The sequence below is a fragment of the Helicobacter sp. 16-1353 genome, from assembly GCF_003288815.1.
Taxonomy (GTDB): domain Bacteria; phylum Campylobacterota; class Campylobacteria; order Campylobacterales; family Helicobacteraceae; genus NHYM01.
Genome location: NZ_NHYM01000011.1, coordinates 1 through 57671, shown reverse-complemented (window position 1 = coordinate 57671; position 57671 = coordinate 1). Strand labels below are relative to the sequence as shown.

Annotated in this window: 54 protein-coding genes (1 of these 54 running past the window's edge); 15 read left to right on the top strand and 39 right to left on the bottom strand. The window is 36.7% G+C overall.

The annotated features are described in order from the left end of the window. The 3 genes from CCY99_RS07480 to CCY99_RS07470 all read right to left on the bottom strand — a co-directional run. Positions 1 to 1254 carry the 5' portion of a pyruvate/oxaloacetate carboxyltransferase gene (locus CCY99_RS07480; RefSeq protein WP_112060792.1) on the bottom strand. It extends 543 nt beyond the left edge of the window, so only the first 1254 of its 1797 coding nucleotides appear in the window; its start codon is at positions 1252 to 1254; its stop codon lies off the left edge, out of view. Positions 1255 to 1268: 14 nt separating this feature from the next. Beyond that, a complete protein-coding gene (locus tag CCY99_RS07475; protein ID WP_181646890.1) occupies positions 1269 to 2597 on the bottom strand; it encodes an ankyrin repeat domain-containing protein in 1329 nt (442 codons plus the stop codon). 179 nt (positions 2598 to 2776) lie between these two features. Next, positions 2777 to 4090 carry an MATE family efflux transporter gene (locus tag CCY99_RS07470; protein WP_258443861.1) on the bottom strand — a complete coding sequence of 438 codons (1314 nt, stop codon included), beginning with the start codon at positions 4088 to 4090 and terminating at the stop codon, positions 2777 to 2779. A gap of 262 nt (positions 4091 to 4352) precedes the next feature. Between CCY99_RS07470 and CCY99_RS07465 the strand changes: the two genes are divergently transcribed. The 3 genes from CCY99_RS07465 (at position 4353) to CCY99_RS07455 (ending at position 8629) form a co-directional block, all read left to right on the top strand. Next, on the top strand, positions 4353 to 5285 hold the full coding sequence (locus tag CCY99_RS07465) for a glycosyltransferase family 2 protein (RefSeq protein WP_181646889.1): 933 nt from the start codon (positions 4353 to 4355) through the stop codon (positions 5283 to 5285). A 115-nt stretch (positions 5286 to 5400) separates the two neighbouring features. Continuing rightward, entirely contained in the window at positions 5401 to 7482 is a 2082-nt protein-coding gene (locus CCY99_RS07460) for a glycosyltransferase (protein WP_112060789.1), read from the top strand. Between the two features lie 130 nt (positions 7483 to 7612). Then, entirely contained in the window at positions 7613 to 8629 is a 1017-nt protein-coding gene (locus CCY99_RS07455; RefSeq protein ID WP_112060788.1) for a glycosyltransferase family 2 protein, read from the top strand. A 97-nt stretch (positions 8630 to 8726) separates the two neighbouring features. Here CCY99_RS07455 and CCY99_RS07450 read toward each other — a convergent pair whose 3' ends face one another. From CCY99_RS07450 to wecB, 6 genes are all read right to left on the bottom strand, one after another. Next, complete coding sequence (locus tag CCY99_RS07450) at positions 8727 to 9404, bottom strand: alpha-1,2-fucosyltransferase (protein ID WP_112060787.1); 678 nt, start codon at positions 9402 to 9404, stop codon at positions 8727 to 8729. Next, positions 9382 to 10116 (bottom strand): hypothetical protein, encoded by a 735-nt coding sequence (locus tag CCY99_RS07445; RefSeq protein ID WP_112060786.1) that lies wholly within the window; start codon positions 10114 to 10116, stop codon positions 9382 to 9384. The genes CCY99_RS07450 and CCY99_RS07445 overlap by 23 nt, the downstream gene beginning before the upstream one ends. A gap of 39 nt (positions 10117 to 10155) precedes the next feature. Further along, positions 10156 to 11817, bottom strand: a complete 1662-nt coding sequence (locus CCY99_RS07440) for a glycosyltransferase family A protein (RefSeq protein WP_146744955.1) — start codon at positions 11815 to 11817, stop codon at positions 10156 to 10158. A gap of 225 nt (positions 11818 to 12042) precedes the next feature. Beyond that, positions 12043 to 13212: a hypothetical protein gene (locus CCY99_RS07435; RefSeq protein WP_112060784.1), complete on the bottom strand. Its 1170-nt coding sequence runs from the start codon at positions 13210 to 13212 to the stop codon at positions 12043 to 12045. A 21-nt stretch (positions 13213 to 13233) separates the two neighbouring features. Beyond that, a complete protein-coding gene (locus CCY99_RS07430; RefSeq protein WP_112060783.1) occupies positions 13234 to 14616 on the bottom strand; it encodes a hypothetical protein in 1383 nt (460 codons plus the stop codon). A gap of 6 nt (positions 14617 to 14622) precedes the next feature. Continuing rightward, positions 14623 to 15960 (bottom strand): UDP-N-acetylglucosamine 2-epimerase (non-hydrolyzing), encoded by a 1338-nt coding sequence (gene wecB / locus CCY99_RS07425; protein WP_112060782.1) that lies wholly within the window; start codon positions 15958 to 15960, stop codon positions 14623 to 14625. Positions 15961 to 16721: 761 nt separating this feature from the next. On the opposite strand from wecB, the gene CCY99_RS07420 reads away from it, so the two are divergent. After that, a complete protein-coding gene (locus tag CCY99_RS07420; protein ID WP_258443869.1) occupies positions 16722 to 17102 on the top strand; it encodes a methionine-R-sulfoxide reductase in 381 nt (126 codons plus the stop codon). 63 nt (positions 17103 to 17165) lie between these two features. On the opposite strand, the gene CCY99_RS07415 is transcribed toward CCY99_RS07420, so the two are convergent. The 8 genes from CCY99_RS07415 to CCY99_RS07380 all read right to left on the bottom strand — a co-directional run bounded on the left by CCY99_RS07415 (position 17166) and on the right by CCY99_RS07380 (position 25950). Next, complete coding sequence (locus CCY99_RS07415; protein WP_112060781.1) at positions 17166 to 18077, bottom strand: hypothetical protein; 912 nt, start codon at positions 18075 to 18077, stop codon at positions 17166 to 17168. Between the two features lie 88 nt (positions 18078 to 18165). After that, positions 18166 to 19284: a site-specific DNA-methyltransferase gene (locus tag CCY99_RS07410; protein WP_112060780.1), complete on the bottom strand. Its 1119-nt coding sequence runs from the start codon at positions 19282 to 19284 to the stop codon at positions 18166 to 18168. A gap of 2 nt (positions 19285 to 19286) precedes the next feature. Further along, the gene (locus CCY99_RS07405; protein ID WP_112060779.1) at positions 19287 to 20072 is read right to left on the bottom strand and encodes a restriction endonuclease; all 786 of its coding nucleotides are present in this window, start codon (positions 20070 to 20072) and stop codon (positions 19287 to 19289) included. Between the two features lie 18 nt (positions 20073 to 20090). Beyond that, the gene (locus CCY99_RS07400; RefSeq protein WP_112060778.1) at positions 20091 to 20441 is read right to left on the bottom strand and encodes a DUF262 domain-containing protein; all 351 of its coding nucleotides are present in this window, start codon (positions 20439 to 20441) and stop codon (positions 20091 to 20093) included. Positions 20442 to 20467: 26 nt separating this feature from the next. Then, positions 20468 to 22324, bottom strand: coding sequence for a glutamine-hydrolyzing GMP synthase (guaA, locus tag CCY99_RS07395; RefSeq protein WP_112060777.1), 1857 nt, complete (start codon positions 22322 to 22324; stop codon positions 20468 to 20470). Between the two features lie 8 nt (positions 22325 to 22332). Next, the gene (locus CCY99_RS07390) at positions 22333 to 23106 is read right to left on the bottom strand and encodes a TdeIII family type II restriction endonuclease (RefSeq protein WP_112060776.1); all 774 of its coding nucleotides are present in this window, start codon (positions 23104 to 23106) and stop codon (positions 22333 to 22335) included. Further along, on the bottom strand, positions 23096 to 24676 hold the full coding sequence (locus tag CCY99_RS07385; protein WP_112060775.1) for a DNA methyltransferase: 1581 nt from the start codon (positions 24674 to 24676) through the stop codon (positions 23096 to 23098). Before CCY99_RS07385 ends, CCY99_RS07390 begins: the two co-directional genes overlap by 11 nt. Before the next feature lie 77 nt (positions 24677 to 24753). After that, entirely contained in the window at positions 24754 to 25950 is a 1197-nt protein-coding gene (locus CCY99_RS07380; protein WP_112060774.1) for an MFS transporter, read from the bottom strand. 200 nt (positions 25951 to 26150) lie between these two features. Here CCY99_RS07380 and CCY99_RS07375 point away from each other — a divergent pair, with 200 nt between their 5' ends. Then, positions 26151 to 26294: a hypothetical protein gene (locus tag CCY99_RS07375; protein ID WP_220092245.1), complete on the top strand. Its 144-nt coding sequence runs from the start codon at positions 26151 to 26153 to the stop codon at positions 26292 to 26294. A 198-nt stretch (positions 26295 to 26492) separates the two neighbouring features. Here the strand turns inward: CCY99_RS07375 and CCY99_RS07370 are convergent, their stop codons facing one another. From CCY99_RS07370 to CCY99_RS07340, 7 genes are all read right to left on the bottom strand, one after another. Beyond that, positions 26493 to 29018 (bottom strand): hypothetical protein, encoded by a 2526-nt coding sequence (locus CCY99_RS07370; protein WP_112060773.1) that lies wholly within the window; start codon positions 29016 to 29018, stop codon positions 26493 to 26495. A 109-nt stretch (positions 29019 to 29127) separates the two neighbouring features. Next, positions 29128 to 29628 carry a hypothetical protein gene (locus CCY99_RS07365; protein ID WP_112060772.1) on the bottom strand — a complete coding sequence of 167 codons (501 nt, stop codon included), beginning with the start codon at positions 29626 to 29628 and terminating at the stop codon, positions 29128 to 29130. A 60-nt stretch (positions 29629 to 29688) separates the two neighbouring features. Then, a complete protein-coding gene (locus CCY99_RS09635) occupies positions 29689 to 31398 on the bottom strand; it encodes an ArsB/NhaD family transporter (RefSeq protein ID WP_181646888.1) in 1710 nt (569 codons plus the stop codon). Positions 31399 to 31766: 368 nt separating this feature from the next. Beyond that, positions 31767 to 32546 (bottom strand): site-specific DNA-methyltransferase, encoded by a 780-nt coding sequence (locus CCY99_RS07355; RefSeq protein ID WP_112060771.1) that lies wholly within the window; start codon positions 32544 to 32546, stop codon positions 31767 to 31769. Positions 32547 to 32560: 14 nt separating this feature from the next. Further along, positions 32561 to 33337, bottom strand: a complete 777-nt coding sequence (locus CCY99_RS07350) for a hypothetical protein (protein ID WP_112060770.1) — start codon at positions 33335 to 33337, stop codon at positions 32561 to 32563. A gap of 82 nt (positions 33338 to 33419) precedes the next feature. Beyond that, complete coding sequence (locus CCY99_RS07345; protein WP_112060769.1) at positions 33420 to 34061, bottom strand: pyridoxamine 5'-phosphate oxidase family protein; 642 nt, start codon at positions 34059 to 34061, stop codon at positions 33420 to 33422. A gap of 30 nt (positions 34062 to 34091) precedes the next feature. Then, a complete protein-coding gene (locus tag CCY99_RS07340; protein WP_258443847.1) occupies positions 34092 to 34796 on the bottom strand; it encodes an OmpA family protein in 705 nt (234 codons plus the stop codon). Positions 34797 to 35120: 324 nt separating this feature from the next. On the opposite strand from CCY99_RS07340, the gene CCY99_RS07335 reads away from it, so the two are divergent. The 9 genes from CCY99_RS07335 to CCY99_RS07305 all read left to right on the top strand — a co-directional run bounded on the left by CCY99_RS07335 (position 35121) and on the right by CCY99_RS07305 (position 42507). After that, a complete protein-coding gene (locus CCY99_RS07335; RefSeq protein WP_112060768.1) occupies positions 35121 to 35594 on the top strand; it encodes a hypothetical protein in 474 nt (157 codons plus the stop codon). Between the two features lies 1 nt (position 35595). Then, complete coding sequence (locus CCY99_RS09730) at positions 35596 to 35748, top strand: hypothetical protein (protein ID WP_220092244.1); 153 nt, start codon at positions 35596 to 35598, stop codon at positions 35746 to 35748. Further along, complete coding sequence (locus CCY99_RS09725; protein WP_220092243.1) at positions 35742 to 36206, top strand: hypothetical protein; 465 nt, start codon at positions 35742 to 35744, stop codon at positions 36204 to 36206. The genes CCY99_RS09730 and CCY99_RS09725 overlap by 7 nt, the downstream gene beginning before the upstream one ends. 64 nt (positions 36207 to 36270) lie before the next feature. After that, the gene (locus CCY99_RS09720) at positions 36271 to 37221 is read left to right on the top strand and encodes an AAA family ATPase (protein ID WP_220092242.1); all 951 of its coding nucleotides are present in this window, start codon (positions 36271 to 36273) and stop codon (positions 37219 to 37221) included. A 256-nt stretch (positions 37222 to 37477) separates the two neighbouring features. After that, entirely contained in the window at positions 37478 to 38353 is an 876-nt protein-coding gene (locus CCY99_RS07325; RefSeq protein ID WP_112060767.1) for a glycosyltransferase family 2 protein, read from the top strand. Positions 38354 to 38524: 171 nt separating this feature from the next. Beyond that, positions 38525 to 39088, top strand: coding sequence for a hypothetical protein (locus tag CCY99_RS07320; RefSeq protein WP_258443843.1), 564 nt, complete (start codon positions 38525 to 38527; stop codon positions 39086 to 39088). Continuing rightward, entirely contained in the window at positions 39078 to 39500 is a 423-nt protein-coding gene (locus CCY99_RS07315) for a glycosyltransferase family 2 protein (protein ID WP_112060766.1), read from the top strand. The genes CCY99_RS07320 and CCY99_RS07315 overlap by 11 nt, the downstream gene beginning before the upstream one ends. Next, positions 39497 to 40603: a glycosyltransferase family 2 protein gene (locus tag CCY99_RS10005; protein ID WP_112060765.1), complete on the top strand. Its 1107-nt coding sequence runs from the start codon at positions 39497 to 39499 to the stop codon at positions 40601 to 40603. Before CCY99_RS07315 ends, CCY99_RS10005 begins: the two co-directional genes overlap by 4 nt. Continuing rightward, a complete protein-coding gene (locus tag CCY99_RS07305) occupies positions 40510 to 42507 on the top strand; it encodes a glycosyltransferase (protein WP_276567374.1) in 1998 nt (665 codons plus the stop codon). The genes CCY99_RS10005 and CCY99_RS07305 overlap by 94 nt, the downstream gene beginning before the upstream one ends. Here CCY99_RS07305 and modD read toward each other — a convergent pair. From modD to CCY99_RS07240, 13 genes are all read right to left on the bottom strand, one after another. Then, positions 42497 to 43342 carry a ModD protein gene (modD, locus tag CCY99_RS07300; protein ID WP_112060763.1) on the bottom strand — a complete coding sequence of 282 codons (846 nt, stop codon included), beginning with the start codon at positions 43340 to 43342 and terminating at the stop codon, positions 42497 to 42499. The two genes, CCY99_RS07305 and modD, sit on opposite strands and share 11 nt — an antisense overlap. Next, on the bottom strand, positions 43343 to 44053 hold the full coding sequence (locus tag CCY99_RS07295; RefSeq protein ID WP_112060762.1) for an ABC transporter permease subunit: 711 nt from the start codon (positions 44051 to 44053) through the stop codon (positions 43343 to 43345). 85 nt (positions 44054 to 44138) lie between these two features. Beyond that, on the bottom strand, positions 44139 to 44849 hold the full coding sequence (gene modA, locus CCY99_RS07290; protein ID WP_112060761.1) for a molybdate ABC transporter substrate-binding protein: 711 nt from the start codon (positions 44847 to 44849) through the stop codon (positions 44139 to 44141). A 68-nt stretch (positions 44850 to 44917) separates the two neighbouring features. Next, on the bottom strand, positions 44918 to 45343 hold the full coding sequence (locus CCY99_RS07285) for a hypothetical protein (RefSeq protein ID WP_112060760.1): 426 nt from the start codon (positions 45341 to 45343) through the stop codon (positions 44918 to 44920). 1156 nt (positions 45344 to 46499) lie between these two features. Continuing rightward, positions 46500 to 48335, bottom strand: a complete 1836-nt coding sequence (locus CCY99_RS07280) for a TonB-dependent receptor (RefSeq protein WP_181646887.1) — start codon at positions 48333 to 48335, stop codon at positions 46500 to 46502. A gap of 617 nt (positions 48336 to 48952) precedes the next feature. Next, positions 48953 to 49303, bottom strand: a complete 351-nt coding sequence (locus CCY99_RS07275) for an FkbM family methyltransferase (protein ID WP_112060758.1) — start codon at positions 49301 to 49303, stop codon at positions 48953 to 48955. 16 nt (positions 49304 to 49319) lie between these two features. After that, positions 49320 to 49526, bottom strand: coding sequence for a hypothetical protein (locus CCY99_RS07270; RefSeq protein WP_112060757.1), 207 nt, complete (start codon positions 49524 to 49526; stop codon positions 49320 to 49322). Next, positions 49480 to 49941 (bottom strand): hypothetical protein, encoded by a 462-nt coding sequence (locus tag CCY99_RS07265; RefSeq protein WP_112060756.1) that lies wholly within the window; start codon positions 49939 to 49941, stop codon positions 49480 to 49482. The genes CCY99_RS07270 and CCY99_RS07265 overlap by 47 nt, the downstream gene beginning before the upstream one ends. Positions 49942 to 49986: 45 nt before the next feature. Continuing rightward, positions 49987 to 51270 (bottom strand): hypothetical protein, encoded by a 1284-nt coding sequence (locus CCY99_RS07260; RefSeq protein ID WP_112060755.1) that lies wholly within the window; start codon positions 51268 to 51270, stop codon positions 49987 to 49989. Between the two features lie 13 nt (positions 51271 to 51283). Beyond that, the gene (locus CCY99_RS07255) at positions 51284 to 51865 is read right to left on the bottom strand and encodes a class I SAM-dependent methyltransferase (protein WP_258443867.1); all 582 of its coding nucleotides are present in this window, start codon (positions 51863 to 51865) and stop codon (positions 51284 to 51286) included. Next, positions 51862 to 52041 (bottom strand): hypothetical protein, encoded by a 180-nt coding sequence (locus tag CCY99_RS07250; protein WP_112060753.1) that lies wholly within the window; start codon positions 52039 to 52041, stop codon positions 51862 to 51864. Before CCY99_RS07250 ends, CCY99_RS07255 begins: the two co-directional genes overlap by 4 nt. Positions 52042 to 52100: 59 nt before the next feature. After that, positions 52101 to 53129, bottom strand: coding sequence for a GDP-mannose 4,6-dehydratase (locus tag CCY99_RS07245; RefSeq protein ID WP_112060752.1), 1029 nt, complete (start codon positions 53127 to 53129; stop codon positions 52101 to 52103). Beyond that, a complete protein-coding gene (locus tag CCY99_RS07240; RefSeq protein WP_112060751.1) occupies positions 53126 to 54232 on the bottom strand; it encodes a glycosyltransferase family 1 protein in 1107 nt (368 codons plus the stop codon). The genes CCY99_RS07245 and CCY99_RS07240 overlap by 4 nt, the downstream gene beginning before the upstream one ends. Between CCY99_RS07240 and CCY99_RS09630 the strand changes: the two genes are divergently transcribed. Continuing rightward, on the top strand, positions 54214 to 54387 hold the full coding sequence (locus tag CCY99_RS09630; RefSeq protein ID WP_181646886.1) for a hypothetical protein: 174 nt from the start codon (positions 54214 to 54216) through the stop codon (positions 54385 to 54387). The genes CCY99_RS07240 and CCY99_RS09630 overlap by 19 nt on opposite strands. 5 nt (positions 54388 to 54392) lie before the next feature. Here CCY99_RS09630 and CCY99_RS07235 read toward each other — a convergent pair whose 3' ends face one another. After that, positions 54393 to 55817 carry a glycosyltransferase family 9 protein gene (locus CCY99_RS07235; protein WP_112060750.1) on the bottom strand — a complete coding sequence of 475 codons (1425 nt, stop codon included), beginning with the start codon at positions 55815 to 55817 and terminating at the stop codon, positions 54393 to 54395. Continuing rightward, on the bottom strand, positions 55801 to 57671 hold a 1871-nt coding region (locus tag CCY99_RS09955; protein ID WP_112060749.1), incomplete at its 5' end, for a glycosyltransferase. The genes CCY99_RS09955 and CCY99_RS07235, both read right to left, overlap by 17 nt.

Genomic DNA, 57671 nt, shown 5'->3' with positions numbered 1-57671 from the left:
AAAAGCAAAATCCTTGCTCTCCTCTTTTGCCTTTGGTAGCTCATCTTTTAGCAAATCGCCCGGTCGCTTGGTGATAAACTCCTCGCCCATTTGCTTTAATTTTTCTTTTAGCACAGGGGCGATTTCCACAGGCGTTTTCCCATAGAATCCACGCGCTAGATTCTTAGATTCCTTACTGATAGTTTTGTATCGCTCACCAGATAAGACATTTAAAACCGCTTGAGTGCCGACAATCTGCGAACTAGGCGTAACAAGTGGCGGATAGCCAAAATCTGCCCTAACGCTTGGAATCTCATCTAAAACCTCGTCCATTCTATCAAGTGCATTCTGCTCTTTTAGCTGATTTGCCATATTTGATATCATTCCACCCGGGATTTGATTGACTAACACACGCGTATCAATTAGGCTATATGCGGATTCAAACTTCTTGTATTTCTTGCGAACGCGACGCAATATCTCGGCGGCTTTTTCCATTTTTTCAATATCTAGCTTTGTATCCCATTTCGTGCCTTTTAGTGTGGCGACCATTGATTGGGTGCAAGGGTGAGAAGTCCCACTAGCAAGGGCGGAGTTACTCATATCTAATATATCAGCTCCCGCTTCGACCGCCTTTAAATGCGATGCGAATCCAAATCCAGCCGTGCTATGCGTGTGAAAAACGATTGGCACACTTACATTTTCTTTCAATGCTTTCACTAACTCATATGCATCAAATGGTGTGATAAGCCCTGCCATATCCTTTATCACAATACTATCTGCACCCATTTTCACCAGCTCTTTTGCGTATTCTACAAAACCTTTTACATTATGCACGGGGGAAACTGTGTAGCTTATCGCCCCTTGCACATGCTTATTTTGCTTTTTAACTGCCTCGATTGCTACTTTTAGATTCCTACTATCATTTAACGCATCAAAGATTCTAAATATATCAATGCCACCCTCAGCGGATAATCTCACAAACTCCCTCACCACATCATCGGCATAATGCCTATAGCCCACTAGATTCTGCCCTCGAAGTAGCATTTGCAAAGGGGTTGTTTTAAATATACTTTTAAATATAGCGAGTCGCTCAAATGGGTCTTCTTTCAAATATCTAAGGCAAGTATCATAAGTCGCCCCACCCCACACCTCAACGCTATAGAATCCAATGCTTTCAAATATCTTTGCAGCTTCTATCATATCTTCAGTTCGAACCCTAGTCGCAAGTAGCGATTGATGTCCGTCCCGCAAGGAATTTTCTGTAATTTTTATCATAGTTTTCTCCAAATTTATAAATTTAATAAAATGTGTTTTTCTTCTCTCTTACGCTTCAATTCTTCTAATCTATGTGCTTCTTTTTTTAAAAATTGTGCTATATCTTGGTAGCCATTCATTAATGCTATTTTTAATGCCGTATTACCAGAATTATCCACAGCAAAAACATCTACTCCATTTTCAAGTAAATATTCTATAACATCTATATTTCCACTATTTACAGCCCTCATTAAAACCGTAGTGTGATTATAATCCCTAGCATTAATAAAAGCATCATTTGCGATAAGATATTTTACCACTTCCAAATGCCCCTCACCAGCTGCTAACATCAACGCACTACAGCCATCATTATCAATATCATCGATATTTGCCCCGTAAGTCAATAATAATTTTACAATCTCTAAATGCCCCTTTTCAGCCGCCCAAATAAAGGCATTCCAAACATTGTTTATCGTTGGATTTAAACTAGCCCCAGAATCTAATAGATATTTCACAACCTCTAAATGCCCTTTAAAAGACGCACTCATTAAAGCTGTGTAGCCGTCATTTTTACTTGCATTGACATCTGCACCATTTTCAACTAAAAATTTCACAACCTCTAAATGCCCTTTAAAAGACGCACTCATTAAAGCTGTGTAGCCGTCATTTTTACTTGCATTGACATCTGCACCATTTTCAACTAAAAATTTCACAACCTCTAAATGCCCTTTAAAAGACGCACTCATTAAAGCTGTGTAGCCGTCATTTCGCGTGGCATTAATATTTATGCCATTTTTTACTAAATATTTAATGATATTAATATGATTAAATGACGATGCCCACATTAAAGAATTCCAAGAATTTTCATCAGATGCGTTAATATCTGCACCATTTTTATGTAAATATCTAACAATATTTAGATGATTAAAAGAGCTTGCAAGCATTAAAGCAGTTGTTCCATCATTTCGTTTTGCGTTAATATCCGCACCATTTTCAACCAAAAACTTTACAATCTCTATATAGCCCTCGCTAACTGCACTCATCAACGCAGTCCAACCATCATTATCCTGCTGGTTTATATCTATATTATAATCAAGCAATCTTTCCACTACTTCTATATTGCCACTAAGTGCTGCAAACATAAGAACAGAATAGCCATTATTTGTAACAATACGAACATTTGCGTCATTATTTAATAGGATATTCACCATCTCTAAATTGCCATCTTTTGCAGCCCACATTAATGCCGTGCAACCGTCCTCATCAGTGGAATCTATATTAATGCCATTCCCTAATAAATATTTAATACTTTGGACTTTATTATCAATAACCGCTTTTATAAACTCTTTCTCCAATACACCCACTAGGATTCTCCACTTAAAACTTAGTTGTAAGCCTTAATTATAGCTTATAATAATAAAATTCCTATAAATTTTTGCCCTATTTTAAGATTATCAAAATACATAATTTCACAATGATTTTTTAGATTCTATACCCTTTAGAATCTTTTGGACTTTTAGAATCTACAAATATCTATGAGATTTTACACCACCGCTTTATCTTGCCATTTGCGACTTTTCCAGCGATAGGCATTACACAGCCCCCTAAGCCACTCATCAAAGCAGAATCCAATCCACACCCCAACAATCCCAAATCCAAAGTGAAAACACAGAGTATATCCCACCGGTAGGCTCACTCCCAGCATAAAAATTAGCCCCATAATAAATGGAAACTTCGCATCGCCACTAGCCCGAAGAGAATTCACCATCACAATATTAAATGTCCGCCCAAGCTCCAGCACGATAGAAAGCCCAAAGAGCGGGAGCATAATCTCCCTAAAGATAGATTCCAGCCCCAACTTATCCATAATAAAATCTTTGCCAAAAAAGTTTATTAAAACCACGATTAGGGTTACAAAAAGGCTCAAATACAAAACCCGCCAAGTGTGCTTGTATGCGACATTTGTCGCCCTTGCGCCGACGAGTTTGCCGATAATTATTTCATTTGCGATACTAAATGCCGCCCCAGTTAGCATAATAAACATAGAAATTTGAAAGTAAATCGTCTGCACGCTCGCATACTCCGCCCCTAGCGAATACACAAAGGATAACGCAATAGTGTATTGAATAATCCAAATGAGATTTTCCCCAGCGGAGAATGAGCCGATTTTAAGGACTTTTTTAAGCACTTCTTTTTCTAAATTGAAAAGTTCCTTAAAGTAAATTTTGATTTTTAACCTAAAAATTAGCACGATTAAAAGTATGAAAATCGCCGCAACTCGCCCAATAATTGTCGCCAGTCCCACGCCCCAAAGCTCCCAATTCGTATAGTGAAGCGTGTAATAATTTAGCCCAACGGAGATGAAATTCATCACAAGCGAGGTGAGCGTAACAAAATACGCCATATTATACACACGCACAATCGAAGCCAAAATAATCCCCACAGCGTCGAAAAATAGGCAGATTCCAAGCATTTTAAGATAAATCGAGGCTTGGGAAAACTGCCCTTCTGGGACATTTAAAAAATGCAAGAGATTATCGCCATAAAATAGGATTATCGCCCCACAGACAAATCCCAAAAGTGCGTTTAAAAATAGGCTTTGGTGCATCGCCTTTTTAGCTAGATTAAAGTCCCTAGCTCCCAACGCTTGGGCGATAACCACACTACAACCCACGCTTAAAAAGCTAAAAATGGTGATAAATAAATCTAGTATTTGATTCCCCGCACCCATCGAGCCAACGAGATATGCGGAGTGCTGGGAGACCATATAAGTATTTAGCATAAGCGAGGAAAATCGCAAAAACATATCAAGGAAAATCGGCACTACGAGGGCTTTGAGACTGAGTTGCTTTGACAAAAATACTCCTAAAATATTTGAATTTAGACTTTGTTTTAGGGCTGTATTTTAGCCAAGAAAACTTTTAAAAAAATTAGATTGCCTAGCAAGATTACAGCGGTAATTTCTAACTAATTTTATGCGCTTTAATGCAAAAAAATATTTTTTTTGATAATATTCCTTTAAAAATTTTAGAGGCTTTTAGTTGGCTCAAAATTTGATGGAATCTTAAAGATTCTAAAGTAAAATTTGTAAAAATAGCTAGAAAAGGGATTTGAGAATTTTGAAAAAAATAAGTATAAATAATTATAAAATCTCCATAATCACAGCTACGCTAAACTCAGAGCCAACCATAAAAAACACCCTAGAATCCGTGCTTAGCCAAGATTATAATAATATCGAGCATATTATAATCGATGGCAAAAGTAGCGATTTGACCCTAGAAATCATTCAATCTTATCGCCCAAAATATGAGGCAAAAAATATCACCCTAAAAATTTTTAGCCAAAAAGATAGCGGAATCTATGAGGCATTTAACCGCGGGATTAACGCGTCTAGCGGGGATTTGCTAGGATTTTTAAACTCTGATGATTATTTTGCAAGTTCTAATATTTTAAGCCTTATAAATTGGGCGTTTAATAAGCCAGTGGCAAAAAGCGTGGAATCCATATGTGCGAATTTGGAGTATGTGGATTGTGTAAATGTGGGGGGTTTGGCGGAAACTATAGATTCTACGAATTCCAAGAATCTAGATTCGGCGAATCTTACAAGTTTCCAAATCTCCCAAGATTCCACAAAATCTCCCAAGATTCTCCGCCAAATTAAGGGTCAAAATCTAAATTTTAGCGATTTTAAAAAGGGCTTACACCCCGCCCACCCGACATTTTATGTAAAAAAAGAGATTTTTGAGAAATTTGGCGGATTTAATCCAAGCTATAAAATCGCTGGGGATTATGAGCTGATGCTACGATTTTTAGCAAAAAATAAAATAAACAATATGTATATCGATGAAAATTTTATAAAAATGCAATTAGGTGGAATCTCCAATCAAAACCTAAAAAATATCTATAAGGCAAATGTGGAATGCCTCCGTGCGTGGCGGGAAAATGACATGCAAATCTCGCCTCTTTTTATTCTCCTAAAACCGCTTAGAAAACTAAAAGAAATCAATGTTTTTGCATATATTAAATATATGATTGGGGGGGGGGACAGCTAGATTCTAGCCTTTTATCGCATTTCAACTACACTTTAAATTTACTATTTTTTAATCTCTTTTATCCATTTAACCCGCTTTTTTCTAGCTCCAATTATCGCTTAAGAAAAGTCAAAATATGACTCCGCAAAATATAAATTTGGATTTAAAGCCGAGATTTTATCTGCTAGGCAAAAACGATAATAAAAATCCAAAATCAATCCCCCTTGACACACTCCAAAAATGGCATAATAGCGGGGCTATTAGCTATCTAGGCGAGAGCAATGATGTAAGGGAGTTTATAAAACTTGCCTCCGCCGTAGTTTTGCCTAGCTTTTATAAAGAGGGTGTTCCTAGGGTTTTACTAGAAGCACTTGCTATGGGAAAGCCCATAATTACGACAGATATGAGCGGGTGCAGAGATTTAATCACTATTTCGGGGGATTTAGAGGGAGATTTGGATTCCAAAGATTCGCCGGATTCCCACGATTCCACCCACTTGAAAATTACGCAAGATTCTAAAGATTCCCAAGATTCTAGCGTTATTATAGGCGAAAATGGCTTTCTAATCGCCCCAAATAGCATTAAGGCACTTTATAACTCTATCGTTAGATTTATGCAAACAAATACAGCTAAAATGGCAGAATCTGCCCTAAATGAGGCAAAAAAATACGACCAAAATATTATTATAAATATCTATCATAAAAAGATTTCCGCCCAGCTTAAAAGCCCACAAATTACGGAATCTACAAAAGCAACACAAGCCACACAGCCCACACAGAAAAATTTGAAAAATCCAAATTTCGCGAATCTAGATTCCGTCCGCTCAAAAGATTCCACAGATTCCACACAAGATTCTATAAATGCAGATTCCCCGGATTCCACGCACGATTCTAAGCCAAAAATCCTTTTTATCTCCAATTCTTGCTTTGGTATGTGGAATTTCCGCTTAAAAGCGTTGCAAAATATCGCAAAAAGCGGCTATGAAATCCACATTATCGCCCCATTTGACGCAAGTGCAGAAAATCTCAAAAACGAGGGCTTTATGCTCTATGATATTTTTATCGACCCAAAGAGCTTAAATCCGCTTAAAGATTTGCGATTTTTCCGCTCTCTAAGGGCGATGATACGCCAAATCCGCCCAAATCTAATTTTTAGCTACACCATTAAGCCCGTGATTTATGGCTCATTTATTGCAAATCGCCTAAAAATCCCAAATATCGCCGTAACTACGGGGCTTGGCTATGTGTTTATCCCAAGTGGGATTTTCAAAAAAATCCTAAAAAATATCGTTGTTTGGCTCTATAAACACGCACTTAAAGGCACAAATGAAGTGTGGTTTTTAAATAAAGATGATAGGGAGGAGTTTATAAAATCCAAAATCATAGAGCCAAGTAAAAGCTTTATTTTGCCTAGTGAGGGCGTGGATTTGGAGCATTTTAGGGCGGATTTCAAGCCAAAAAGTGATTTCAAGCCACAAAATCAAGCCCAAGAGGAATACCTAAATAATCCCCCAAAAGATGGCGAGATCAGATTCTTGCTTATTGCTAGAATGCTCTGGGATAAGGGCGTGGGCGAGTTTGTCGAGGTGGCAAAAATGTTTGAGAGAGAATCTGCTAATAGCGAAAAATCTCGCATAGGGGGGGGGCAGAGATATTATAGAATAAGATTCTACCTACTAGGCAAAAGTGATGCGAAAAATCCACAAGCAATCCCAGCCGAAACTCTCCAAAAGTGGCATAATAGCGGGGCTGTGAGCTATCTAGGTGAAACAAGCGATGTAAGGGAGTTTATAAAACTTGCCTCCGCCGTAGTTTTGCCTAGCTATAGGGAGGGCGTGGCGATTAGCCTACTAGAATCTATGGCGATGGAAACGCCAATAATCACCACAAATGCGATTGGCTGTAAGGAGCTCGTGCGAAACTACCCTAATCAAAGCGAAATCAATGGCAATCTTAATAAAATAAATGGATTTTTATGTGAGGTGGGCGATACAAACTCGCTAAAAACTGCTCTAGATTCCTTTATCGCCCATCAAAATAAGCCCATTTTGGGGGAAAACGCAAGGGAATTTGCCAAAAAATTTGATATAAACAACACAATTAAAATCTACCAAAATACGATAGATGTGCTAATAGCTGGGGGGGGCTATGAGCTAAGATTCCGCTTATGTATTCTTAGCCTACAAAGCAGTAACAACGTCAAATGGCGACTTGAGTGACTTGATAAATACCACAGCCACCTTGAGTGCCGACTTGACCCACACAGCCAACACACCGACCAGAGCCAAAACCAAACTTCTACTAGATATTTAAAACAAACTACATTGTTAACTTACTCGGCGGTTTTAAATGTCGCCTAGATTTTCCATAATAATCCCCACGCATAATGTGGAAAAATACATCGCTCGTTGCGTTGAAAGCTGCGTCAATCAAACTTTTATGGACATTGAAATTATTATCGTTGATGACTGTGGGGCGGATAATTCAATCTCAATCGCCCAAAATTACGCCAAAAGCGACCCGCGCGTAAAAATTATCCGCAATCCCAAGAATCTAGGTCGTTTCCACGCTAGGATAAGTGGTATAAATAACGCAAAAGGGCAGTATTTGCTATTCCTTGACGCCGATGATTTCATGGCGTTAAATACCTGCGAGTTGCTAGAATCTAAAATCCAAAATGAGATTTTAAGCTCCCAAACTCCGCCTGATATAGTGCATTTTAAGAGCGATTTTGTGGATAACAAAAATAGCTCAGCACTTGCCTATATTTTACATAAGATTCGCTATTTGCTCCCTACAAGATTTAGCAAATCCAAGCTTGAAAATACGCAAATCGCACATAATTTTTTCCTATCTAGCTATCATTTTCCTAAATTTACACTATGGGATAAGGCGTATAGAAAAGAGCTTGTGAGAAAGGCGGTGGGACTTTTGGAATGCGTGGAAAATCCGCTAAATATGGGCGAAGATATGCTGACATTTTTTGTGATTGCCCTTTTGGCAAAAAAGTATGTCAGCGTGGAATCTCGGCTCTATAAGTATTGCCTAAACGCCACTTCTATTACCAAAGATAACTCTAAGGAAAATATCTTAAAGCGGCAAAATGATATGACCTATGTCTGCGAGATTTTAGCGAAGCTAGGGCAAAATGAGCGGCTAAAAGAGCATAGGGAGTGCGAGAAAATCATCGCTAGAATTACTAATAATCTAAAATCGCTGATAATTTTAGAGGAGCGATTTGGAGCGGAAAATGGCAAGAGCCTCTATCTAAAAAAATGCGCTAAATCGCTAAAATACTGGAATCGCAATTTGACTTACTTGCGGATTCTAGCCTATATAGTGAGCTTTAGAAAAATAAAGATATAAGCATATAGGGCGAGGATAGTCATTATTAAATTTTAGGTTTAACCCAAGCAAAGCGGATTTTTGAAAATCTTTTTCAAAATCACCCCCAAAATTATTTTCACTGCATTAAACCCCAAATGTGGTCGATACGAAAGAAATCCAGCGGGAAAGTCTCTATATCACGCCCATATGCGAAAATATCAGGGGCGATGATGATTTTATTTGGATTTGGATTGATGTAGCTCGCCCAAGTGCTAAAGGTAGAATTTGCGATGATTTGGTGCTTACAGGCACTCATTAGGGTTAGCTCAAAAGCCGCATTTGAGGCGGAGTTAATGTCTACTATGGTGTAATTTGGGGTGTAATTTTGTGTGTGATTTGGGGCGTTGTTTGGGGTGGATTCTGCGGACTTTTCGTGTGAGTTTGTGGAATCTTGGGAATCTTTTGGACTTTTAGAAATTGATAAGTTTGTGGAATCTTTGGGACTTGTGGAATCTTGGGGATTTATAGAATCTTGTGAGTTCGTAGAATCTGCGGAATCTAAGCCCATTAAGCCAACGAAATGGTTTTTAACAAAATCTATGTCGTTGCTAAAGATAAAGAAATGTGGTGTGGAATCTACGAAATCTTGTGCTTTTTTAGATTCTTCGCATTGAGCGAGATTTTTGGATTTGATGGATTCTGCAAGTTTAATAAGTTCGTCGTATTGAGCGGATTCTTTAGTGAAGTTTTTTAGATTTTTGCAATTGCTAGATTCTGCGTTTATAATCTCGCTAGATTCGCGACCCCCCCCCATTTATATTAGCCCTATTTAATGGCACATTTTGTAGATTGGTAGCTAGATTTAGCGACGAATTCGCCCCACTTAACGCCATTTGCTCGGCTATCTTTTCACGCATTAGCTCAATTGCTCTTTTGTAGTATGTCGCCCCGAGCTTGGCGTATTGGTGGATATTTGCGTAGTCGCCTCGGCGGATATGGAGCGCCACAGAGTTTTTGCAATTATTGATTTTTGCCAACATTGCCAGATTTTCGTCGTTCATCGGTGTTTTTAGCCTAAATTGCGGGATTTCCATATCGCCCACAAACCCCGTTTTGCTATAGAGTTTATAGCTACCAAAATATCCCTTTACATAGGAGTTATCGGGGATTTCAAGCATTTTTGGACTATAGGCTATTTGGCTAAAATCCAAGTAGTTTTTAGGCGTCAAACAAAGGCGAGAGAGTCGTAATTTCCCCATTATTTTATTAAATACATATCGTATTTTATCTCCAAAAGGCAGGAATCTAATCATTTTAAGATGATTAAAATTCACCAACTCCAAGTCATTCTCAAATCTTAATAGCTCCAAGTCCCTCGCCTCACGCCCATCGCAATCAATACCATGCCTATCATACCAACTTACATCAAGCGCGACCTTGTAGCCATACCTCTTTTCTATCATTTTGGCAAAGCTATAGATATAGAGCTGATTGCCAAGCCCACCCACAAGCTCAAATACGACCATTTATCCCCCTTTTGTTTTAAAGTTTTTAGCTTCCGCCTTTTAAAATTGCTTGAATTTTAGCTTAATTTTGGCTTTTATCGCCTCATACTGCTCGTCTTTTAAAAATTTTAAAGCGATTTTTCGCCCCATATAGATACATTTCCAGCCTAAGTTTAGGCTCACTTCACGCATTCCTTTTGATTTTAAGAGTTTTAGGGCTTTATTCATTTTTTGTAAATTTTCATCATTTTTATGGATAGATTCTGCTCCCTTGCCGTATTCTAGCCCTTTTATGGAGCTTAGGAACTCATCTTTATCCTGCGGTGGGACAAAAGAGCTGATATTTAGATATTTCTTCAAGCTAAAGGAGAGATAGGCGTCTTCGCCCACACTACGCATTTTATAAAACTCATTTGAGCCAATCCACATCACCCCCAAATAATCCTTTTTCAAAAACCAGCTATGCCCCACAAAATCGACTTTCTTAGTCCGCTTATTTCGCACAGAAAAAGGCGGACTATCCAACCAGCCGATAGTCCTATGTGCCAAGTCAAAGGGGTATTTCGCCAAGTCGCTTGATAAAATCCCAACGCCACCATAAAGCCCATCTTTTCTCAAGCTCTCATAATGGCAGTTTTCAAGCCACCGGTGGGCTGGTATCGTATCATCGTCAAAAAAGCAAATATATTCGCCCTTTGCTAATAGCCCCGCACTAAATCGCCCCCATACGCCGACATTTTTCCGCACTTTTATAATATTATCAAAGGCAGAATCTAGGGTGGAAATATCAAAAATATTGTGAGATTCTATAGAATCCATTTTAGATTCTTGGCTAGATTCCGCACTAGATTCGCTCCCAGATTCCAAACTAGATTCCACAGATTCCCCACGAGATTCTACGCTAGATTCCACCGGCATATCGCAAAATAATATCAATTCACTTGGTTTTAAGCTTTGATTTAAAAGTGCTTCGACTTGCTCTCTTAGATATTCCCCACGCTTATAAAGTGTCAAAACCACGCTTACATCGCATTTCAAATCCTCATACATATAGCAGTTTCGCGACCCAAAAATCGAGTGTTTATCTTGGTATGGGCGAGTTTGCCGCTCCACATAGTAGCTATCAATGGCACTTCCAAAATCCACATAGGTATTTTTTGGATTCCACAAAAATAGATTTTTGATGATTGGAGAGCTTATAGGACCCGCACTCACCGCAAATAAAAGGTCGCTAGAATCCGCAAAATCTCGCTTGATAGATACAATCATCGCCTCCGCTTCGCTCTCCCAAAAGCTCACACAATCATCGCTAATTTTATAATGTTTTAGTATATTTAGATGCCCGATTTTTGCTCCACTTGCGGAGTAATTAGCAATTAACACTGCGTCTTTTTTGATTTTCTCAAAGCTATTTTTAAAGCGGGGGAAATTCACATTTACCCAAAGATTTGCAAAAGTTTTATTTGGATTTTTAATGCGACTTTCATACCAATAATACGCCTCTTTATCGCAGCACGGGCAGGAAATCCCATAGAAAAATAGCGGATTTTCCACATTTAGAGAATCTAAAAGGTCGCTTCCAAGTTTCGTAATATGGCTAGGCGACTTCCAAGATTCTTGCGTGGATAGGCTTTTACCCTGCATTAAAGCTCTCTCACCATCTCCATTTCTAACAAGTGCAAAATTCTCTCCCTTTAAAATCTTATCTATAAAAAAATCCATTTCTTTGTCTAATCGCCTTAAGCTTCTCCCCCTAAGATAGGGATTTGTAAGCTTTGAAGTAAGGAGAAAATTATACAAATGATTAATCAAAACATAGCAGATTCTAAATCTATAGATATATTTAATGAAATTTTTCAGTTTTTGCCGAATTGTTTGCAAGATTTTCCTTTAAGATTCCACTAGATTTTGGTTTTAGAGCCTAAAAAGTGTGTTTAGAAAAAGATTCTAGCATATAAATTTTTTAATTAGAAAAAATAGGATTTTTAAAATCATTTTGTTTAGCTTTCCGCCACTCTCAAAGCCCATATTTCCCGCCCAATTGCTATTTAAAATCACCCCAATATATTGTGATTTTAAATGCTCTAAATTTCGCGAAGACAGCCTATCTAGTGCGTATTCCGCTTTTGTATGATACATCTTAAAAAATGGCTCAATTTGAACTTCCTTAATCAATTTACACTTTTGAAAATATGCACTATACCAGCTAAATTCAAATGGCGAAATCGCCATTAAATCGGCATATGTAAGGTGATTTTTCTCCATAATTTCACTTTTAAAACTGCGTAAGATTTTGCTAGAAAAAATCTGACTATTATGACAAGTGCGAAGTCGTAAATCCGCCAAATCAATAAAGTCAAAAATCCGCTTAATGCCCCTAAGTCGCTCTTTTGCAAAAGCTTCATAATAGCTAGTTGAATGCAAATCCTTATCTTGGCAAAGCACGATATAGGGCGTCAAACTATCAGCAAAAAAGTCCGCCATACCAAAATCACGGATAAAAATCGTATCGCTATCAATGCAAAGATAATGCTCTGCAATATTGCTTTCAAAAAATGCAAGTTTGGCAATCTCTTGGTTTAGATAGCCCGCTTTTAGGGAGTTTGGGGGCGAATGTGTGATTAAATAATCCTTGGCAAAGTCGCTATCAAGGATAATTTTAATATTGCTATTTTCATATTGTTTAAAATCTTGCAAAATATTTAAGAATGCAGTTTGTAATGCTAAAGTGGCGGAATGTGGCTTAGAATCTAGATTTATAGTAGAATCTTGGCTAGAATCTATATTGATATTTGGGGCAGAATCTGCATAGTTGGCAGAATCTAGCTTAGAAATATTAATATTTGGAGTGGAATCTTGATTTTTAACGCTATTTAGTGGATTTGGCGGATTCTCTAACTTCTTCTGCCCCCCCCCATTTGATACAATCTCTATATCATTTTTTGCTTCCGCTTGGAGTTCTGTTTTAATTCTTGGCTCAGCGTAGATTCTCTCATCTTGCAAGGCGATTATAAAAGGGATATTTTCCCTATTGTGGCGATTAAAACTCTCAATCATTCTAGTAAAATTCCTAAAATCTTTTGCATAAGTTACGCAAAAAAAGCAAAATTTTTGCATATTTCCCCTTTTTGATATTATTTATTTCGTGCAATTTTTAATATTTTCAATATGTGTTTTTAGATTTTGAATAGATTCTTTCGTTAGATTCTTGTTTAAAAAGCTTAGATTTTTGCATAATTGTTGATAATCTTTTGGGCTTAGATTAATTGCGTTTTTTATCCCCAAACTTGCGTCATTATCGTAGAAAATCGCATTTTCATCGCTAAATCCAAAAGCCACTCCAAACTCCCTATTTATCACAAATGGGATATTGTAGCTTAGGCTAAAGCTCCGCATACCGCTAGTGCATTGGCTTAGATAATGCCTATGTGCGAATTTATCGTAAAATCCAAATATAAAATCCGGCTTAAAATCTCTTAAAATACTCTCTAGCTCGGCATTACTAGGATTGCCAAAGCTTAAAATATATTTACTAAATTTAGGATTTATCTCTAGTTTATTTCGCCCAATTAGTATAAATCGTGGAATTTTCATAGGCTCTTTGGTGGGATTTTTAGGGCGAAGTGTGCGGACAATTTTGTAGAGATTTCGCCTAAAATTGCGATGAAAAATAGGAAACCCAATGCTAAGAAAGGTTATATGCTCAGCTTGTTTATCGATTCTAGATTCTAGTTTGGATTCTACTTTAAAATTAGGCTTAGATTCCCCATTAGACTCCAGCCCAAAAGATATTTTGGAATCCGTCCTAAAATCCGCTATTTTTACCACACTACAGCTTAAAAAATCAAGCTTTAGGTTTTTATATTTCATCGCTCTTAGGGCAAAATAACGCCCTTCTTCATAATTTTTAAAATCCCCAAATCGCTCTATATCGCCTATTGTATGGTAGATTCCAAGTAGTCCATATTTTGGCTTTGGATTTACTAGATTTAAAATGTGGATTTGCGTAGATAGGCTTAAAATCATCGTGTTAAAAAATACAAAATCATATTTACTTAAGCTTATGGAATCCAGCTTTTTAAGCATATCGCCTAAATTTAGGGCAGAAATATTGATAGCAGAAATATTTACTTTTAGGCTCTTTAGCTCATCTTGTAAAATTTTTTCTTCTTCTTTTCTGGCTAAAATATCCACTAAAAAGCCCAAGCTATGGAAATAAAACGCTATAGAGCCTAAAGTCTCAAGATGAAAATTATTTACTTCACAAATTAGGATTTTTGGTGGGGATTTGCTGGATTTTGGATTTTTAGATTCTAGATTCTTGGATTTTAGATTCTTGGATTCCACGCTAGATTCCACATTTCTAGATTTCCTTAATTTAAGATTTTTGGAGCTTAAATCCAACCCTAAGCTATTTAAAAATTCTATATCTTTTTTTAATCGCTTTTTATGCGTGATTTTGGCAATTAACTCACCCTTTAAATAATAAAATAAATCCAATAATCTAATTAAAAATCTCATATTTAGCTACTTTTTGGTCTTTTGACTTGAGCTACTGAGATTTCTTTTAAGAAATTTTATAATCTTTTGGACGCTATTTCCATCACCGAAAACAAGGGGATTTTTTGGATTTGCCATTTTTTGATAGATTTTTTTATTCTCCAAAAGTCGCTTTGTCTCTTTTATTATCCGCTCTTTTTTCGTGCCGATTAGCTTTAGTGTGTGGCATTTGAGAGCTTCTTTTCGCTCAGTTTTATTTCGCAAAATTAGCGTTGGCTTGTGTAGAAATGTCGCTTCCTCTTGGATTCCCCCGCTATCAGTCAAAATCACATAAGAGCAGTTCATCAAATACGCAAAACTCTCGTAATCAAGGGGATTTATAAGGTGGATATTTGGGATATTTCCTAGTATTTTTCGCATTGGTTGTTGGATATTTGGATTTAGATGAAGTGGATATACGATATGTATATTATATTTTGCGTGGGATTTGCTAGAATTTGCACGAGATTCCACAGATTCTAAGCTAGATTTTTGAGCGGATTTTATGCGATTTTTACCACAAAATTTGCTAGATTCCGCACTCAAATCGCCGCGAGATTCTGCAAGATTCAAGCTAGATTCCACGCTTAAATCCCCATTAAAACCTTTAAACTCTCCAGCAATTTCCCTTAAAGCATAGGCGATATTTTCGACCTCTTTGCCAAAGCTCTCCCTCCTATGGCAAGTAACTAAAATAAATTTTTCTTTCTCAAAATCAAAGGGCAAGTTTATTTTTGCTTTTATTTCTGCCCTTGAAGCTGGGCTATTTTCAATCTTTTCTAAAGTCATTTTTAGGGCGTCAATCACGGTATTTCCCACGATTTTAATATGACTTTTTGGAACGCCCTCATTTAGGAGATTTTTAGCTGTTAGTTTGGTTGGGGCAAAGTGATATGTGGCTAATTTGGTAGTTAGCTGGCGATTAATCTCCTCTGGAAAAGGACTAAATCTATCAAATGTGCGAAGTCCAGCCTCAATATGGGCGATTGGAATTTGCAGATAAAAGCCACTCAACGCCCCAGCAAAGGTCGTAGTCGTATCGCCATGCACGATTATTAAATCAGGCTTAAAGTCCAAAACTACGCTTTGAAGCCCATTTAACGCACTTGAAGTAATGCTAAATAAATCCTGCGAATCTCGCATAATGTCTAGGTCATAATCCGCCTTTATCCCAAAGGTCGCCAAAACCCAATCCAGCATACTTCGGTGCTGTGCGGTAATACAAACCTTGAGATTAAATCTCGTCTCATTTTTTAAGCCCAAAATAAGCGGAGCGAGTTTAATCGCCTCAGGTCGTGTTCCAAAAATAATCAAAATTTTTTTCATCGCCACACTCTTTTAAATAAATATCGAGATTCTAGCCTAGAATTTGATAAGATTTCAAAAAACACCAACATATCTTTAAAGATTAAATGGTTTTGGGGCTAAAATTTGGGGCTAAAATAGGAGAATATATGAATAAAAAAGTAAAGGGTTTTGCATTGGATTCTAAGCTACAATCCGCTAAAACAAAATCAGTAGAATCTAGTGAAAAACACAAGGCAGAATCTAATGCAAAATCCGTTGAATTTGAAGAAGATTTTAAAAAAGTAGAGTTAGAGCCGGAGCTAGAAGCCATTTTAGAAGCCATACAAAAAGGCGAGATTCTAGGGAAAGTGGATACTAAAAATATAGAATCAAAAAGGGCAGATTCTACGCCAAATGATGTGGCTAGTAAAAAAATGGATTCTATATCAAGTGGCGAAATGATGGAGAAAGTGGATTTGAAAAAGGCGGATTCTAAGTCTTTGAATGCTTCTGCGGATTTAGATATTTTGGATTCTTTAGATTCTATAGATTTTACGAATCCAATTTTCGATTTAGATTCCACGAATCCAAAGAATGAAAATGTAGATTTTCTTGAGTCTTTGGAAGTGGATTCTAAAGATTTAGATTCTATGGAGTTTATGAAATCTACGATTTTGGATTCTAATAAAATTGATGTTCTAGATTCGCCAAATAATTTGGATTCCAAAGAAGAATCCATAAATATAGATTTGCCAAAATCGCTAGATATTAAGCTAGATTTAAGAGATAGCAAACCCATCGTGAAATCCCCCTTAAAACAAGTCAAGCTAAATAAATTAAGCGATGATGAAATAGCCGTAATAGTCAATAAAGGCACGGAAATCCCATTTAGCGGGGAGTATAACGACTTTTTCAAAGATGGAATCTATACTTGCAAACAATGCAACGCCCCGCTATACGATTCAAAAGATAAATTCGCTTCTGGCTGTGGCTGGGCTAGTTTTGATAATGAGATAAAAGATGCGATTTTAAGGGAAGTTGATAGCGATGGGATTCGCACGGAGATTATGTGTAGTCGCTGTGGAGGGCATTTGGGGCATGTGCTTATGGGCGAGGGATTTACTAAGAAAAATACTCGCCACTGCGTAAACTCCATCTCATTAAAATTTATCCCACGATAAAATACAAAATAATAATTGGATACTTTTTACCAACTCTAGCAATCAAATATTGATATTCACACATCAAAAAGTTAGGGTTATAGTGGTTGTTAGTTCTGCATATTGTTTAAATTGCTCTAATTTTGGATTCTTGTAAGTATCTTTGTTATAAATATACTCCTCAAATTCAAATTTCTCGTCACTAAAATCAAGCAAATAATCCACCCAACCAACTAAGATTCTATGCTCACTTGTTTTATTTAGTATCGCTTCCCACTCTGTATTTAACCGCCTACTTTCTAGTATCAATTTTGCTTTTTTGACTTCCAATTTATAGATATTTGAGTGGAAAGTATGGTTAGGATTTTGGCTTAAAAACTCATAGATATTATTGCAACCCTTTGATAAATGTCTAAATAATCTAAAAAAGCTTTCCACTGGTTCCGGCTTATCTAATCTGTGATTTTCTATGAAATGCCTACAAACTCGCTGATAATCTCTTAGAGATTCTATACTTATTGCCTCTATATTTTCGTTTTCTTTCACATAAAATAATATGGAAAAAAAGTAGCAAATATCCACATAGCCCAGCTTGTCTTTATTGAAAAAACTCGGCTGATATTTTTGCATACATTTTTCATTTTTGAATTTTTCAAATAGCTCAATTGCTCTATCAAGCAATTTTATATTATCAATGTTTCTCAAAGGCTCATAAAAATCATTTATTGAGTGATTTGGAGCGATGATTTCCTTATTATCTATTATCCCATTATCGTTTTCAAGGCGGAAAAATAAAGTAGCGTAATGTAAGAAGTTGCAGCCTCTTAAATCAAATTTTGAAATATTTTTGGGGTCAAAAAAATAATCGCTCCAATTTGTATCTATTCGCCTTAAAAGTGAAATATCCTTAGAAATAGCGGAATCTTTTTCTATAAACGCTTTTAGATTCTCATACTTGCTTAGCTGTCTGCCACGGGCATTCATTTTTATATACAAATCTTCGCCTAAGCCAAAATCTTTCATATCAAATAAATTGAAGGTGATTTTGTCTAAATTGTTGGTGAGATTTTCGGCATAAATTTATTTATGTTGGCTTGAAATATCCACATTTGCATTTGAGTAATTCTTGTTGATTAATATCATTTATCCACTTTTGATTTATCTTAATCGCCTCATTGCTATTATCAATTCCTATAAATTTGCGTCCCAAGTAAAAAGCCTCCCTTAAAAATACACCGCTTCCACAAAAACAATCCATTACAATAGAATCTGCATTAGAGGACATTTCTATAATTCTCCTTAACATAGCATAGTTTTTTTGTGTAGGATAAGCATGATTTTTAGTATCTTTAAACTCCCAAATATCTTGGATTTTTTTTCCTTTGGAATTTTTTGCATAAATCTTTTTTCTAGGCACTCCATTTTTGCTCCATTCAATTAAGCCTTCGCTGTCTAATTTATCCAATTCAAATAAAGAACAACGCCAATGCCTCCCTTGTGGTGGTTTTAAACCATGCCATTCTCGTCCGCTTTCACCATTTTGAGTAACTCCGGGAGCATGAAGTGGAACAGTAGTATAAAAACCTCTGTCATCTTGTTTTTTAAATCTTTTATTTAAATCAATAGATGAAACATCTTCATAAATTTCATTCCATATATATTGATGACTTTTCACATAAAATAAAATCATATCTTTTATGTTTCCATATCCCCTTTTTGTAAAATTTTTAGGATTACACTTGATGCGCGTAATATCATTAATAAATTTATCTCTTCCAAAAATTTCATCACATAGGATTTTGACATAATGTCCCATTTTGGTATCAATATGGATATAGATACTTGCTTGTTTGCTCATTAATTCCTTAATTAAAACCAAACGATAATAGAGAAATTCCAGATAATCCTCTAGGTTAAATTTATCTTTATATGCAATTTCTGAATCTAAACTTGCACTCATTGTGCTTCCCAATCTAAACACATTATTTGTGCCAAATGGAGGGTCAATATATACTAAATCAACAGCATTTTTTAAGGTTTTACCTTGATTGAAATGTTGATTTTGTAAAAGATTTTGCATAGCATTTAGATTATCATCAAAAATAAGCAAATTGTTCTGTTTAAAATCACCTTGCAATTCACTAGTAAATGGAGTATGCAGAAAAGATTGCCTAGATTTTAAATGATTAAAAAGATTAAGCATAATTATACCTGATAAAGAAAATCTCTTAAAAGTAAGGCAGACAAAATATTATAATTTTGATACTTATTTTTTAGCATTTCAAACATTTTATTTTTACCTTGTATATAACATACACCATCTAAAATCGCTATTTTTATAACTTTGGAATTTAAATGGGTATTTAATAAACTCATTGCATCCTCAAACTGAGCATTCTGATGTCCTCCAAAATCACTCAAAAATTTTGCTTCACCAATAATTATTTTTCCATTAAACCTTGCAACAAAATCCAATCCCTTAAGGCGAGTATAACCTAAACATTCATTTGCAAATTTCTGCATACTTACATCAGAAGCATTTAAAATAGCATTATTACTAGATGTTTTAAAAGTTTCTAGGTCGACAGGCTTTATACCTAAAACTTCACTATTTACCCATCGCTTAAAAAGTGGTCCTATTTGGCGATTGGTTTCTTTAGGTTGTGAAAGATTTTCATAAATTTTATTTAATCCCATTTCTTTTAATCTGCCACATAATCTTGCTATTGTTGATGGATTTCGTTTAATTGCACTTTTATCTCGTCTTAAGTAGGCAATATAAGAATCTTTTATGGGAAATAAATCAAAATCAAGCAAGGATTCTATAATTTTTTCTTGGTGATTATTACTAAATGCTTGTTCAAATATATTCCACTTGACATTATCTATTTCTCTTATATTATCCGGACTCATTGGATAGATACCAAAAAGTTGGTCGAGATAATTTCTTTGATTAGCTAATTCTATACTTTGATTAAGAAAATAATTCATTTTATTGTCCATTCTATTTTAATAAATATTTTTATCGCTATCTTTTCTAGTCTCGTAAGAAATCTCAAAAAAATCATTATTTTTAAGAAATTTAATAATCAAAAATATCGTAGTAAGCCTCTGCTGTCCGTCAATCACATTATAATGTTGCTCTTTTTTATTTACTACGATAGGCTGTAAGCAATAAAAATCTTGGGAAGTTTTAGTGGAATCTTTGTGTGAATTTTGATTGTATAGTGCGAAATCCCAAATATCTTGCAATAAATCGCCAACCTCTCTATCTCCCCAGCGATAGCCCCTTTGATAACTTCTCACATAAAATTTCTCCCCCTCTAATTCCCTTAATGACTTTAAATAATCTTGTTTCATTGTTTACCCCTTTTTGGATTTTTATCTTACTCCCACTCAATCGTGCCCGGGGGCTTTGATGTAATATCATACACCACGCGATTTATTCCGCTGACTTCGTTTATAATGCGATTTGAAACATGCTCTAAAAATCTATGCGGCAAGGGCGAGAAACTCGCAGTCATGCCATCTAGTGCATCAACGGAGCGGAGGCAAATCGTATTATCATAAGTGCGATTATCGCCCATAACGCCCACGCTCCGCACATTTAAAAGCACACAAAACGCCTGCCACACGCTATTATAAAGCCCATTCTTTTTTAGCTCCGTAATAAAAATCGCATCGGCTTTTTTAAGCAAGTTTAGGCTATTCTTTTCGACTTCGCCAAGGATTCTAATGCCAAGCCCCGGACCCGGGAATGGGTGTCGCATAAGCATATCTTCGGGCATTCCTAGCTCCCGCCCAAGTGCTCTCACCTCATCTTTAAACAGCTCCCTTAAAGGCTCGATTAGCTCAAATCGCAGATTTTCAGGCAGTCCGCCTACATTATGATGCGACTTTATGGTCTTACTAGGACCTTTCACGCTCACAGATTCGATTACATCTGGGTAGAGTGTGCCTTGCGCTAGGAACTTGATTTCGCCATTTTGATTGTGCTTTTTCGCCTCCGCCTCAAATACCTCAATAAAGGTCTCGCCGATAATTTTCCGCTTCCTTTCTGGCTCAGTAACGCCGCTTAATCGCTCTAAAAATAAGCTACTGGCATCGGCAGTAATTAGCGGGACGCCCAGATTCTCCCTAAACATTTTTTCCACCGCTTCTTTCTCGCCCAAGCGTAAAAGCCCCGTATCCACGAAAACTGGAATTAGATTATCCCCAATGGCACGATACAAAAGCGTCGCCACTACGCTTGAATCCACCCCTCCGCTCACCGCACAAAGCACCTTGCCGTTTTGAATTTTATTTTGCAGCTTTTTTATCTCAAATTCGGCGAAATTATGCATATTCCAGCTATTTTCCGCCCCGCAAATATGCAGTGCAAAATTCCGCAGAATCTCCCCTCCACACTCGGTATGCACGACCTCCGGATGGAATTGCAATGCGTAAATCTGTCGCCTAAAATCCGCAATCGCGCAATAATGCGTATTCCCGCTTTTAGCAAGCTCGACAAATCCACTTGGAATCTCCTCGACCTTATCTGCGTGGCTCATCCACACGATAGAATCCGCTTTGACATTTTTAAAAAAAATGCGTTGAAAGCGGGCAGGATTTGGATTTTCTAGGCTTGGATTCGCCGGATTCGCGTGGTTTGTGGAATCTGGATTCTTAGAATATGCGATGTTTTGGCTCGTGCGATTCGTGGAATCTGTGGAATTTAGATTCGACAGATTCGCCCCATTTTGGCTTAGATTTGTGGAATTTAGATTCATAGAATTTATAGAATCCGCCGAATCTGCCACATTTTTAGAATCTAGATTCGCAAGATTCGCGGAACTTAAACCGCTCGTAGAATCCAAACCACTCGTAGAATCTAAAGAATCCAAAGAATCCCCAGAATCCCCCACATCAAAAATCTCCAATTTCGCCTTGCCAAATTCTTGCGCCTCCGCCCTTGCGACCTTGCCACCGAAAAAATCAGCGATATATTGCATTCCATAGCAGATTCCAAGCACTGGAATTCCAAGCGTGAAAATTTCCGCATCTGGCTTGTATGCGTCCTTTTCGTAGATACTCGCAGGTCCGCCGGATAGAATTAGCCCCTTTGGCTTTTTTGCACGAATAGAATCTAGCTTTTCAAAATACGGCACAATCTCCGTATAAACCCCTTGCTCCCGCAATCTCCTAGCGATTAACTGCGTATACTGACTCCCAAAATCCAACACCAAAATTTCCGCTTTATCCATATGCTCCCCTAAAAATTAAATTTTTTGAAATATTCATCTATTTCTGTTCTCATCTCGCACCCAACTTCCTCAAAAGCCTTTAAAATTAGCTCATAGCTTCCCTTTCCGCCTATAAAGTCCCAAAATTCATCTGCGACTTTTAGCTCATTTTCCAAGTCCAGCATTCCCGCCATAGTCCATCTCTCATAGGATTTTGGATAGTAGGGATTGTAGGGAATAGCTATAAGCGAGTAGATATTAACACTTGGATTATGATAAGCAAAGCTCGCCACCCAAGTTAAAAGTGTGCGTTTAAACTCTTTGAATCCACCCTTGTTTGGCTTGGCAGTTTTAATATCAACCAAATATACATTATTATTTTTTTGCAAAAATAAATCCACTTTTGTAGGCTTGATTGTGCTTGTTTGCCCACTTTGTGCCACTGCTAAAATCCGCCTAATCTCATCTTGCTTATTTGGCCTTAAACTCCCACTTTCTAAAGAATCCATAATATCTTGGATAACCCTTTGAGCCGCTATAGTGATTGTATCTCCAGCTATTGCTTGTCGCTTAATAGTATCAAAAAGCCCATCGCCTAGCTCTTCTGCCACAGGCTCAAAAATACTTGTTCCAAAATTTGTATTTAGGCTTTGTATAAAGCTATATAGTGCCATTCTATCTTTGCCCAAAAGTCGCGTATGAAATGGCATAGAAGAAGTCTCAGGCTTATAATTACTAAATTTTTGCCTTAGGCTTGAAATAAGGCGATTTTTTATATTTTGCTTGATAATGTCACTCTGCATTAAAGCCCCTTATTTTTTCTTGTAGGTGGAATATACTCTCGCTATATTGATTTTTATCTTTTTCGCTACGATTAAGCACGGGTCGCTCAAAGCGATTTACTATTTGCATACCAGCTAATTCAGCGATTTTTGGATAAAGATTAAATTTATCATTTGCCACCAAAAACACATTATAGTCAGTTTTTAAGAATTTCTTGGCATTTTTTAAGGCTTGCGCTATGCCTTGAGCGTAGTTTTCTTGTGCTGTTTTGGTTTGCCCATCGCTTAGTTTGCCAATTTCTAAATAATCCTTGCGTGGCAAGTCAAATATATCATAGCTATATGCGTGTTGTTCGTGATAATCAATAAGCCCCACATAAGGTGGTGAGCTAAAGATTCCAGCGATTTTTTGAGATTCTAAAAGATTTGCAAAATCTTTATCTTGCTTTTGAATCTCAGTGATAATATCCACATTCTTAGAATCTGCATTTAGGCAAATTTGTTTGCTATTGCTACGCAAACTATCAAACTCGCTCAATCGCTTCAAAGTATCATTGGCATACGATTTCCACCATTTTGCAATGCTTAAAAGTGGCTTGCAGATTCTGCCGTGTTTGCGACAATAATAGCTTGTCGTAACGGAATCTTTAAGCGTGGCTAAATCTGAATGTGTCGTAGAGCGACAGCTTCTTGCCGTGCGACTTAAAATAATGCTTAATATATCTCTAAAACTACTAGGGGCTTCTAAAATCGCCTTTTTAAGTAAGAGAATCTCCGCCCTTATGGAATCTATATACCACTTTTCAAAGAAATTCCCAAATGCATTGGTGTTAAAAGTGATGTTATATTGCTTCACTAGATTATTATAAATAGCTAGAAATTCCATTTCTTTTGCTTTTCCATACGCTTTTTCGTCAATTTGCTTTAAAGAGACTTGACGCTTGAATGTTTTAGCAGGGAAATAAAGCTGATTAAACTCGCTTAGAGCTTTATTTAACGCAGATTCAAAGGAGACAATATTGGTGTTTTTTGTATGATTTTCTAGGATATTTGTTAGCTTGGAGAGTTCATTTTTAAGGGCATTCAAATCATATTTGGCGATTTTGGCATTACTTAGCATTACATTAAAACAGGAAATATCAACGCCAATGGCATTTATCCCCAACTCATTCGCTACGCATAGAGTCGTGCCACTCCCCGCAAAAATATCTAGCACAATATCATTTGGCTTAAAATGAGATTTTAACTTAATAGAATCTATATGGGAATCCAAAAAATATTCAACAAGCTGTGGGATAAACTTGCCTTTATAGGGGTGGATTCTGTGGATATGCTTTGTAGTTTCGGCTTCTTTATATTGTGCGAAAGAAAGGGGAGATTGCAAATGTTTTTGCGATTTAATCGTGGTGTCGTAATACGCCTTAAGCTCATTTTTGTCGATTAAATTATCTTTGGAATTTGTGCTGTAGTTTGCAATCTTGCCATAATTTAGCAAGTATAAGATATTGCTACTTGTTACCCTTTTCCCTAAATACTCACTCGCCCAAAGAGCCGCATTTTTGGGAGTTAAATGTAAATTATGATATTCCATAAACCGCCTTAAAATATATCAAATTTCAAATATCGTATTATACTTTTTTATACTCTAATTTAATGTGGCTTGGCGATTTAATACGGCTTAATGCTCCTATTTAGCCTATTAAAGCATAGAATCCATACAACAAGTCCGATAAATGCAGCCAATGCCAATGCTCCATAGGCATAGAAATAGCCTAGTTTTTGGGCGATTATCCCACCTAAGCTCCCACTAAGTGCCGCTCCAATCCCCCAGCAAGTCATCACAAATGCGAATCCAGCATTGAAATGCCCGCTTCCTTGCAAGATAAAAGCACATAACACAGGCACTAGAATCCCAATCAGCCCAGCTCCAATGCCATCTAGAATCTGCACTACAACCATACCCGGAATAGAGCTAAATGACGCAGCAATCCCACCACGAATAACCAGCTCAAATAAACACAACGCCATAAGCAAAAAGTAGATTTTAAAAGTTTTGTGCTTTTTGATGAGTTTGCCACAAGTGATACACACGAAAATCATCGTGCTTTGGGCGATTATAACTGTAGCTGCAGCATATGCCCCACTAGAATCCACGCCCATAGAATGAGCCCTTTGGCTTAGAAGTGGTAGCATATAGGCATTACTTAGGTGGAAGCAAAATACCGAAAATGCGAGAATTAAGATATTTGGATTTGAAAATATTTTCCTTAATGGGACTTTTTGCGTCCCTACTACTTCGCCCCTTGCCACCGTGTGATTTATGCTAGATTCTTTGATAAGATTTAGGAAGATAAACGCACACATGCCCATTAAAATCGTAATGATAAAAACCGAAGTAATCCCATAATACAGGGCAAAAATAAAGCATAAAATCGCCCCAAAAAGTTGCCCTCCGTGCCTAAAAGCCTCGTTTTTACTCGTCTGCTGATTATATTTTTCAATCCCCACAATCCCAAGCGTAATACTAGCAAATGCAGGAGCCAGTAACGCCCCACTCATCGCAATTGCAAACTGCCCAAACATCGCAAAAATGAAGTGCTGATATAAAAGTAGCCCAAAAGTCGCCAAACAAATAATGCTAATGCAAATGCCAACCAAAAGGCGTTTATAGCGAGTTTTATCTATCAAAATCCCAAGTGGGACGCCAAAAATCAAAGCACAAAGCGAAGCAAAAGTGCTAATAATGCCAATCTCGCCCTCTAAAAAACCATGCTCTTTTAGAAACACGCCAAAAAACGGACCCAATCCATCTTGCACATCGGCAATACAGAAAATTAGCAATACAAGGGCGATTTGCGGCTTCATTAGCTCTCCTTTGATTAATTTAATTGTGATATTTTAGCGAATTAACATTATATAGATATAAATTAAGATTCCACCGCTAAACGCACACAATGGCGATTATATCTGTATTATACCCCCCCCCATTTATAAATGTCAAATTTTCACTTCGATGCTAGCGGTATTTTTCGCCCCGATGGACGAGATAGGCACACCACGAGAATATGCTAGAAACGGCGATGGCTTTGGGCTGTTTGATTGGCTATACACTATATGGATATTTGCTAGATGCATTTGAGGGAATGGCTGGGTTTGCATTTATCGGCTTTATAATTACAAATCTTTTAAAAAGGGAATTAAAAAAATAAATAATTTGATTTATTTTATAGGAGCTATTGTTTTTATACAAAGGCAGTTGCAAAGCTTTTTAAAAGAGAGTTAAAAAAAATAAATAATTAGATTGTTTGAAGCTATTGTTTTTATACAAACAAAAAAATGGAATTAGAAAAAATAGTTAGATTATTTGGGATTCCTTAGATTCTAATATTAGAATCTAAGGAATCCCATTAAAACCACAATCTAACATTAAAGAATCCACTATTAGTCATACTTCTATCGCCAAACATTCCTAAGTAATTAAGATTTAATGCTAGATTCTCATTGATACGATAATCCACTCCAATTTGGGCTATGCCATAGAATTTATCTGTGCCGATAACTACGCCATAAGAATTAGAGTTAAGTATTACATCTACTTCAGGGCGACCTGTAAGCAAGTATTTCACACCTAATCCCATATTTAGCACCCACGCATTAGAATCCCCAAAGAATTTATCATATTGCCCAAAAATCTCCCCATAGAAAAGATTTAGCATATTGCTACTATATCGCTCACTTCCAAAGCTATAGCCAGAGTTGCTTAATCCCTCGTAGCTAAGCCCTGCCTCAATACTAGCAATGCCTTTCATAGCTCCACTTGTGATATTCCACTGCTTACCAAAACTAGCCATTGCATCAAATCCAATGGAAGTTGGGTTGTCCTTTGTTTGATTGGCATTCATAGGATTAATAGTATTGTAGAAATAATATCCATCTGCCCTTGCCTTTAAGAATAATCCATATATAAAGTCCGTTCTTAGATGAAGTCCAAGCATTGTGGATATTTGCGTATAATCTAGATTCACCTTATTATTATATCCACCATATCCAAATCCAATATGTCCCCCAACCATAGTGCTTCCAAAGTCTCCGCTAAGTCCGGTTATAAATCCATATGTATTTCCACTTGATTTTAGCCCATCATTAGCACTCATTTGTTGATTGCTAAAAAATGGCATAAAGAAAAAATGGCTATCATAGCTTTTGCTTTGTGCTGGGGCTATTCCAGCAGTGGAAATGCTAGTGGAATCTATTTGAGATTCTACAATCTCTGCTGTTTGGGATTCTACAGCTCTTGGCTCTGCTATTTGTGGCTCTACTCTGCTTGGTGCTACTATTTGTGGAGTGGAATTAGATTCTGCTTCTTGTGGTGGTTGCTTTGTGCCTACAAATCCCCTTCGTCTAAGATTCCTTGTATCATTTTGACTTACATAAAAGCTAGATTCGCTAGTATTATTAGAATCTCGCATTTTAGAATATGAATAAAATTCCCTTTGGCTTGGATTGTAATTTACACGAATAAAACTTGCTTGTGGAGTTGTAGAAGCTACACTTCTTTTTAAGCCTCTAGATTCTGGAGTTTTGTCATTACTAGCTACTCTATTATATGGAAAGCCATATTTGCGAAATGAGCTTGTATAGATGGCTTGATTGCTTTGATGGATAAAGGTATTCATAAGAGAGATGTTGCTTCTATAGATGTTGTTGGCAGAGGCAACCACTTCCAAAACATCTTCGTTTAAATACACTTGAAAATATGTTCCATTTTGGGTTATGCCATATAATGGGTCGGTAGATTCAAGATGTGTAAATATACTATCGCCCACAGGGGTGGAAGATGTAGTGGAATCTTCATAGGTTAGCTGGGTAAAATTAGTAGAATCGCCCGGATTATATATCGTTATAAGCTTAGATAATAGATAGTTTGTGTTTAGTTGGAAATCTCCACTAAAGCTTAGTAATATCTTTGCATTTGGCTTTAGCATTATGTCAAATTTATTTCCCCCACCACCATCAATTACTAAATGCGAGGTATTGCCTAGATTACCATTTGTATATGCCGTGCCAAAAGCATTAAAAGTGCTTGCATCTTCATTGATATTTAATGCATAGGTTTGTATAGATAGATGACCTATGCCTTGAAAATGCACAAATTGACCAGAACCGGAACTTACTTCTTTAGCTTGTATCTCGATTGTCCCAGTATTGATTAGATTATTTATCCTAGAGGAACCACCACTACCGACATATACCCCACCGCCAATACTACCTGAGTTGTTTAGCGTATCTACTGTGGTATATCCATCTACTAAATCTATACCGCCTGTTATTGTGCCATTATTGATGATATTATTCTTTTTCGTATTAGCTGCTGTAGTAGAATCATTACCAATACGAATTCCAGCAATTTCTCTATTTGTAGTTTCGATTGTGCCATTATTGATGATATTATCTAATTTACTATATTGGAAAAATAGGGCGTTTCCGCCACCTGTATTTCTTATCGTGCCATTATTTGTAAAGCCTACTCCGCTAAAATCTAAAAAAGTGATATTGATAGTAAAATTGCTATTAGTGCTTGTAACTACGCTACCCAAAGCCACTCCAACATTGGCTATATTATTAATTGTTACATCTTGTCTTAGCGAGTTGTCCCATTTAATAGCCGAAAGAAAGTCGCTACCTAAATCCAAATCACCTATAAGGCAGTCATTATAATTATCACTACTGTTAAAAGGGGCACAATTTTCTGATAATCTAACTGGATTTGCTTTGAGAAAATCTAAGGTAAGTAAAAATAAAGCTAAGAAAATAAAATGAGTAAATTTGAAAGGAAACTTTAAAGATATAAAATGTTTAAAAAACCTTTTATATCTTAATAATCTACCCCCCCCCATAGAGATAAATACTAAAATCTTAAGCCCTGAAATCATTTCTAATCCTCCTAAAAACTTAATAGATATTTTAGATTATTTAATAAATATAAAATTAACAATAACCAATGTTAAAAGCCCTAGTCTAAAAAATCTATTTAATATCTATTTAATATCCAAGTATGGCGTTTATCCTTTGCACTGCTTGCATCTCCATATCACCAACTGCTAATCTCTCCTGCTCTCTTGCTTGGAAAATCGCATATTCCTTTTGCGTGATTAACGATAGCACAGAGCTTACACGAGCTTCATCTCCAGCCGCCCTTGCCTCTTGTAAATCGACCTCTAGGATTCTCTTATCCAACTCTAGAGCTCTAATATTTCGCTTAAATTCCTCTTTTCTAGTGTGGATTGCCTCTCTTGCTTCAAAATCCACCCTTAAAGCCTCTCGCTTTCTCTCAAAACTAGCTCGTTCAAAAACCTCTGGGAAAATGCCCTTAATACGCGGACCTAAGTAATAATGATGTGGCGGAGGAGGTGGCGTAGAATAAAGATGTGGTGGCGGAGCAGAGTAATTAGGCGGTGGAGCAGAGCGATGATGTGGTGGAGGTGGCGGAGCAAAAAGCAAAACAGGTAAAACGACAACAGAAGCGATTAATAACTTTTTCATATTCTCTCCTTTAATATTAAAAATATTTCATTATACATAAAAAGTGCTTAAAAGTTTATATTAAAATATACTTAAATGTATAAATAGCCCAAATAAGGCGAAAAATAGCACAATTGGCACGATTAAAATAGCAGAAAACATATAGGTTTTAAAGCTGATATTTATACCATATCGCTTTAGCCCATAAATCCATAAAAGTGTCGCTAAAGAGCCAATTGGCGTGAGTTTTGCACCGATATTGCAACCCAAAATATTTGCATAGATTAGGCTTTGTGTGGCAATATCGTGGGGCGAAAAATCGGCGATGGAGAGATTTGCAATCATCATCATAGGTAGATTATTAATCACGCTAGAACCAAGTGAGCTAAGGAATCCAGCCCCAATAATGCCAAAGAAAAGTCCCGCGTTTTTAAGCTTTAAGAATATATTTTCTAAAAATTCGGTAATGCCGATTGATTGCAAGGCAAAAACGACCACAAAAAGCCCAAATCCAAAAAGCACGATGCTAAGCGGGGATTCCCTAAAAATGTGCGAAAATCTCGCCCTTTTGGTTAAGGTGGCATAAAATATCGCACAAAATGCCGAAATAAGCGTAAAAAATGATACAGGCAGAGAGAATAAATCCCTAAATGCAATGCCGATTATTAGTAAAAAAATGAATAGAATACAGAAAAAAATATTTGTTTTTGTGGGGGAATCTTGGGAATCTTTGTGGGTTTTTTTAGCAGAATCTAATGGGATTTTTTGGGTTTGTGATGGATTCGCTACATCTTGTGAGACTTGAGAATCTATTTGGGCTTGGGATTTTAGTAAATCTGGTGTTAGATTCGTAGAATCTTGCGAAGATTGAGCTAGATTTAATCTTGGATTTAAGGCTATATTTTGTGGAAGATTCGTAGAAACTTGCAAGAAATTATTAGAATGTTTAGTGAGATTTAAAGCAAGATTCTGCGATAGATTCGTGGAATCTTGTGGGATTTGCGAAGTGAAAATAGCATTATTTTTTGAAAGATTCTTATCAAATGTGAGATTTGGGGGCAAAAATTTTTTAATAATTAGCAAGAAAATAATCCCGCTAATCAAAATAGTAAAAATACTTGGAAGTGCCATAACTAGGCTAAATCTAAGCGAATCAATATCGAAAAAATCCGCCGTGATGATATTGGTTAGATTTGAGATTATAAGGGTGTTGGAGAAAAAATCGCTAATGAAGCTAGAGAGCAATAAAAATGCAATCAAAGCCCGTGAATCCTTGAATCCAAAGGCAATCATTAATGGAGTGAGAACCAAAATCGCCCCATCATTTGAGAAAAATCCCGCCAAAAATGCTCCAAAAAGTAACATTAAAATAGCAAATTTCCAAGTTTTGATTTCTGGTGTTTTGGGGGAATATTGCGATTTATTGGGGCTTTGAGATTTTAGCGTGGCTTGGGCGGAATCTTGTAGCGTGGAATCTAAATTATTAAGATTCTTGGAATCTGGCTTAAATGTAGTGTCTTTAGGCTTGGAATATTGCGAAAAATGGATTATTTTAAGTGCTAAAAAGTCGAAAAATCCAAGTTTTTCTAAAGCTAGAGTTAGGATTATTAGCCCAATTAGAGTTAGCAAACTATCGCCAACCATTCCCCACACAAAGGCTACATCGCTAAAATCCACAATCCCAAAAATAAAGCATAAAATCGCCCCACTAACGCTAAAAATCCAAATAGGAATCCCAAAAGGTCGAATATAAATCAACAACATCATAATGCTAAAAATAGCTAGAATCATTTTAAACCTTAGAAAAATTTAGTAAATAACCTCTAATCTATACTATGAATTTCTGCAACTTTGGCGAAATAAGCTAACCCAAAAATAGCCAAATCTCTATTAGAAAACCTTACCCAATACTAAATATGTTATGATTAGTTACTCTACCCTATCGAACTAAAAATATCAAACAATATTTTATTTCAAAATAGCAAGGTTATTTTAGTATATTGTCCCTAAAATAATAACGATGATTTTTTGGCTGAAACTCTTAAGATTTTAGCGGATTTTTAGATTTTATAGTGATTTTGGGTTTTTAAGGAGATATTTTTAAGCAAATTACTAGCAAAATTATTGGATTTCAGCAATCAAAATTCCCTAAATTTGGCTTAATTATTTTCTTTCATTTTTAAACGCCATTTTGAATCTATCTGCCCTTGATTTTTAAGCCTATCTACAATCATCTCATAATAAGGCTTGTGAAGCTCGCAGCTTATCCATTTGCGTTTAAGATTTTCACATAGCATTATTTCCCCGCCACTTCCGCCAAATAAAATAAACACGGAATCGCCCTCATTCGTGCAAGATTTAATAAACATTTCTACGAGTTTTAGGGGGATTTGACAAGAGTGAAAAGTCTTATCCTTGCTGACATTTTTAACCAAATCAAAATAAAACCACGAATAGGGCATTCTCCCCTTGTGTCCATCTTTAATTCTCTGCTGGATTCGCCTATCTGTGGGATTTTGATAAGGCAGGGCGATATTGTCCTTATAAAAGTGATTATTTTTGCTTTTTGTGGCGTGTAAAATGCTCCTATGTGCGGTTGTAAGCCGCCTATTGCTATGCCCCACATTTGTATTATAAACCCACACATAGTCCAGCACTTCATAAGCGATAGAATCTAGGCAATTCACCCGTAAATAGGCGTTTTGCTTGGGGTAATTCATCATAAAAAGATTCCCGCTTGGCTTTAAAACCCGCATAGATTCCCTAGCTAGCTCACAATACCAAGCGATATAATTTTCCCATTTTTGCGTATATTTCGCACCATTATAATTAATGCCGACATTATAATCTGGGTCGCCCCAAACCATATCCAAGCTTGAATCTGGCGTATTTTTTAGCACCGCTAGAATATCGCTATTATAAATTTTATTTAATTCCATTTGAAGCCCCCATTTTAAGCCCCTATAAGTTCATATTCGCACGATTTTAAGAATCTAAGAGAATCTATATGCAAAGGTTTATCAAAGGTGTAAGCCCAAAGTTTAAGGCTATTTTTATTTCTTACAAGATACACGCAGATAATTTGCTTAAAAGCCAAGTTGGAATTATAATAATACAAAAATGGGTGGTAGATTTGATAGATATTAAAGTCTGTTGGTGTGCCGTTTTTCGCTTCAAAGATTCCAATAATGCCATTAAATTCAAGCGTTAAATCAATTTCGATTTGTTGATTATTTGCCAGTATTTTTTGTGTGCCGACATAATAATTTAGAGTGGTTTTCGTGCGATGTGGAAAGTATGTCTTAGGGCGATTTTCTATGCTCAAATTTGCAAATTCCAAATCATCTCCAAATAAAAAATGATGCAAGATTCTTTGATTATTCGCCACGCTTAAGATATTGCTCTCGCTGTCGTTATATTCATTAAGCAAACTCTTTTTATACTGCCATTTTATGGAATCTTGGGTTGGCTCAAAAGTGTGATAAAGCTTATTTATGCCTTTGATAAATTGATGATTTCCGCTACCTAAATGCAGTATGCAATAATTTTGCTTTTTAAAAGATTCTGGCAGTTTGTCGCTAGAATCTAGCTTGGTTACATCAAATGGATTACCAAAACCATGCTTTTTGGCAATCTCTTTGACTAAATCATTATGAAAAATAAAAATGTTATTTTTAGTGCAATGTTTTAGTAAAGATTCCAAAACTAGCTGTTTTTTGTTTACTCTCAATCAATTCTCCCCAAATTTAGCCCAAGATTCTACCCTATTTCATTTTAAAGAATTTTATAATAATTTGATTTTAAAAATAGGTTTAAACAATTTCAATATATTCAATTTCGCCTTTTGTGTGGATTTCGGCTCTTATTTGGGCGAGATAAAATACGCTAAAGCGGGGGTCATTTAGGCTTTTAAAAGAATTTGCCGGGCGCTTTAGATAGACTTCTTTTGCTTCCAAATCATCGCAAAATACGGCTTTAGCATAGATTCTAATCCAGCTTCTATCCGCCCCACACGCACAAATGCAGATATTTGGATTAGCCGAAATCTCCCTAAATGTGGGCTTGTCGTTATTTAAGCAATACCAAATTTTATTTTTTAATAGCATTGCACTCCCAAATGGACGGGAGCTTGGGGCGAAAATCCCCATATTTGGCGGAATCTTAGAGCTTAGATTCGTGGCGGAATCCGGATTCGTGGTGGAATCTAGATTCTGTGTGGATTCTGCGTTAGATTCTAGAATCTTAACACTGCTTAGAATTTGAATTGGATTTTTAATCAAAAAATCCATAATTTTTTGGATATTAGATTCCAAAGATTCCGCAGGTTTCCCACATTTCAACGCCCTAGATTCCACGCCAGATTCCACAGATTCTAGCATTTTAGATTCCGCCCCAGATTCCGTAGATACCACGCTAGATTCCTCTCCAGATTCTAAAACGCCACGAGTTTCCACGCTTCCCCCCTTTTTTTAAATCGCTTAATTTTACTTTAAGATTCTAGTATCAATAACTTTTTTAATATTGTTATAGACTTTCGTAACCACGCGAAACTCCACTCTACGGCTCATTTCCTCGCTTTGCAACGGCTTTGAAAACGACAAGCCATTTGATTGAAACACACCCATAAGCCACTCCCGCTCCGTCGCACTCGCCCCATTTGCAAAGCAGTATCGAAGCACATTTAACGCCCTATTTTGCGACAAAGACGCATTGTATAAAAAGCTATCGTCCTTGCTACTCGTCCCTCGCCAGATATTTGAAGCGTGTCCCTCGATGATAATCGCCTCGATGTCGTCCCTGTATTTATTCATAATCTTCATATATCGTGGGAAAAAATCATCTAAAATCGCCTTAAAATTGGGCGTTAGCTCCGATTTCCCAAGCTCAAAAATGGCGTCTAGCTCGTTAAATCTAATCGTATTTGTGTCATCAATACTCGCATTCCACGCTCCAAAATCACCGCTAAACTCCCGCACAAGGTCGTTATTAATATCAAGCTGGAGCTTGGCATACGCCTCCAAAATCTCGCTCATATCGCGGTTTAGCTCCACTAGCTTTTTGTTGCTCTCAATCAGTTCCTTTGTCTTATTCTGCGACACAAAAATAAAGGTAATCGCCACAAGCAAAAAAATCATCATAATCCCAGCAAACATATCCGCTATGCTAATCCACTCAAATGAATTTCTCACGCTAAAAATCCTTTTTATATTCCGCTTTTAAGGCATTTTTGGAGCATTTTTGAGCTATAAATCTACAAGAATCTAAGCCCAAATAATTTAGCGTAAAAAAGCAAATACCATTCCGCTAGATTTTAAAACACTCTTTGACTTAGATTCTCGCAGTTTAGATTCCTATAGATTCCAGTATTTTACAAAAAATGTAAAAAATACTTGACATAAAATGTAAAATTTTATAGAATTTCGCACATGGTTTAATAAAGTGCTTAATAAAGCATATGGTTTTCACAACGCACGAGTTTTAATATAACTCGTGCTTTTTACAAAGGAAAATAAATGTTACGAGAAAGATTGAGGGATTTGGAGTTGCGGATTACAGAGTTAGCCGACTATCTCCAAGTCTCACGCCCCACGATGTATAAATTTATTGATTATTACGACAACAAAAAGTTTGATTTAATCGATAAAAATATGCTGAAACTTTTCAATTACATCAGCGAAAATGAGCTTATCGGCAAAAAAAATGTGATAAATTACATTTTAAGCAATTTCGCTGATATTAAGGATTTGGGTGTAGAGGGCGAGTTAGAGAGATTTAAAACCATAAAAAATTACATAATATCCAACCCAGATTCTAAAAAAAGTCAGTTTATCGCCACTTGTGCGACGAGCGATTTGTTTGATGTGGCGATTGGCTATTTTGTGGGGATAACGCCACTTTTAAAAAAGCGCAAATTAAGCAAGGCGGAGGGGGAGCGGATAATGCCATATAAAAAAATGCTAGAGACAATCAAAACAAAAGGAGAGTAAAATGGAGCGAGCATTGTATTTTAATAATTTTAGGAATGTGGGCTTGGATGAAAGCGAGAGATTAGTCCTTAATCATTCTCTAAAAAGAGGTGAAATGGGGAATCTTGTCATTCTCATCGGGGCGAGAATAACTCAGGCAAATCAAATGTGCTAGATGGATTGATGGCGTTTCAAAATGGGAAATTTGAGACTAGGGATATTACGACCCTAGAGTTTGATGAGAAATATAGGGTATCACAATTAGGGCTAGTGGCAAAAGATGATGACGGAAATGACTATAGTTATAGCATAACATCTTCTAATGAAATAATTATTAGCTATCCAAAAGTAGGAGACAAGCCAACCAAAGTGCTTTTAAACGAAGCATTTTACGATAAATACGACATAGACTTTACGCCAATCATTAGAAAATACGATGAAATAGCGATAAAAGATACTGATACCGAATGTTTGGTTGCAAATATGGCGAAAAATTCTTTTATGAAAGCTATTTTTTCTGCCATTAATATTTCCATAGATAAAATATCAAGTGTATATGAAAGTTTTAAAAAGACAAGAAGCAAAGGTGTTTTAAAAGCATTTGAAAAAAAGATTAATTCCAAATTAGCATAAGGTTTCAAGTGATTTTAATGCGCTATATTTCGCCAAAGATGACAAATATAGATTTAAGATAAGGTTGGAATCTAATAAAATATCCCTTGCTTTACTTAGAGGAAGCAAGGAAGAAAAAGGCTTGTCACTAGAGCAACAATCTACTGGATTTAGGTGGTTTTTTAACTTGTATTTTAATCTCTTGGTAAAGCAAAGCTTAGATGCTGGAGATATTATAGTAATGGACGAACCAGCGACGAATCTGCACCCAAATGGGCAAATTGAGCTAAGGAAATTCCTAAAAGATTTTGCGATAAAAAATGATATAACTATCATCATCGCCACCCACTTGCCATTTTTAATTGACTTGGACTATTTAGATGAGCTAAGAGTGGTAAAAATGAATGATAATAGGGTGTCTATAGTAAACAATTTTGCTGCAATTGATAGCGATGACCCAGATACGCTAAAGCACATTAAAAATGCCCTAATGACAAGTAAACATGTATTGTTTGACTTTGATAGCAAGGTGGTTTTTGTGGAGGGGATTACGGATTATAATTATCTCAGTATGTTTAAAAAAATCTTTCAAGCACAAGAGGATAAAAACAATAAAAATAAAGTTGGAGACACAAAAGATATTGTGTTTTTGCCGATAAATGGCGTCGGCGACAAAAACGCTCCAAACTGCGATAAAAAGCAACTTGAGATTAGCAAAAGGCTAATTGATATTAGGAAAAATAATCCTATTTTACTTGTCGATAGCGATGAGGCTGGTCGCTCAATGAAAGAGGCAAATAAGAAAGATTCGGCTTTGAATATTATTTGCTTGGGTGAGATTAATAAGGATTTTAAAACTATCGAGGATTTATTTGACAAAGATGATTTAAGCAAGCTAAATCTAGTTAATGAAAATGGCGAATTTATAAAACACTCATCGCAATCATCGCTAATAAAAACCCACTGTGCCAATTATGAATTTAGCGATAAAACCTTGGAGAATTTCAAAAAACTTTTTGATAGATTGAGAGATTGATTTTGGCTTTTATTTGGCTTTAATTTAGGGCGATAGAATCTCGCTTAAATTTGGTTTTGATTGGCTTTAAAGTAGCGATTTCTTAGATTTTTAAGATTCCTAGAATTACGAATCTAGCGAATATAGCCTAGATTTAAGCGATTTAAAAATTCCATCAAAGCCTACACGCTGTAAGTAGCGGTATATGAAATCTAAAATTACAAAATTCTAGAATCTTATAGTAGAATCTGCTTTTTATAAAATAAAAGGCTAGGATTTGGAAAAAGTAAGCATAATAACAGTCGTTTTCAATGATGAAAATAATATAAAAAGCACGATGGAATCGGTGCTAAGCCAAAGCTATCAGCATGTCGAATACATTATAATCGATGGTAAAAGTAGCGATTCTACGCTAGAAGTCATACTAAATACGCTAAAAGACATCGCCACAACCACAAGAGAAGAAAAAAGCAAAGATAGATTCTTGCGTGAATGCGTAAAAACTAGCAATCCAAACTTTAGCATAAAAATCCTGAGTGAGCGCGATAGCGGAATCTATGATGCTATGAATAAGGGAATTGACCTAGCTACGGGAATGTGGTGTAACTTTATGAATAGTGGCGATAGATTTTATTCTAAAAATTCTATAACAGAGCTATTTAATGAGTATCAAAAATACCTAAATAGGGGGGGGGTAGTATGTAGTATCATCTATGGCAATAGTGAGCTAATCTATGATAAAAATCACTCCAAGATACTCAAATGCACCACAAAAGAGCATAAATACAAACATCATTTTATACATCAAGCGGCATTTATCGATGCGAAATTAATGAAAAAATACCATTATGATACTGGCTTTAAGATTGCTGGGGATACGGACTTTTTCGTCAAATCTTATCGAAATGGCGAGAGATTCTTGCATTTTGAAGTGGTGGTTTGTAGCTTCAATCTCACTGGAATCTCATCAAATCTAACATTTCAAATCTTTAAAGAAGATTGTAAAATCGGCTATAAATATAATAGATTTTTCCCGCTCCAGCACACTTTTACATATCTATTTTGGATTATCCCAAGATTTGCTATTCGTAAGATTTTGCCCAAAAATCTCGAAGCAAAAGCAAGAATGATATTTGGTAAGAAACGACAATAATGCCTTAAATCACCAATAAATCACTAGAGATGTTTTATTGCAAAAGCCCAAGATTTGGCTAAAATCGCCTTTAAATATTTCACTAAGTATTTTAAAAGTGTTTATTTTATAGAATCCCACCTTTATATTAATAAAGCATTAGAATCTCAAGAATTCTACAAAAGGCATTTAATGAATAAATCACTAGAATCTAATCTAGATTCCATAGATTCCAAAGCTATAGATTCCGCTTCCAAATTAGAATCCAGCTTTGGAGATTCCGTGCTAAATTCCACATCAGATTCCACTCCCAAAATCGTAGCAATCTACGGCGATGTGGCATATAAACTAGATGAAAACTCACTAAAAATCCCAAAAAAATATGCAAATCCAAAATATCGTATGCCATTTTGCCACCAAGCCGTATTTGTCAAAACATCGCTGTTAAAAAAATATAAGTTTGATACGAGCTTTAAGATTTGTGCAGATAACGACTTTTTCACCAAGATTTATCATTTGGGCTATAAATTCCACAAGGTCGAGCAGATTATTAGCCTATATGATGCCTATGGGGTCTCTTCTCGCCCAAATCTTAGATTTTTCTATGAAGAGCTAAAAATCGCCCAAAAATACAATAAATTTTATTTTCTAATATTTATCCCAAAATATCTATTTATGGTTTTAAAATACGCCATAAAAAGCCTTTTACCACGAAAGTTATCAATCCTAATCCAAAAGAATTATAATGCCAAATAGCACAAAAAAGCCATTTATCTCTATCGTAATGCCCGTTTTTAATGTGGAAAATTACATTAAAAGGGCACTAGATTCGTGTATTAACCAAACGCTAAGCGATATTGAGATTATTATCGTTGATGATTGTGGGAATGATAGCTCGGTAGAAATTGCTAAAAGTTACGCCAAGCGCGACCCACGCATTAAGATTCTCCATAATTCCCAAAATCTAGGGCTATTTAAAGCTAGAATAATGGGGGAGAAAAATGCAAGTGGGGAGTATATCTTAGCCCTTGATGGCGATGATTTCCTTAGTATTTTTACTTGCAAAGCACTATTTAGAGCCGTCCATAATCTAAAAAATAATCTAATTTCAAAAGCTAAATTATTTAAAAATTTGAATTTTTTAGCTAAATGGGGGGGGGGGAGATGAATCCTAAAATCTCCATTATAATCCCCGCCTACAATATTGAGCGATACATTAAAAGGGCGTTGGATTCGTGTATCAATCAAACGCTGGGCGATATTGAGATTATTGTCGTTGATGATTGTGGGAGTGATAGCTCGATAGAAATCGCCAAATCTTACGCCAAAAGGGATTCTAGAATCCGCATTATCCATAATCCCAAGAATCTAGGCACTTTTAACGCACGATTGCAAGGCATAAATAACGCAAAAGGCGAGTATTTACTTTTCCTTGATGGCGATGATTATTTGGATTTAAAGGCTTGTGAGTTGGCTTATAAGGCGAGTTTGGACGCCATAGAATCTGCAGAATCCTTAGAATCTAACCCAAAAAATCCCAAAGATTTAACACATTCCACAAAACCCCCACATTCCATAGATTCCCCAGATTCCAAGCCGGATATTATATTTTTTGGTATGCGACATTATCCGCCCACTTGGAAGCGGACAACCCCGCCCGTGCTTACTAAAAGCCTACGAAATGAGGAGATTTTAAAAGCTGTATTCGCCCATTGTGCCACACCGCCGTGGCACATATGGGCGAAGCTTTATAAAGCTTCGCACATTATGCGAGTGTGCGACTTGCTCGTGGCACATATGGGCGATTTTGAGCGGCTTAACATGGCGGAGGATAGCCTAAAAAGCTTTATTATTATGGCTTTGGCAAAAAGCTCAAAGGGCATTGATGATAAGCTATATATCTACTGCGACAATAAAGGCTCAATCACAAGGCGTATCGACCTAAACTCCACAAAGAAAAAGATTGATGATTTAAGTAGAGTGATAGATTATCTTGATGAATTTGCCAAAATCGATGAGGTGAGAAATCATAAATACTTCCAAATCGCCAAAAATAAAACGCAAAATATCCTAAGAGCCACGAGGGAGCTAGAGTATCGCTACCTAAGCCCAAGTGATATAAATGCGATTAGGGGGGGGGCAGCTAAACGATGCGTAACTCTCCCTATTTATTTAGAGTGCTGTATAAAATCTATGCGCTACCACAGAAAGTGGCAGACATACGCCAGAATCCTAGCCTATATCCTAACACTAGGCAAAATCAAGCTCTAAAACTCGCTTCAACAAATCTTAGGAATCTAAAACCCCAGCTAAACTACCAAGATTTTACGCTAGATTCCACGCTAGATTCTAAAAATCCAAATCCGCAAACTCGCAATAATTCGCAAAGAAAATTAAGGATTCTGCATTTGGCAAGTGATAATTTCCAAGGCGGGGCGGAGAGCGTTTTTCGCAATACTATTGAAATCACTGCAAAAGATTTCATCATCTATACCGCAAGCTGCGATAGGGAGATAGCGGAATCTCAAAAGCACATTATTTTAGATGATTACCAAAACTATAATAAAATTTTAGGGGTGCTTAAATACATCTTTAATCTTAAAAATTACCGGATTTTAAGTGGGGCATTAAAAACGCTAAAACCAGATATAATCCACACGCAAAACTATCTCTCTCGCCTTAGCCCAAGTGTGCTTTTTGCCCTAAAAAAGTATAAGAAATATAATTCAAAAGTTCGCCTTATTTACACACAGCACGGCTTTGGAGCGTGTGCGAACTTATGCTTTTATAATTATAATAAAAATGCGATTTGCGAAGAGTGTAAAAATAAAAGTCAAATCCGCATTGCGTGGAAAAACTGCGATAGGCGTGGGAGAATCTACTCGATTTTAAAATCTATCCGCACACTATTTTATCAAGGGATTTTCCTAAAAGAGCAGAATCTCTTTGATAAAATCATTTTTGTTAGCAATTTTCAAATGCAAAAACACCTAGAAGCTGGATATGACGCCCAAAAATGCGTGGTTATCACAAACCCAATCGATAAGAAATTTTATAATCCAAATGTGAGTTTGGCGGATAAGGAAAATCTAATAGTATTTTTTGGGAGAATCTGTGCGGAAAAAAATGTGGAATTGTTAATAAAGGCTTTTAGAATGCTAGTAAATGAGCCAGAGTTTAGCAAATATAGACTGCTAATAATCGGCAATGGGGAGCGAAAAGAGAAATGTAAGAATCTAGCAAAAAGGCTTTTTGGAGATTTAGCGGGGAATCTAGGAGAGATTCAAAAAGATAAGATTCCAGCTGAGATTCAAGGGAGCGAGATTCTATCAGCAAATACGCCAAAGATTCCCCAAGCTAACGCACCAAAGCCTTTATGTGAGTTTATATCCCACCTAAGCCCAAGTGAGCTAAAAGAGATTTTAAAAAAGTCAAAAATATCCGTTTTGCCATCTTTGTGGTATGAGACCTTTGGGCTAACTATTTTAGAATCTATTCTAGCTGGGGCATTTCCATTGATGAGCGATATTGGAGCACTAAGCGAGACTAAAGAGAGTTTTGGAGGTGTTACATTTAAGCTAGATAATGGCGAAAATCTCTACATTGCTCTAAAAAATACGCTAGAAAATTATGAAGAATTTTTTAAGAAAATTCCATCTTATCAAAAAAATATCATTGAAACTACAAATGATAAAAACTACTTAAATGCCCTAGCTAATGCGTATAAAATCACTACTGCCGATGATATGGGGGGGGGAGGAGGAATCTTGCTAGTGCTAGAGATTTTTTCACATATAAGCAAAGTAAATAGCGTGATTTTTATGGATAGATTACCCCCAGAGTGCCTAAAAAATATCCTTAAAAACGCCAAAATTAGCATTCTTCCCTCACTTTTATATGAAACTTTTGGACTAACTATTGTAGAATCAATTCTAAGTGGTAGCATTCCTTTAAGTAGCGATATTGGAGCATTAAGCGAGACTAGCAAGGAATTTGGCGGATTTAGATTTATACCAAATTCCAAACATAGCCTAAAAGATTCTATGAGGGCGATTCTATTAAATTATGAGGAAAATCTTACGGACTTATTAGTGCAACAAAAGAAATTAGAGACACATAATAAAACCTACGAGCAAGACATAAAATCGCTATATTTTAGTGAATTTAAGGAGTAAGAATCTTACTAATCTCCACTTTTATATCCAAAATCTCGGCTCTATACATACTCGTAGTAACAACCATATCTACGCCTGTTTTTGCGTATTCTGCGATATTTTGGAGGTTTATGCCACCTGTGGCAGACACTAAAATATGCGGGAAATCCGCCCTTATAATCCTTACAAGTTGGCTTAATTGTGGTAGTTCAAATCGCTCACATTGCAATACATCTGCCCCAAGATTTGCCATTTTTAGGGCGGATTCTATGGAATCTACTTCGATTATTACTCTATGCTCTTTGAATGTGCTTTTTAGCTGCTTTATGGATTTTTTTGCGTCATTTAGGGCGTTTAAATGTTCGCTAAAGATTAGCACACTATCGCTTAAGCCCAATCTATGCGGGATTCCGCCTCCGGTTATTAATGCTTTTAGTAAAAATTTCTTGGCAAATGGCATTGTTTTCCGTGTGCCTAAGATGGCGATTTCTGGGTTAAATTGCATGGCGATAGATTTCATTTTATGCGTGTATGTGGCGACGCTAGAGCCGTATTCCATTAGGTTTTGAAGTGTTTTTGATATTTTTAAGATTGCCCTTAAATCGCCACTTAAATGCAATGCCAATTCTTTTGCACCTAGATTCGCCCCATTTTCCGCACAAGATTCTATATTTAGTCCGCATTCTAGGGTGATTTGCTTGCTCTCACTAATACCACACAAGATAATAGAATCCTTTTTTGGGTAAAACTTCGCCCAGCCACTCCCGCTAATACCAAGCCCAAAAGTGGTATTATCCAAAAACGGCACATCTTGCCTTAAAAGCCCCATTAGCTCGGCTATATCGAACTCTATCATCTACAATCCTTTCGCATTCAAATCCTTTTGTAAAAATCGCAAAAACAAAAATATCGCCAAGCAAATCACGCCTAAAATCGTGGCGTAAAAACTCGCAGTGTTGTATTCTGCCCCAAGCACGGCGTTATAAATGGCAAGTGAGATTGTCTCGCTTTTATTTACGATGTTCCCGCCGATTAGTAGCGTTATACCAACCTCGCCCATAGACCGAGCAAAGCCCAAGAATAGGGAGCTAAGCAAGGTTTTATAAATGCAAGGAATGCTAACAAAAATAAATGTGTAAATCTTGCTTTTGCCAAGCGTATAGCTAACCGCCTCCAAATCCCTAATCTTCCCGCCTAGCACAGATTCCACGGGTTTTACGACCAGCGGAAGCCCCGCGATAAAACTCGCAATAACAACCGCCTCAAAGCTAAAAAGCAAATTAAGCTCCCCAAAAATGCCATTTTTCCCAAGTAATAAAAGCAGAAAATACCCCAAGGCAATAGGCGGAAAGACCAGCGGGAGCGTAACTACGATGTCGATTGTGGTTGCTAGTAGCCCCTTATTTCGGCTTAAATATAATGCTAAAAGTAGCCCAACGAATAGATACAAAAGGACGCAAATCACGCCGACTTTTAAGCTAAGCCAAAATGGGGCGAAGCTAATGGATTCTAGCATTGCGTTAAGAGATTCTAGCGTTGTGCTAAGAGATTCTGGCGTAGATTCCATTAAAAGATTCCATTAATTTTAATAGATTCTTGCAACTCGCGGGATTTCGGCATTTTATATTTTTAATGCGTAGATTTAAGCCAATCTAGTGCTCTAGCCCATATTTTTTAAATATCGCTACCGCCTCCTTGCTTTCTAAAAATGCCATAAACTCCGCAATTTCTGTGCTTTTAGATTCACTTAATTTGGCAATGGAGATTAAAATTGGCGTATAAAGGCTCGAATCCACCTCAATCATCGCTCCAAGCCTATCTTTGAGTGCCAAATAATCGCTGATATTTATAAGCCCCACATCGACATTTCCCTCGCTTAGATATGTCGTAACCTGCGGGACTGTGGCTAAAAACATCAATTTAGATTCCACATCTTTATAAAGATTTGCGTTTTTTAAAAACTCCATTCCAGCCACGCCATAAATCGCCTTTTTGCTATCTGGGAGAGCGATTTTTTCGGCATTTTTTAAGTCATCTAAACTTTTAAATCCGCTATCCTTACTCCCCACAACTACGAGCTTTCCATAGCCTACAAGCTGGGGCTTTTCGACTTCTAGCTTGGACTTTGCGATAAATTTCTCATCGCCAAAAATGGCGTCTATTTTCCCGCTTTGCTTTGCTTGTTCGATGATTTGAGCTAGATTCCCATAGATTCGATTGACTTTTTTGCCACTTTGTTTTTCATAGATTTTCACCACCTCTTCAAGCGGCTTTTTATATCCAGCCCCACTAGCGACCAAAATCTCGGCATTTGCAAACCCAAAAAACGCACAAATTAACGCAAAAATAGCTAAAACTCTCATTTCCAAATCCTTTAAAATATAATGTGGTGCATTGTATATAAAAATATATAAATTATTTATAAATTAAACTATGGCGATTTTGATGAGATTTGGGCTAAACTTATGTATTTTTCCACGCCAAGCGTTCTATGCGTGTCATCAAAGTCATTTAGATAGAATGTAACGATGAGATTGCAATTTATGCTAGGCACGACAACCGCACAAATGGAGTATTTATCATCATAGGCGATTCTAATAACAAATTTTGTCAATTCGCCTTTAGATATGTAGCATTCCACTACTTCGCCACTTCTTAAGCTATCTAGCGTAATAAATTCTTGGATATTAATCGCACCTATTCTTTTTATCGTTTGCTCTCTATTCTGCATATCTAGGGCGTGTTTGGTGCAAATGATTTTCTTGTCATAAGAAAGAATTTTATTTGTCATTTCCTGTAATTCACTTGGGAAATAAAGTGATTTATTATAGATTCCATCAATCATAATTCCACTCATACAATCTCCTAAAATATTAAATTAATAATTGTTATTTTACCATCTAGCTTAAAATTTTCTTATATAGATTGGGTAGGATTTATAAAGTATGGAACGATTTAATTAAAAGCGGATTTGCAAGTTTGGCTTCGTTTTTAATTCTTTATTCCTTAGATTTGACATTTTAAAATTCATTTAAAAATCTTTATTCGGTAAAGGCTTTGCTTTTTTAATCTAATCCTACCTACCGCCACTAAAAAGAGCAATGGAAAGATTCCCAAGATTCCAGCGTTCACACAAAATCTAATTACTCTAAAATCTTATGTGAGGCGTAGCTTCACACTTAAATGGGCGGTGTGGGGCAAAATAAAATCTAAAAATTTAAACCAAGTTTATTTTTTAGAATCCCTCTAAACCACACTTAAAAACAAACTTAAATTTCTTAGAATCCTAAAAAGATTCCAATGCATAAAAATCTAAATAATTTCTACAGATTCCAAAGATTTCGCAGATTCCCAAACTCCAAAAAATTCTAAATATTTTAATATTTTCGAAATCTGCAAAGATTCTAAAAACCTATAAAAAGATTCTAAATTTCGCCCAAGTTTTTAAGCGTTTCAAAGATTTTTTAATATGTTGATTTTTAAAGGCGTTCACCTTTAAAAATTTATTTTAATCTAATCACGCCCACCACCTCTTTTTTATGTATGAGGCTAACGCCTCATACAAGATTTATAAAAATTGCTTCGCAATTTTTAAGGATTCGGTGGAGGGCTTCGCCCTCTTTTTTAATATAAAGGTGAAGTTTTATGTGTAAGAAATCGTGGCTGTGGGGGTTTTTACGAGTAAGATAAGACTCTTTCGAAAAAAACTCCGTTTCACGATTAAACCTCCATAAAAACATAAAACAAACTTTAATTTCTTAAAATCCCAAAACGATTTTAAATAAAAAAAGTTTTTTGATAGGTTGATTTTTTATCTATGACAGGAAACTTCGCTTCGCTTGTTTTCCAGCCCACCGCCCCTATTTTACGAATTATCAAAAACTAAAGTTTTTAATAATTCGCTTTTTTGGGTGCTACAGCACGAAATCTTAATTTATAAAAATATAGATTCCCAAGATTCCAAGCATTTACGCAGAATCTAAAAGAATCCAAAGAATCCACGATGACTCAAATTAGTATTTATACCCCAATTCTACATAGTATCTTCTGCCCTCCATTTCATAGCCATAGGAATACCAATAGTTTCTATCGGTTACATTGTCGATTCCTAGTGCGATTTCAAAGCCACTTATTCTATAAGCTGCTCGAATATCTAGCAAGAATACATTTGGGGAATCTATGTAGTTATTATTTACTCTCACGATTCTAGGGCTTGTGTATCTACCTCCTGCTATTAAATCTAAATCGATTAGCGGATTATATTTGATTCTTGCACTTGCAATATGATTTGGATAGTCTGTGATAATAGTTCCATCTTGGGACTTTTTCTTAATATATGCGTAGTTTGCATTAATACTTAGAGTTGAGATTAGCTCATATTGGATTTCAGCTTCTATCCCCCACGCATTGCCATTTGGCTTATTTGTTAAGCGTCTGCAGTTTGCTCCAGCAGCACAAAGGCTATCTGCCACATTCTCTGTTACAATCATATCTGTTAAATCATTGAAAAATCCAGCAAGGCTTAATCTTAGCTCATCTATTGGATAGTAGCTTAAGCCTAGCTCATAGTTTATGGCAGTTTCGGTTTTTAAATCTGGGTTTGGTAGTCTTGAGCCACCCACTGCACCATATCTATCCATTAGCGTTGGGAGGGCGTCCTTTTTCCCAATGGTAGCGTATAGATTTACACTATCTATTGGGTCATAGTAGAGTATGGCTTGTGCTCCTACGCCTCCTAAGCTTCTTAGAGGGTCTTTGGTGATTGGAGAGTTGTTATTTACTAAAGTCTCTGCGTTAATCACATCATTTCGCGTATAATTTAGGCTAAAAGAGGCTCGTAGATTATCCAAGAATATTCTAGTATATTCCCCAGCAATATAGCTTGTAATATCGCTTTGCTTTGACATAGGATATTGTGCTGGGGGCGATGAAATTTGGTTGGCTTTTTCAAGGTGATTATCGCTCTTTGCTAGAATGCTAAATTTTAGATAATCATCTGGGCTAATATCAATCCCCAACCCAAGTGTCGCCCCCAAAGTCCAATCATCATATCTAGAATATCCAGCAAAAATTCCTCCAGTTGGGTTGATTGTGCCATTTGCTAGGAGCTGCCCTTTGCCATCAAGCTCGTTATCAAATGTATCGTAGAATATTCTTGAGGTAAGCGTAACCATATCGCCTAGCTTGGTATTTGATAGAAAATAAGCAGTGATTTTCTCATATTTTGGCCAATGTAGGATATTACTATTTTGCTTTGTGTTTATCACTCCACCTCTATCTCCATTTTGATAGGTTAGATTTAGGCTATATTCATCGGTTAGATTCGGTGTAAAGCCTAGCTTTAGGTTAAATCGCATATTTTTATAATAGCTTCCTACACGATTTCTATCTCTCTGCCACGCTGTGGGCTTGAAATGTTTTGAAAGTTGGTAATATTTCCTTTGCATATTTGAGAAGCTAAATTGTGCGTAAAATTTCCCTAAGTTTGTCCCAATTCGTGCGTATTCGTAGTGTTGATTTGGCGTTTGATACTGCCCTCGTAACTCTACTTCAAGCTTATCTTTTGGCTTTTTGGTAACGAGATTCACCGCTCCACCTATGGTATTTGGACCATAAAGCATACTTGTATAACCCTTTGAAATTGAAATGCTCTCCGTGTCAAATAGCGTGAATTGCCCCCAATCTGTCCGCTTATCATAGATAGAATACATTGGAATCCCATCGATGAAAATCCCCGTTTCCCTACCTGCATACCCACGAATACTAAAGCTAGGCTCACCCCTATGACTAGCTGGAGGGGAGTAAATCACACCTGAAGTATATTGCAGACTTTGAGCAATATCTTTCATATTCATATCTTTAATCTCGGTTTCATCGACGATGCTTACTGTTCTATTTTCATCGATTCTTTTTGCTACGACCTCGACTTCGCCTAGATTGACTTGCTCTAGGCTGGAATCTGTGGAATCTTGAGAATCTTTAGCGAATGCTACCCCCCCCCCATAATAAAATAATCGATAAAACTTTGCTTATATTTTTCATTTGTTCTCCTTATTAATTTTAATTTCGCAGATGAGCTAAGCTCATCTTTGCGATAAGGGGCGTTGCCCCTTTAAACCCCCTAAAGCTACGAATTTTTAACAAAATTCGAGAAGCTAAGGTATAATTTCGCGGACTAGCCAAGCTAGTCCTTGCGACGAAGGGCGTTGCCCTTTACAGGAAACTTCGCCATCGCTCGTTTTCGAAACCCCTAAAGCTACCCGCTAAAAGCGGGAGAGGCGAAACTAAGTTTCGCCGGCAATAGTGGAATCACTAGTTTTGAAATAAGGGTGTTGCCCCTTTTAAATTTCACCTCACTTCATTTAAACCCCCTAAAGCTACGAATTTTTAACAAAATTCGAGAAGCTAAGGTATTAACTTCATAGGCGAACAAATTCGGCTTTATAAGGAGAATTAAAAACTTAATTTAAACTCCTTTATATCGCAGATATTCCTCACAATCGCTAATGCTATGGAAAAGCAACACATCGTAATAAAAAATATTACAATTTGATATTTTCGTATATTTCATTAGCAAGGCTAGATTTTGCGTATCGCTCGTGCTAATGGTGCATAATAGATTTCCAAAATTATCATAGATAATCGCCCACTCATAGCCTAGCTCACCCAAAAAGCTAAAAATGCTTAACACATTTTCATTTTGTGCCTCAAGATGGAATTTATCCCATTCAAAATAAATGCATGGCTTATGCATTTCTAGCGTCTCCCTCGCACTTCGTAGCACCTTAAAATCAAATCCATCTGTATCGATTTTGATAAAATTTGGCTTAAAATTATGCTTTTTTTATAGTGTTATCAAGGCTATCTAGGGAGATAGATTCCCCGCTAGATTCCACACCGGATTTAAAATCCGCCCTAGATTCTACCAACTTCCCGCTACCTTCACCCAGTGCCACTTCATAATTTTTAATCTCATCGCTAATAAATGTATTTTCAATGATTATACCCCCCCCCGTTAGATTGGCTAAAATCCGTGCCATAGTTTAGGGATAGATTCGCTTTAATTAGCGATTCGTAGCTTTTCTCGCCCTCAATTAGCAAGTAATTTGCATCTTTAATATTAGTAAAAACAGCGGTATCACCGATATTTGCCCCCACATCTACCATATTTAAAAATCCATATTTTGATTTTATAAATTTACCTATGTGGTGTAGCTCTCTGTCGTAATTTGGATAGATTTTTTGATTATAAAAAATGGTGTGTGAGAGTGGCAAAATAAGCCTAAATCCACCATATTCTAAGCAAATCAGCGGATTTGTGAATTTCAGCATTAGCCTCCTAAGTCTTAGTAAAATCCGCTCCAAAAGTTTAGAATCCGTCCTTAAAATCGCCCTATAAATAAACGAAGCGAAGCTCCCCATAATCCCGCCTTTTAAAAGATTTTTCTTTGTCATATTAACTCCCTTTTCTTGTAGTATTTTTATAATTTTGGCATATTATCACAACTTCGCAATCTCAATGATTTCTTGGGCGATTTTTTGATTAATTTCTTGCTCCCGCTCAGAGCCAGATTTAAAATTAAGATTGCCATTTTTATCCCTGCTCTGCCTTGCGTTATGGGCTTTACAATATGCACTCAATGAACGAGTTTTGATATGCCTAACTTGCTCCCTAAATTCATCTTTCACAAAAAAAGCATTTGTCCCGCTACTATCGCAGCCTACAAAAATATAGCCCTTTTTCTTCCCAAGCCTAACTAGTGCTTTTATCGATGCACCAAAATATAGTCCGCTATAATGAGCCAAAAAGCGATTGAAATCCGCCCTATAAGGCACACTTAGCGACTTCTCCGCACCAAAAATAGCGTTGTATTCGATGATTACAATGGCAGGAGCGATTTCTATGCGTTCCCAAATGTGATAATCCACGCCATCAATATCAATGCTTAAAATTGCGACATTTTTAATTGAGCGGGAATCCAGCCAAGAATTTATTAAGGCGTTAATGTTTTCTTTGGTGATAAAGGCATTTTTTGCCTCTAAGTCGTATTTCCAGTAAAGTTCGCTTTGCTTGATTTTATTTATATTTTCACTTCCGCCGTCCATTATTAGCCCTTGAAAATTGCGATTTAGTAGCAAATAATGCGTATTAGACTCGCTAAAATCCTCTACGCCAAATTCTATAAATGCACGGGAATAATTTGGGGAATCTATGGCGGTTTTGCTATGTTGTGATTTTGTGGAGTTTGTGGAATTTGTGGCGTTTAGATTGAGCGAATCTGCGGTATTTTTAGAATCTGCGGAATCTAATTTTTGCTCCCTTGCGGAATCCTTAAAATCTACGCAAGTCTGCCTATCTAATCCCAAAATCTCAATTAGAAAATCCAAGATTCCATCTTCGCCATTTTGTGAAAATACGCTAAATTCCATATCTTCTATAAATATGCCATTTTGTAAATGCTGGGAGCTGGATTTTACGCACGAGTTGGATTCTGTGCTATATTTTCTAAAATTAGGCAAATTGGATTCTAGTGCGGATTCTACGCTAGATTCCATATTAGATTCCAAACTCGATTCCCCCCCCCCCCTATTATTTGCTAAACCACTATTTGCCATATTTGCAAGCATTTTTCTATAAGATTCCATATGCAAATGAGCCAAAATCTGTGCGTTTAAAATCATATTTCTATCCACTTTCCTATCGATTTTATCTATCAAAAATCGCCTATGCCACGCCAAAGGCGGTATTAAAATCTTTTTTAAGATTGCTTTTAAAAATTTCATTTTTCTCCTTTATTTAGTTTGACGCTAGAGCTTTAACTTCATAGCTAAAGACAAGTGGGCTTGGGGCGTGAAATGCGGAGTTTGTCATACGATTCCAAAAAGCAATTTTAGAGCGATATATTTTTAAGAAAAATTTCCTAATCAATTTTTTTATCCCCCTGCTCCCCATTATCGCCTCGCTATCGACTATCTCCACATTTTTAAACCCCGCCATTTTCAGCACATAAATCAAGCTCCCAGCGGTAAATAGGCAATTATGCGTCCAATCCTCATACGCCCAATACGCCCCTGTATTGCTACTTGCATTTGGCACGGCTATGAAAATCCTGCCATTTTTACTTAGAGCGGATTCGCGAAAATACCTTAGAGTGGGAATCACCTGCTCTTTTGGCAAATGCTCGATTACATGCGTTGCGATGATTAGGTCAAACTTTTTGCTTGGCTTAAAATCAAAGATATTATTTATTGTTTCAACTTCAATCCCTAGCTTTTTTACGCACTCAATGGCGTTTTGATTTATATCTATTCCATATAGATTAAAGTCTTTTTTAGATTCATCGCTTGGTTTGGCGGAATTAGATTCCGTAGAATCTATCCCCCCCCCCCATATTTACGCTTAATTGCCCCTAAAACTTGCCCAAATCCACAGCCAAAGTCTAGGATTCTAGCACCGCTCTCCAAGTCTTTTAGCACAAAGTCAAAATACGATGGTAATATGAAATTCTCATAAGTCTCACTACTCACGCCCCTAGCTTCAAAATAATCGCTCATTTGCCACTCCTGCAAGTTAAATTAAAAGTTAAATAAAACTAGAATCTTAGGCTAAATCCCTAGAATTTAAGCTTAATTTTTTCATGCTCTATCATAATTTCTATGAGCTTATCAAAGCTCGTATTTTTAGGATTCCAGCCGAGTTCATTCTGTGCCTTTGTGGAATCCCCAATGCTACTTTTTATATCAAGTGGGCGAAAATAGTTTGGATTTACTTCGACTAGAATCTTATTGGTTTTTTTATCCACGCCCTTTTCATCTAGCCCATTTCCAATCCACTCCAAGTCTATCCCCACTTTTGAAAATGCGATTTCGCAAAACTCCCTTATGCTGTGCTGTTCGCCTGTGGCTATGACGAAGTCTTGTGCTTTCGTGTGGGAGAGCATTAGATACATACATTCGCAGTAATCCTTAGCATATCCAAAGTCCCTTTTGGAATCTAGATTCCCAAGATATAGTTTATCTTGCAGGTTTTTGGCGATATTTACGGCACTTTTGACGATTTTCTTGCTTACAAATTCATCGCCGCGGAATTCTGATTCGTGGTTGAATAAAATCCCATTTACCGCAAAAAATCCATATGCTTCCCTATAATGCCTAACCATATAAAATGAGTAGAGTTTGGCTATGGCATATGGGGACTTTGGGTCAAATGGCGTAGTTTCGCTCTGCTTCGTTTGGCTTGAGCCAAAAATCTCCGAGCTACAAGCATTATAAAACTTGCATTTAAGGTTTATATTTCTAATGGTTTCTAGGATTCTAAGTGTGCCAAGTGCGATAGAATCTGCGGTGTTTTGCGGGAGTGAAAAGGAGATTTTTACATTTGAGATTCCAGCTAGATTATAGATTTCATCGGGTTTTACTTTTTGTAAAATATCTACAATCGAGCTTGAATCTGTAACATCGCCATAGTGATAAATGACCTTGCCCTTAGCGTCATTAAAGTATAAATCATCATAGTGGATAAAGCTAAAATTATGCTTTGGCAAGTGCCTAATCATAATATGAACTTCGTAGTTTTTCTGTGCTAAAAGCTGGATTAGAAAGTAGCCATCTTGCCCATTTGCCCCTATAATTAGTGCTTTCACATTTTCTCCCTTATTAGTTTATTGTAAAAATCTAGCGTTTGTTTGTAGGTATTTTCCCAGCTAAAAAGCTCAAGCCTTTTTGTGGAGAGATTTATTTTTTCTTTCATTAGATTCTTATTTTTTATAGCTTGGATTATAGATTCTGCGATGGATTCTGGCTCGTGTGGATTAAAGTAGAGTGCGGAATCTTGGGCGATTTCCCTAAAAACTGCAATATCGCTTAATAATGTAGGACATTTGGCATAAAAGCTTTCTATTATGGGAATCCCAAATCCCTCATACAAGCTAGGAAACACAAAGCACAGGGCATTTTCATAAATGCTATATAGCTCATTTTCCTTTGCTTGAATGCTTATAAAAACATCGCTTAAATCTAGCGAGTTGAATCTCTCTAGCTCAATCTTATTAAATGGGCTTCCCACGCATAGGGCTTTTATATGGGGGTAATCTTTATGGATTAGCGATATGGCATTTATGAAGTTTTCAAAATTCTTATATCCGCTTCGACTTCCCACAAAAAGAATATAAGGCGAATCTAGATTTACTATCGCCGTGGCTTTTGGCGAATCTACCTTAGAAAAGCTACTAAGGCTATGCCCTAGATAAATAACTTGTATTTTTTGGCTTGGGATATGGAAAAGATTTATTAGGTCATTTTTGGTTTGGTTTGAGATTGCTATTATCCCATCGGCTTGTTGGCAGTTTTTAAGCTTTAGGGCGGAAGTCTTTTTATCGCTCTTAAAATAAGAGTTGGCATAAATCTCATGAATCATATCATACACGGTTACTACAAGGGGAATCTTATGGGGCGTTTGCCACATTTTCAGATTCTTATAATAGCTTATGTGATAAATATCAATTTCCTTGCTTCTTAGGGCGATTTGCTCTCTAAGCTCATTTAGATTCCATATAAGGCGTGTTTTGCCTTTAAAATTTTTAGTTGGCTTATTTTTAGCCAAATATAGATTTTCCGTGTAAAGCGTGGGGATAGTGGCGTTTGCATTTTGACTATATAGCTCAAAAATATACCTTGAGATTCCACCTACAAATTGCGTAGAGAAAATATCGTGCGAGTATAGCACTCGTGGGGTTTCTAGGCACATTTTCTATCGCTCCAATCGCTCCAAATGCTTTGGATTCGGGCTTTAAAATGTGCTTTGCGTGGTTTTGTCTTGGGTTTAAATATGCGTTGTGGGTGTTGGGAATCTTGAGAATCTTGGGATTTTTGGGAATCTGTGAAAAAGCTAAGATTTATTAGTATTATTACATAGAGTTCCCCCCCCCCCCATTTAATGCTTTCTCATAGATTGCTATTACAGATTCTGCGGAGATTTCATCTATATTTAATGTGCTTTTGTAGCTTTCGGTATTGCTAATTTTGGCGTAAAGCTCGGCGTTTGTGGCGATTTGCGGGTGTAGCACATAGTAGTATTTATCACATATCTCTTTGGGATATGGGATAAATCTATTTAGGTGGTTTCCGTTATATACGACAATGCTTGTCGTATCTAACGCACTTGCCAAGTGTGCTACACTTGTCTCGTTAGCAACCATGTGGTTTCCGTTATATACGATTCCCGCTAGTTCTAATAGAGTCGTTTTGCCACATAGATTTTTTATTTGGGGAGTTTCGGGGGAATCCGGGGCGGAATCTGTTTTAGAATTTAGCGTGGATTTCATCGCAGAATCTTTGGCAATTTTTAGCGTGGATTCTATTTTAGATTCCGCCCCAGATTCCGCATATTTCCCTTGCGCTAGATTTATGATTTTCTCTGCATTTAAGCAATCTTCACTTAGCCCACAAATGACTATATTATATTTTCGCTCTAAAATATGCCTTGCCATTTTGGCGAAGTTCTCCGCACTCCACTTGCGATTGGGGCTACTTGCCCCGATAAATAAAATGCTATATGGCTTTATTAGGCTAAATTTATCGCGTAAAATCTCAAAGCTAGGCAAAAATGCGGAGTCAATGAAGAGCTTTGTATCTAGCTTTACGCCTAAAAACTGCTCGAAAAACTCCATATTTCTATAAAATTCAAAGAGATTCCCGCTTTTGTTGGCTAGTAATTTTGTGTATTTTTTATTTTCTTTTAGTAGATTTTTAGTGCTTAGATTTGCGGTGTTGCCGATAGGAGCGACGCTCTCGCCGGCGTTTATATGATTTGCTAGTGCCTCGCTAATAATGCATTTTGAAAAAGTGGGATTTAGCAATATATCAAAGCGGAGTGATTCCAAAAAGAAAAGCGTTTTAAGGCGATAGAGTAGGCTTCTCATCATCTTAGGGCGACTAATAAATATGAAATTATCCACAATTTTAGAATCTAGCTTTAATGCTAATTCCTTATAAGATTCATTGCAAATTAGACTTAGGTTGGAATCTAGATGGGATTTTAGTTCGCACAGGAAGTTTCTAAAAAGTATGTAGTCCCCGATTGCATCGACTTTGATTATGGCGATTTGTGTGGAATCTTTGGGGCGAATAAAATCGCCGGGTTTTATAAAATCGTGGGCGAATCTGGAATCTATGGAATCTATGGAATCTGCGGAATCTGTAAAACGCCTAGAATCCCCCTTAATTTTCCCATAGATTCTGCCACATTTTGCTATTAGGTCAATCGCTAGAAATGCTATGTTTCTACATTGTTTTAATATGGGTTTTAGGGCGGATTTACAAGCTAGATTCATAAAATCCCCTAGCTTGATAGAATGTATAGAATCCTAAGTAATTAAGATAGTTTAGGTAGAGATATAAAAGTCGCCTTTTGGATTCTAAAATTTGCGAATATAAAATATGTGAGCGTGAAATGTAAGCGTGAAGTATAAAGAATAAAAATCTTAGTTCATATTCCCCCCCCCCATTTATGATTGCTTCATAGCTAGTTATATAGCTATTTGCCACCATTTTAGAATCAAATTTCTTTAATACACTCTCCCTTGCGTTTTGAGCGATTTGAGCGTAATTAGGCGATTCTAGCACCCATTTAATGCCATTTGCCAAGTCGCTCACATCTTTTGCTAGATAGCCATTTAGCTTATGCTCTATCATATCGCCATTGCCGCCAATATCAAAGGCGACGACTGGCGTCCCACAGGCTAGGCTCTCCATTATCGCATTGCTTAGATTTTCCGCTAGGCTGGGGACGACAAAGACATCTGCGGCATTATATATCAGCCGCAAGGTCTCATCATCGCTTTTAAATCCTAAGAAATGCGTCTTTATGCCAAGTATATTTTCACCGCTACTTGAGCCAAAAACAAGTAACTCGTAGCGTGGATTCGCACTTTTTAGATTTTCGCCCGGTGGATTCTTGCACGATAAATTTTCGTTAGATAGATTCCGCTCCGCAAGATTCTCGCCCGGTGGATTCTCGCTTGAAAGATTCTCGTTTGAAAGATTCCGCCCTAGATTTTTGCCTAGTAATTCTAAGGCGGCTTTTAGCTCACCATATCCTTTGCGTTTGACTTCTGTGCCGGATATCGCTCCAAATGCGATGTATTTTTTCGCTTTATTTGGAGAAGCGAAAAATAAGCTTTTTAAAAGCTCCTTATACCCCCCCCCATTGATGATTTTTTGATAGAAATCTATATAATTTTTTGCTACAAGATTAGAATCAAATTGCAGTGCTTTTGCCCTTGCATTTTGGGCAATTTGGGCGTAATTAGGCGATTCTAAAATCCACTCAATCCCACTTGCTAAGTCGCACTCACTATATGGCTCTGCCAAATATCCGCTTACTTTATGCTCGATAATGTCTTTTAATCCGCTCGTATCAAATGCCACGACTGGCGTCCCACACGCTAGGCTCTCTAGGGCGACTTGTCCAAAAGATTCTACTAGGCTTGGCACTACCACAACATCGCTTAGGCTATAAAGAATCCTAAGTGAAATATCATCGCTCAAATATCCCATATAAATGGTCTCAATGCCACTTACTAGCTCATTTGTGGAATATTTGGAGTGAGAATCTTTAAGGTGGTTCGCGGAATCTATCAAATCTGTGGAATCTATGGAATTTGTAGAATCTCCCTTAGATTTTGTGGATTGTGAAATATCCCCTGATGCCCCAAAAACGACTAGTTTTATATTTTCTTTATTTTTTAACATATTTAGGGCAGCTTTTAGCTCTGCATAGCCTTTTCTATCTGTATCTAGTGGATTTATCGCCCCAAATGAAATAATCTTTTTATTAGTATTTTCAAGCCCTAGAATTTCCCTTGCTAGTGGCTTTGCTAGGGGTTTATATATATCTGTGTCAATGGGATTTGGCAAGTTTATAATCTTTTTATCTTTCAATAGGGCGGATTCCTTAGCGGAGTTTGCTATCCACTTGCTAAGCCCATTTATGGTTAGATTTAGCTTTGGGTAGGTTTTTGCCTTTGCTCTAAAAGTTAAAAAGCTAATATCAAATTTAGCGCCTGAATTTAATAGGGGGCATTTTTTACACTTGATGCTAACCCCTATACAGGCGGGGGGCGCACATAGGCAACCCCCCCGTTCAGGGGTGGGCACGCGGACAAACCCAAAGAACGGGACCCCAA

Bases quoted from the DNA above. Each gene is read 5' to 3' on its own strand.
- CCY99_RS07460 (WP_112060789.1), top strand. From the start codon at position 5,401: ATGACTCCGCAAAATATAAATTTGGATTTAAAGCCGAGATTTTATCTG.
- CCY99_RS07455 (WP_112060788.1), top strand. From the start codon at position 7,613: ATGTCGCCTAGATTTTCCATAATAATCCCCACGCATAATGTGGAAAAA.
- CCY99_RS07450 (WP_112060787.1), bottom strand. From the start codon at position 9,404: ATGGGGGGGGGTCGCGAATCTAGCGAGATTATAAACGCAGAATCTAGC.
- CCY99_RS07445 (WP_112060786.1), bottom strand. From the start codon at position 10,116: ATGGTCGTATTTGAGCTTGTGGGTGGGCTTGGCAATCAGCTCTATATC.
- CCY99_RS07440 (WP_146744955.1), bottom strand. From the start codon at position 11,817: ATGGATTTTTTTATAGATAAGATTTTAAAGGGAGAGAATTTTGCACTT.
- CCY99_RS07435 (WP_112060784.1), bottom strand. From the start codon at position 13,212: ATGCAAAAATTTTGCTTTTTTTGCGTAACTTATGCAAAAGATTTTAGG.
- CCY99_RS07430 (WP_112060783.1), bottom strand. From the start codon at position 14,616: ATGAGATTTTTAATTAGATTATTGGATTTATTTTATTATTTAAAGGGT.
- wecB (WP_112060782.1), bottom strand. From the start codon at position 15,960: ATGAAAAAAATTTTGATTATTTTTGGAACACGACCTGAGGCGATTAAA.
- CCY99_RS07410 (WP_112060780.1), bottom strand. From the start codon at position 19,284: ATGCTTAATCTTTTTAATCATTTAAAATCTAGGCAATCTTTTCTGCAT.
- CCY99_RS07405 (WP_112060779.1), bottom strand. From the start codon at position 20,072: ATGAATTATTTTCTTAATCAAAGTATAGAATTAGCTAATCAAAGAAAT.
- CCY99_RS07400 (WP_112060778.1), bottom strand. From the start codon at position 20,441: ATGAAACAAGATTATTTAAAGTCATTAAGGGAATTAGAGGGGGAGAAA.
- guaA (WP_112060777.1), bottom strand. From the start codon at position 22,324: ATGGATAAAGCGGAAATTTTGGTGTTGGATTTTGGGAGTCAGTATACG.
- CCY99_RS07390 (WP_112060776.1), bottom strand. From the start codon at position 23,106: ATGCAGAGTGACATTATCAAGCAAAATATAAAAAATCGCCTTATTTCA.
- CCY99_RS07385 (WP_112060775.1), bottom strand. From the start codon at position 24,676: ATGGAATATCATAATTTACATTTAACTCCCAAAAATGCGGCTCTTTGG.
- CCY99_RS07380 (WP_112060774.1), bottom strand. From the start codon at position 25,950: ATGAAGCCGCAAATCGCCCTTGTATTGCTAATTTTCTGTATTGCCGAT.
- CCY99_RS07375 (WP_220092245.1), top strand. From the start codon at position 26,151: ATGCTAGAAACGGCGATGGCTTTGGGCTGTTTGATTGGCTATACACTA.
- CCY99_RS07370 (WP_112060773.1), bottom strand. From the start codon at position 29,018: ATGATTTCAGGGCTTAAGATTTTAGTATTTATCTCTATGGGGGGGGGT.
- CCY99_RS07365 (WP_112060772.1), bottom strand. From the start codon at position 29,628: ATGAAAAAGTTATTAATCGCTTCTGTTGTCGTTTTACCTGTTTTGCTT.
- CCY99_RS09635 (WP_181646888.1), bottom strand. From the start codon at position 31,398: ATGATTCTAGCTATTTTTAGCATTATGATGTTGTTGATTTATATTCGA.
- CCY99_RS07355 (WP_112060771.1), bottom strand. From the start codon at position 32,546: ATGGAATTAAATAAAATTTATAATAGCGATATTCTAGCGGTGCTAAAA.
- CCY99_RS07335 (WP_112060768.1), top strand. From the start codon at position 35,121: ATGTTACGAGAAAGATTGAGGGATTTGGAGTTGCGGATTACAGAGTTA.
- CCY99_RS09730 (WP_220092244.1), top strand. From the start codon at position 35,596: ATGGAGCGAGCATTGTATTTTAATAATTTTAGGAATGTGGGCTTGGAT.
- CCY99_RS07320 (WP_258443843.1), top strand. From the start codon at position 38,525: ATGAATAAATCACTAGAATCTAATCTAGATTCCATAGATTCCAAAGCT.
- CCY99_RS07315 (WP_112060766.1), top strand. From the start codon at position 39,078: ATGCCAAATAGCACAAAAAAGCCATTTATCTCTATCGTAATGCCCGTT.
- CCY99_RS10005 (WP_112060765.1), top strand. From the start codon at position 39,497: ATGAATCCTAAAATCTCCATTATAATCCCCGCCTACAATATTGAGCGA.
- modD (WP_112060763.1), bottom strand. From the start codon at position 43,342: ATGATAGAGTTCGATATAGCCGAGCTAATGGGGCTTTTAAGGCAAGAT.
- CCY99_RS07295 (WP_112060762.1), bottom strand. From the start codon at position 44,053: ATGGAATCTACGCCAGAATCTCTTAGCACAACGCTAGAATCTCTTAAC.
- modA (WP_112060761.1), bottom strand. From the start codon at position 44,849: ATGAGAGTTTTAGCTATTTTTGCGTTAATTTGTGCGTTTTTTGGGTTT.
- CCY99_RS07285 (WP_112060760.1), bottom strand. From the start codon at position 45,343: ATGAGTGGAATTATGATTGATGGAATCTATAATAAATCACTTTATTTC.
- CCY99_RS07280 (WP_181646887.1), bottom strand. From the start codon at position 48,335: ATGAAAGATATTGCTCAAAGTCTGCAATATACTTCAGGTGTGATTTAC.
- CCY99_RS07270 (WP_112060757.1), bottom strand. From the start codon at position 49,526: ATGGCACGGATTTTAGCCAATCTAACGGGGGGGGGTATAATCATTGAA.
- CCY99_RS07265 (WP_112060756.1), bottom strand. From the start codon at position 49,941: ATGACAAAGAAAAATCTTTTAAAAGGCGGGATTATGGGGAGCTTCGCT.
- CCY99_RS07260 (WP_112060755.1), bottom strand. From the start codon at position 51,270: ATGAAATTTTTAAAAGCAATCTTAAAAAAGATTTTAATACCGCCTTTG.
- CCY99_RS07250 (WP_112060753.1), bottom strand. From the start codon at position 52,041: ATGAGCGATTATTTTGAAGCTAGGGGCGTGAGTAGTGAGACTTATGAG.
- CCY99_RS07240 (WP_112060751.1), bottom strand. From the start codon at position 54,232: ATGTGCCTAGAAACCCCACGAGTGCTATACTCGCACGATATTTTCTCT.
- CCY99_RS07235 (WP_112060750.1), bottom strand. From the start codon at position 55,817: ATGAATCTAGCTTGTAAATCCGCCCTAAAACCCATATTAAAACAATGT.